The sequence below is a fragment of the Elizabethkingia argenteiflava genome, assembly GCF_009904105.1.
Classification (GTDB): Bacteria; Bacteroidota; Bacteroidia; order Flavobacteriales; family Weeksellaceae; genus Elizabethkingia; species Elizabethkingia argenteiflava.
In genome coordinates, this window is sequence record NZ_JAAABJ010000685.1 from 1 (window position 1) to 48,644 (window position 48,644).

Below are 48,644 nucleotides of genomic sequence, written 5' to 3' on the forward strand. Positions count from 1 at the left end.
AGCCAAAAATTATTATTATTTTGATGAAGAATTATATAAACGAAGGTTCAATATAGAGAAAGCAAATGCTTGGCTGGATAGTTTCAAAGCATTATTTATACGATTTGAAACTTCTGTAATAACATGGAATTCTTTGCGTTATATTGCTTTTGTTATTTTATTCCGCAGAAAACTAATAGTTTAAACAAGTTCATATCCTTAGCATATTTATCGTCATAAAAAGTTTAATTAACTTAGCTTTCACCTTGGCGAATAATAGGTAAAGTAAAGCGGCCTATTAGTATAAAGTGATTGCTGATCTTATATATGGCTTAGTTCCAAAGAGGGGGATAGCATAGCAGTCTATCATTGACTAAATAACTCTACACTTTTTGGGTATTGTATATAAAAAGCTGCTGTTAGAAAGTTTTACGGTAGCCGAAGATTAGGAATGGGAACAGCAGCTTCTACAATGGAAAGAGATAAATAAAGCGGATTTTTGAATCTATAGTATTTCTTTTTTCTTTGAGGAGTGAATGATAAAGGTTTCAGTATTATTATGCACAATTCCACTAGGAGGAGAGGAGGGCCTCTCGGAAGTTTTTACTGTGGCCAGAGCATTCTTCTCATTTGTTTTAAAAAGTACATAAGTTCCGATTGCTAATAAGGTAACTAAGATAGCAATTATCAAATTTCGCATAAGTGATAATTTGCGAGAATGGCTCAGTTCATCTTCTAACAGAGTCCATACTTTTTCCTTAGAAGAGAGATCTGTTGAAATACAGTTTTCTAGTTGTTTGAATATATCGTTTAGAGGGTCCTTAGGATTCATTTTAAAAGGTTTTTGAAAAATAAAATTGATGTACGAGTTTTTGTAATTTCTTTTTTGCAAAGTTGAGTTGAGACTTTGAGGTCCCTTCACTTATGCCCAACTGTGCTGCAATTTCCTTATGGGAGTAACCTTCTATAGCATACAGATTGAAAATCGTTTTACTACCAGGGGGTAAGGTCTCCATAAGATGTAGTAACTCCTGTTCATTATAAGGAAAATCCTGCAGGGGGTGAACGAGTCTCCGGGTATAGTCCTCCATAGAGATCACAGGAGTATATTTTGTACGCAAAAAATTAAGGCATTGATTGACTGTGATTTTTCTTGACCATGCATCAAAGGCTTTCCATTCTTTTAACTGAGATATTTTGGAAAGAATATGGTAAAAAGAATCTGCCAAGACCTCTTCTATATCTTCTGGTGATGTTAAGTATCTTTTACATACAAAATGCAACTTAGGGTAATATACATCATATAGCTTTCGCTGTGCAATACGGTTATTGCGGGAACATTGTTTTAAAATTTTTTCATTCATTTTTGTGGTTTCTAATAGATAAGACTACTTTTTATCTCAAAAGGTTGGAAAAGATAATCAAGTTTTGTGCTACTTTTAAAAATAGCATAAAAAGTTATATCAATATTCCGCATAAGTCTTGCATAAAAACAGTTAATTAGCTGTTTTCCGATCCTAGATATTTAATGTCAAATCTTACGAATAGGGCGATTTGAAATTGCCTAACCACGAATTTGTCAGTTCTATACCAAATTTCCTTTTATATCATCTATTATCAAAAAATATATGCTCTATCACATAGGTTTACATGTCAGGGATTTAAGTCTATATGGGCTCATATTTCGTTTCTAATATAGACCTCTATCAAGCCGTATCTGTTTAAACCCAGTATCTAAATGTAGAAAGAGCTCATCAGTCGTTATATTTGATTTTTTGATATCATCAAGCATTTTCTACATGTTTTATCCATCCAACTCAAATGTATCGTGATATTTCTACCGGCTTGCTCCTCAAAATCGGAGTTTCCTAATGAGTACTGATAAATGTATATTGGGGGTCTTAAACTTTTTCCCGCATCTGATCACCAAAAGTTTTCTTTCGGGTCTTGGTAACCAAATAATGGTATACAGCTCATGTCTTAATACTTCTTATATTTACCCCAAAAGCGTCTTTAACTTCTCCGAGTGGGTAGTCTGTTTCAAAAAAATACTGAATCTGAAGTTCACGCCACTGCCAGTCTGTTTAGAATCTATAGTTAAAATTAACTTAACGACCTCAATTAATAAAACTTGAGCATTATTTTTATGTACCCCCAGAGAGAGGCAGCGAATTCATTCTTTTTTTACTTGAGAGAACTTACAAATAACAGGAGGTTAGGGATATGAATTATTTGTTAATTTTGTAGATCTTTTTATTAAATATCATGAGTAGTTTTAGAAAAAATGAATATGGAGTATTGCTCTACCGCTTATTATTGGCCTATTTCTTTTATTTTGTTACCCGGATTTTATTTGCGGTTTTTAACTGGAATCTGTTGAAAATTGATTCTATAGGAGAATTGTTAAAACTCTGTTTTCACGGGATAGCCTTTGATACTACCGCTATTTTATATACCAATTCTGTGTTTATTCTCTTATCCATACTTCCTCTTTTTGTGAATACAAATAAAGTTTATCAGAAGTTTCTTAAGAGTATTTATTTTGTATGCAATCTAGGAGCTATTGCATTTAATTTTATAGACCTTATTTATTATAGATTTACTTTTACAAGAAGTGCCATTAATATATTAGAGAGTGTTCAGCATGAGACCAATAAAGCAAAGCTTTTTGTTGATTTTCTTAAGAACTACTGGTATATCTTTTTACTCTACATTATTTGCATGCTGATATGGATAACACTCTATAACTTTATAAAAGTAAAAGAAAAAAACTACACGAATAAGGGGAAATATATTTTAACTTCGATCTTCGGTATTTGTATCATTGTGATTTTGGCCATAGGGGGAATTCGAGGAGACTTTAAGAAAAGTACGCGTCCCATTAATTTGGTCGATGCCAATAAATTTGTCAACAAATTTGTACAGGCTAATGTCGTTCTCAATACCCCATTCTGTATTCTTCGTACTATGGGAAGTGCTTCCTTTCAGAAGTTGAATTTTATGCCACAAGAGCAAGCCGTACGCAGAGCATATCCCGTTAAACAATATCAGAATAGTCCTCCCACAAAACCCAATATAGTAATTTTTATATTAGAAAGTTTTTCACGAGAGTATATTGGTGCATTTAATAAGGGCATTAAAAACTATGTCAGTTATACTCCTTTCCTAGACTCTTTATCTCAGCAGAGTATGATTTTTACCAATGCCTATGCCAATGGATATAAATCCATCCATGGAATGTCGTCTGTGCTATCTGGAATCCCTTCTTTTAAAGATGCTTTTACCTCTTCCCCTTATCCCAATCAGAAAATAGAGTCGCTGGTTTCCATTTTAAACGGCCAAGGATATGATACCTCTTTCTTTCATGGCGCCCCTAATGGATCAATGGGTTTTTTAGGGTATGGGAATATTTTGGGTTTTAAACATTATTATGGGAAAACAGAATATAATAATGACCGAGATTTTGATGGTGTTTGGGGCATATGGGATGAGCCTTTTTTTCAATTTATGAATAAAACACTCTCACAGAAAAAGCAACCTTTTATGGCGACACTATTCTCGGTAACTTCACATGAACCATTTCAGGTACCTGAAAACTTTAAAGGAAAATTTCCTAAAGGTCATGTGCAAATGCATCAGGTAGTAGGTTATACAGATTATGCACTAAAAAAGTTTTTTCAGTCTGCCGCGAGGGAATCTTGGTTTAAAAATACCATTTTTATTCTGACCGCTGACCACGACAACCAGAGTTATTATGAAGAATACCAAGTGGGACTTAACAAGCAGGCGGTTCCCATTATAATCTATAAACCTGATGGAAGTTTGAAGGGGATAAGCGATGAATGGGCTCAGCAAATCGATATTTATCCCACTGTCATAGATATGATAGGTTACCATAAACCTTTTAGAAGTTGGGGAGTGAGTCTGTTTGGTGACAAAAACCAGCCTCCTTTTGTGGTAAACTACATGGATAATACCTATCGTTATGCTTTCGGTAATTATATTTGTGTATTCGACGGTCAAAAAGCTTTAGGTTTTTATGATAAAAACGATAAAGGCTTAAAAAATAATTTGATAAGTCGCCGGAACGAGGAAATGAATCAAATTGAATGGCAGTGTAAAGCCTTTTTACAAGACTATTTTTACCGAATTATAGAAAAGAAGCTAACGAGTGGATTTTCAAACGGAGAAAAATAAAAATCTTATTGCTAATTACAAAAAAATGAATATCTTTGCGGTTCGAATAATTTAAAAAAATATACAATGTTTGCAATCGTAGAGATAGCAGGGCTTCAATACAAAGTTGAGCAAGACCAAAAATTGTATGTTAACCGCTTAAAAGCAGAAAAAGGTAATAAAGTTACTTTTGATAAAGTTCTTTTAACGGTTAACGGGACAATAACTGTAGGCGCCCCAGCTGTAGAAGGAATCGCTGTAGAAGCGGAGATTATTGATCATGTTCAGGCAGATAAAGTAATCGTCTTCAAAAAGAAAAGAAGAAAAGGATACAAGGTGAAGAACGGTCACAGACAGCAACTGACGCAAATTCAGATTACTTCTATTACTGGATTTGAAGGTGAGAAGCCAGCGAAGAAAGCTGCTGCTAAAAAGACAACTAAAAAAGCTGCAGAAAGCACAACCGAAGCGGCTGCAGGAGAATAATATTTAACCCGAAAAAAGTTAAAATAAAATGGCACACAAAAAAGGGGTCGGTAGCTCCAAAAATGGTAGAGAATCTCACTCTAAAAGATTAGGTGTTAAAATTTTCGGTGGTCAAGAAGCTATCGCGGGTAACATCATTGTGAGACAAAGAGGTACTCAGCATCATGCGGGAGAAAACGTAGGTATCGGTAAAGATCATACGCTTTTCGCTTTAGTAGATGGTAAAGTAGTATTCACTAAAAAGAAAGATAACAGATCTTATGTGTCTGTAGCTCCAAACGCATAATTAATAGCGTCTATAAAAATAGAGCCCCAGCAAACGTTGGGGCTTTTTTTATTTCTTTTATTCACCTTTACACAGTGAAAAGAGCAGTTCCCTCAAAAAATAAATCGGATTTTAATTTATATTTTTTATGATTTTTAACAGGTTGTTAGAGGAGGATATTCGTATCTGGATCGCTATACTTCATTTTATATATCTAGGCTTATACTACTGATTATAAGAGTATTTTGTTCTATAAATAAACCATATAGAAGCAAATTAGCCTTAAAATAATGAAATAGAAATGTATTTTTTTGTTTATTTTTAAAATCTATTAATTTTTTGCTCTAAAATTTTGAACAGTAGATAAAAGCTTGGTATAAAATTATTTTTATTTATTCTTAATAATGTATAAATTAGCGATCTCAAGTTATTAAACAATAACTGGATAAGTATATCATTCTTTTAGCTTTTATGATGATCACAGATCCATGAGGAATCTACTTTATAGACCTCATTTTCGGTAGACATGTATAAAGCTTATGATATATACGTTTTGTTTTTATGAAGTAATACAAATATTATACAATGAAGAAAGCTATATTTATGGCAGGACTGTTGGTTAGCGTTACCTTATTCGCCCAGCAGACTTCTGCAGATTCTTCCATTCAAGATAAAGATATGGACGAATTAATTGTGCACGTAAACAGAATCCCCGAGATTAAAACGAATTCTGCAGCTACGGTGACCATAATTAGTGAGAAACAAATTAAAGAAATGGGGAAAATATCTCAAGACGTTTCTCAAATTATCGGGATGGCAGTACCAGGTTTAGCATTAGCAAGTAATACCACTAGTAATAGAAGCCAGACTTTGCGAGGAAGGAGTATGTTATTATTAATAGATGGGATTCCGCAATCTACCCCTTTGCGTGCAACGGATCGTGATATTAGAACCATAGATCCCGCAGCTATTGAGCGTATAGAGGTAGTCAATGGAGCCACATCTATTTATGGAAATGGAGCCATTGGCGGGGTGATAAATATTATTACTAAAAAAAATAAAGAAGGAAAAACTTTTGGCGGACAGACCAGCTTTTCCACTACCGATCACGATTATTTTGATAATAAAAAAAGAGGTTTTGGCTATAGGTTTAACCAACAGTTTTATGGCAAAAAAGATAAGTTCAACTACCTAATCAATGGAACCATTAATCAAACAGGTTCCGCAGTAGATGGCGATGGAGAATATATTTCACCTCGTTATGGTCTGGGGGATACTCGAACGCTTAATCTTCTCACTAAAATCGGGTACGATTTTAATCAAAAAAATTCTATTGAGGCCATGTACAATTACTATTCGAGTACTCAAAACACTCCATTAGTCGCCGAAGGTGGAATTTATGGACAGTCACCTCGAATTGGAGTCATAGGTACCAAGAATCCAAATGCTCAAAATGAGGGGACCCGATACAACCATAATGCGTATATTAAATATACGTCTAAAGATATTTTTAGAAATTCCGATTTAGAAGTCTCTGCATTTGCTCAGAGTTTATATACAGTTTTTGATTACCGGGAACATAATCCCAAAAAACCGCGCTGGCAAAGTACCAGTGGGCAGGCTACCATTCGCGCCAAGAAATATGGACTTAGAGGACAAATGGTATCCAGAGTCAATTTTTCAGACCAGGTGAAAACTCAGTTTTTATATGGAGTCGATTATCTAGTCGATCAAACAAGCCAACCTTTGGTAGATAAACGACTATGGGTTCCAGAAATCACCTCTTATAATATTGCTCCTTTCTTACAGACTAAAACTACTTTTTGGGGAGATCTTAATTTAAAATTAGGAGTACGTTATGATCATATAAATGTAGATGTACCAGATTATAACATATTACCTAAAAAAGACACAGATCCTCAAGTTCATGTAAAAGGAGGAAATTTAAAATATGATAATACTTCATGGAATGTAGGATTATCTTATAATAGGCTAAAAGAATTGCAGCCTTTTGTAGCCTATTCTAGAGGATTTTCTATTTTTGATTTAGGAAGAACCTTACGAGATGCCGCTGCAGATCAGCTTTCGAAGATTGAAACCTCACCAGTAAAAACCGATAATTATGAAGTAGGAGCATACTCCCAAATCGGCAATTTTTTGAGTATTAATGCTGCTTATTTTTATACCCATTCTCAATTGGGAAGTGATTTGGTTTCTAAGGCAGGTTTTTGGGTCGTTGATCGCTCTCCACAAAAAGTATCAGGTGTAGAAGTAGGAACAAATGTAAGGATTATCCAAGAATTAGATGCGGGCTTAAATTTTACCACCTTTGAAGGGCGGAAAAAGTCCGAGGGAAGTCGTAATTGGGATGGCTATATGTCGGGATTGTCGATACCAGCTTCAAAAACAACTATGTATTTGAGTTTTAAACCCGTAAAGCAGTCTTATTTTAATTTATATTATATTCATACAGGGACCCGAGATAGATTTACATTAAATAGCAAAGGAGTATATAACGAAGGAGAAGGAAAGGTAAACCCTATAGATTTATTTAACTTTAGCTCCGGTTATACATTAGATAAGATTACCTATGGAATTGCTGTAGAAAATCTATTCAATAAAAGCTACTATACTCCGGTCTCTATGCTGGTCGCTCGAAACACAGAATATGCCAGAGGAAACGGACGCTACATTACCTTGAGTATGACTTATAAATTTTAGAAGAGAACCTATTACTGGATCTGGTACTGATAGTAAGAATATCAGGTAGTTATAAACAAATCTTATTCCTATAAAAAATTAACAAATTAAAAGGGATGAGATTTGTTTTCGCATGACAGACATAATTAAGCCGTTTACTATAAAAAAGGATAAGAGTTTATTCAATGCTATAAAAAGGTATGCTGTAAATAAAAACGATTTTAGCGTCTACTCTTTGTGTTAGATTTATATTACGAGTGATTATCAGTGATAACACCATCGTAAACAGATCTTTGTTTTGTAAAAATCTTCTTATTTTTGAGAAAATCATTTTCTATGAATTATAAAAAAATATGGGTTGCAATGGCTGTACTTTCGTCCATCATTGTTTCCTCTCAAAACCTTATTCCTTTGAAATATCCAGAAACTAAGAAAATAAAGCATCAGGATACTTATTTCGGTGTGAAAATATCCGACCCTTACCGATGGTTGGAAAATGACCAATCTGAAGATACAAAAGAGTGGGTAAAAAGGGAGTTAAACTTCACCCATGCTTATTTAGAGAAAATCCCCTTTAGGGAGCAAATTAGACAACAACTCCTCGATCTTTGGAATTATGAAAAAATTTCGGCGCCCTTTAAAATAGGAAAACACACTTATTTCTACAAAAATGAGGGCTTGCAGTCTCAAAATGTGCTATATAGAAGAGATGATAAGGGGATAACGGAAATTTTCCTGGACTCTAATAAATTTTCCAATCGAGGAACCACGTCTTTATCCAAAATTTCTTTCAATAAGAAAGGGAACTGGGTAGCCTATAGTATTTCTGAAGGTGGTTCAGATTGGAATAGTATTATCATTCTGGATACTGAAACTAAAAAACAGAAAGACGATACCCTTAAAGATATTAAGTTTAGTGCAATTTCGTGGTTGGGAGATGAGGGATTTTACTATTCCAGTTACGACAAGCCTAAAGAAGGCAGCGTACTTTCTGGGCTAACCGATCAACACAAAGTTTATTTTCATAAGTTAGGCACTTCACAGGCCCAGGATAAATTAATTATGGGAGGAAAGAAGTTTCCTAGAAGATACCTAAAAGCTGATGTAACTGAAGACCAGCGTTACTTGATCATCTCTGCGGCTAATGCGACCAATGGAAATGAACTTTATATTAAAGATTTGAAAAATAAAACTGATTTTATTCCTATTATTACCGGATTTGAGTCAAATGTAAGTCTTGTGGATACAGATGGAGACGATCTCTACCTTCTCACGGATAAAGATGCTCCCAACCGGAGACTGGTTAAAACTACGATTTCGAAACCAACGCCAGACACCTGGAAGGAAGTGATACCAGAAAGTCAAGAGCCCTTGGATTTAAAAACAGGAGGAGATTATTTCTTTGCCATCTATATGAAAGATGCAGTTGATATTGTCCGACAATATAATAAAAAGGGAGAACTGGTTAGAGATGTTATACTGCCAGGCAAAGGGAGTATTACGGGGTTTTCAGGTAAAAAAGACGAAACAGCTTTATATTATTCATTTACCAATTATATTACACCAAAAACCATTTTTAAATACCAAATAGAAACAGGTAAATCTGAAATTTATCACAGAGCAAAAGTCAATTTCAATCCAGAAGATTATGTTTCAGAACAGGTTTTCTATACTTCAGATGATGGGACCAAAATTCCTATGACCATTAGCTATAAAAAAGGAATCAAAAGGACAGGTGAAAATCCTACCATTTTATACGGTTATGGAGGATTTAATATTAGTCTTAAACCTCGGTTTTCAGTAGTAAATGCCATATGGATGCAGAATGGGGGTATTTATGCGGTACCCAATATAAGAGGAGGAGGAGAGTATGGCAAAAAATGGTATGATGCAGGCGTCCAGCAACGTAAAAAAAATGTGTTTCATGATTTTATTGCGGCTGGAGAATATTTACAGAGAAATAATTATACCTCAAAAGCTTATATGGCGCTTTTAGGTCGTTCAAATGGTGGTTTATTGGTAGGGGCTACCATGACCATGCGCCCGGATTTAGCCAGAGTAGCCTTTCCGGGAGTAGGAGTATTGGATATGTTGCGCTACCATAAATTTACGGCCGGAGCAGGTTGGTCTTATGATTACGGAACAGCAGAAGATAGTAAAGCTATGTTTGAGTATCTGAAGTCTTATTCGCCGCTGCATAATATCAACAGAGGAACATGCTATCCATCCACTATGGTGATTACCAGTGATCACGATGATAGAGTGGTTCCTGCTCATTCTTTTAAATTTGGGGCTGAGTTACAGGCAAAACAGGACTGTAAAAATCCCATTCTTATCCGTATTGAAAAAGATGCAGGACACGGAGCAGGGCGATCCGTTCAACAAATAGTTGCGGAGAATGCCGATTTAATTTCCTTTGCCCTATATGAAATGGGGATTCAGAAATTAAAATAAACATTAAAATAGGTTAATATTGATAAACAACAACTGGGAAGAGGAATTTTCTCGGTTGTTTTTTTAATTACTGTTTTTGACCATGTTTAGGGTTTTTAAATTGATTTTTTTAATGATAAAATCAAAATAATGGCATATCATAACATGACAACTTGAGTAGATGTCCTCCAAGGTTCTCATCGGGAATATCTCCCTCAGGACTTAAGATTATTAAAACCTATAATGATTCGAAGGTGATTCTCATCCTTCGGATGGTGCTGTACTTTATCTGGTAGAGGATAATGCTCGAAGGAAAGCCTTTATTTTGGACTCTCACGGTTCCGATAGTAATTATGAAAGATCCGAATTTGATAGCTTTATTGCCTCTCTGCCTAGATGAGCGAGAGGATCATAATCTCGATATTTAATCTGTGTTAGAGAGTGTAGATAGCCTATATATATTGAAAGCTAAGCTACAGCGAGTTTTCCCAGTGTATTCAAATTGAGATGAGAAAATTATCGTCAAAACATATTGTAAACATCAATCTGTAAAGCACCCAAATCCTACCTTTGTAGGGTATAGAAGATTTAAGGAAGAATAGGAGTATTTTAACCTAAATTTTTCGGATGCTCGGAAAAAAATAGAAATTTGGATTATAACCATCAAAGACCATATTGTTATGGAATACCCTAATCTCTGTTCTTCCACTTCCAGGAGAATAATAACATCAATAATTAAGATTGATACGTTTAGCTTACCGATAAATTGATCACATAACCTTCATGTCCCCTGATATTGATCACTTGTCCTCCTTCGAAGCATAGATATTGTCCCTTTATGCCCTTTAGGATTCCTGTAAATTCAGATTTTTTATTTAGGCTAAACGCTTCAATATTCATAGGAACTTCGTAAGGAAATTCCATTTTCCATACTTCTTCGTCCGATGAGTAAAATTGCTCATAATCTTTTGGTAAATACGACTTTATAGAGTCTCTAATGGAGATGATATCTATGTCTTTTTCCTGAGTCTGTAGCATTTTTTTCCACTGCGTTTTGTCCGTAATATGTTTTTTTATTTCTACTTCTATAACTCCTGCTTCATAGCGATTGCGGGTTCTTGCGATAGGAAGAGCCAAAGTAGCTCCCTGATCTATCCAACGCGTCGGAATTTGGGATTCCCTGGTAACCCCCACTTTTACCTCTCCAGTGTAAGCCAGATAAACGATGTGTGGCACGAGTTGAATTTCTTTTTCCACCGCCAAATCTCGTTCTTCAATGCCTAAGTGGGCGGTAGAGAGTTCGGGGCGTAAGATCGTATCGCTAGCATAAGGACTCTTAAAGAAGCATTTTTTACAAAAACCCATGCGGTAAACGGGCTCATCGTTTCCACAACTCACACACTGATAGCCGATATGTTGGAAGGATAGCTCTTGGTTAAAAAGTTGATTCATACAGATTAAATCTTCCGACAAATTCAGATAGTAGCGTATAGGTTTGGTATGATCGGAGATCATTTTAAGTATTTGTCCAGAGAATTTCATAAAGAGGTATGATTAAGCGCACAAAGTTAAGCAATCTTAAACTAAATTTATTCGGTTTGTATACGGTTAAAGTCTGTAGAAAGCTCTATTTTTGTTTGATAGCTGAAATCATAATGAACTATTTAGTAACCGGAGGGTCTGGGTTTATAGGATCTCATTTAGTAGAAAAACTATTAAGAGAAGGACATTTTGTCGTAAATGTGGATAATTTTGACAGTTTTTATGACTACCGTATAAAAATATACAATACCTTAGAATCAATAGGAGATCATCGTGTATTTGATTTTCATCAAAAAGATTCAGATATTAATAAATTAATAGATCGAATAAATTCCGATATCTATAAAATTTATTATCAAGATATCCGAAATTTTAATGAATTAAGGAAAATCTTTGAACGGCATTCTTTTGATATGGTGATTCATCTTGCAGCCTTAGCCGGTGTAAGACCCTCCATAGAAAGACCCTTGGAGTACCAGCAGGTAAATATTCAAGGCAGTCTACACCTTTGGGAGCTCTGTAGGGAATTTGGTATTAGAAAATTTATATGTGCATCCTCTTCAAGTGTTTATGGTAATAATAAGAAGGTGCCTTTTGCTGAATCCGATGTGGTAGACCAACCTATCTCCCCGTATGCGGCTACTAAAAAATCGGGTGAAATATTGGGACATGTATACCACGCTCTTTATCAGTTGGATATGTTGCAATTAAGGTTTTTCACAGTATATGGACCTCGACAACGCCCTGATCTAGCCATACATAAATTTGCTGAATTAATGTGGAAGCAGGAAAAAATTCCGTTTTATGGGGATGGGACAACGGCGAGAGATTATACTTATATAGATGATATAATTGATGGTATAATGAAATCAGTGGAGTATCTTCACCATCATGAGGGGGTTTATGAGATTCTTAATTTAGGTGAGAACCAGGTCGTAACACTACAAGAGATGTTGGATACGCTGTCTGCTACATTAAAGGTTCATCCCGATCTTCAGTCTTTACCCCTACAGGCTGGTGACGTGCAGAGAACCAATGCCAATATACAAAAAGCAAAGGAGCTGATCGGATACTGCCCAAAGACAAATTTTCAAACTGGCATAAAAATATTTGTGGAATGGTTTTTGAGTAACAAAAAAAATAAAAAAGAGACAGACCAGGGTGGAAAAAATAATTAATATCCCACCTAATTTTTTACATTTGCAAAAAAATCAACAATATGTACTGGACATTAGAATTAGCTTCTTATCTTAGTGATGCACCATGGCCAATGACAAAAGCAGAATTAATTGATTATGCAATTAGAACTGGCGCACCTATGGAGGTTGTAGAAAACCTTCAGGCGATTGAAGATGAAGGTGAGATTTACGAGAGTATCGAGGAAGTTTGGTCCGATTATCCGACCGAAGAAGATTTCCTTTGGAATGAAGATGAATATTAATAAAAAGCAAGAGTAAGCTTTAAGCATATTGCTTAAAGCTTTTTAATAATCATAACAACACGCTTTTTCAGCGTCATCATGTCTTTGTAAATTCAGAGACTTAAAGCAATCACAATATATGGGTTTTTTAGACACTATTCTAAAGGGTTTTTTGGGAAATAAAAATGAAAAAGACCTCAAAGAAGTAAAAAAAATATTAGAAAAAATTAAAAAAGTAGAACCTGGCATTGGAGAACTTTCCGATGAGGGGCTAAGAGAAAAGACCAAAGAGTTTCAACAAAAGATTCAACAGGTTACAGCCAGCGTTCGTCAGCAGATAGAGACTTTGCAGGCCAAAATTGAATCAACAGAAAATGTTGATGAAAAAGAGGCGCTATATACCCAGATCAGTGAGCTTAATAAACAAGCCTACCAGCAAGAAGAAAAGATCCTTGCAGAGCTTTTACCTCAGGCCTTTGCCTTATTAAAAGAAACTGCCAAAAGGTGGGCTACTAACGGAGAAATTCGAGTAAAAGCAAACGATAGAGATCACGAATTGGCCGGAATTAAAGATTTTGTGGTGATTGAGGGGGATCAGGCCATTTGGAAAAATGAATGGAATGCCGCCGGTACACCCATTAAATGGGATATGGTACATTACGATGTTCAGTTTATAGGGGGGGCTGTGCTTCATCAGGGAAAAATCGCCGAGATGGCAACAGGTGAAGGTAAGACACTGGTCGGTACGCTACCTGTATTTTTGAATGCGCTTACGGGCCGTGGAGTACACGTGGTTACCGTAAACGATTATCTTGCCAAACGAGATTCAGCATGGATGGCCCCTATTTTTGAGTTTCATGGACTCTCTGTAGACTGTATTGATAAGCATCAGCCTAACTCAGAAGGAAGAAGAAGGGCTTATAAGTCCGATATTACCTATGGTACCAATAACGAGTTTGGTTTTGACTATCTACGGGACAATATGGCCAATAATCCAGAAGAATTGGTTCAAAGAGAACTTAATTACGCGATTGTGGATGAAGTCGATTCCGTATTGGTAGATGATGCCAGGACGCCATTAATCATTTCAGGTCCTGTTCCTCAGGGAGATCGCCAAGAATTTGATTTATTAAAGCCTAGTATTGATCGTATTGTAGCAGTGCAAAAGAAAACCATTACGGGTATTTTTAATGAAGCTAAAAAATTAATTGCAGCTGGAAATAAAAAAGAAGGAGGTTTTAAGCTGCTCCAAGCCTATAGAGGTTTACCTAAAAATAGACAACTTATAAAGTTCCTTTCCGAGGAAGGAAATAGAGCCCTCTTACAAAAAACAGAGGCTCAATATATGGCCGATAACAACCGGGAGATGCCAAAGGTTGATCAGGATTTGTACTTTGTCATCGACGAAAAAAACAATCAAGTAGACCTTACCGATAAAGGCGTCGATTATATGTCTCAAGGCAATTCAGATGCATCTTTTTTCGTTCTTCCAGATATAGCCACCGAAATAGCAGAACTGGAGAAAAAAAATCTTCCTAAAGAGGAAGAATTTTCAGCTAAGGAAGAATTATACCGTGACTTTGCTGTTAAATCTGATCGGGTACATACTTTAAATCAGTTGCTGAAAGCTTACTCTTTATTTGAAAAAGACGATGAATATGTGGTAATTGATGGGGAGGTTAAGATTGTAGATGAGCAGACAGGCCGTATTATGGAGGGAAGGCGTTACTCCGACGGTCTTCATCAGGCTATAGAAGCAAAGGAAAATGTGAAGATTGAAGCCGCAACTCAGACGTTTGCAACCATTACCCTGCAAAATTATTTCCGGATGTACAACAAACTTGCGGGGATGACAGGAACCGCAGAAACAGAGGCCGGAGAACTTTGGGAGATCTATAAATTGGATGTAGTGGTTATTCCTACCAATAAGCCTATTCAAAGAACGGATAAACATGATTTGGTATACAAGACCAATCGTGAAAAATACAATGCTGTAATTGAAGAAATAGAAAAACTCACCGCCGTGGGCAGACCTGTTTTAGTGGGGACTACTTCGGTGGAAATTTCCCAATTGCTTTCCAAAGCTCTTCAATTGAGAAAGATTCCTCATCAGGTATTAAATGCCAAGCTTCATAAAAAAGAAGCTGATATTGTGGCCGAAGCTGGGCAGCCAGGAGTGGTTACTATTGCTACGAATATGGCGGGAAGGGGAACGGATATCAAATTAAGTCCCGAGGTGAAAGAGGCTGGTGGTTTGGCTATTATCGGTACCGAGAGACATGATTCGAGACGGGTAGACCGACAGCTAAGAGGACGTGCAGGACGTCAGGGAGATCCGGGTAGTTCCCAATTTTATGTTTCTTTAGAAGATAATCTTATGCGTCTTTTTGGCTCCGAACGTATTGCCAAAATGATGGATAAAATGGGGCATAAAGAGGGAGATGTGATCCAACATTCCATGATTACCCGTTCCATTGAGAGGGCGCAGAAAAAAGTGGAAGAGAATAATTTTGGTATCCGTAAAAGATTGTTAGAGTACGATGATGTGATGAATAAACAGCGTGATGTTATTTATAAAAGAAGAAAAAACGCTTTATTCGGGCAACATCTCAAATTTGATATCATGAATATGATATATGAAACGGCAGGCTCTATTGTTAACCAAACTAAGGCAGATAATAATTTCAAAGACTTTGAATTCGAGATTATCAAAAACTTTACCATGGAGTCTCCTATTTCTGAGTCTGAATTTAAAAGTAAGCAGGCTCAGGCTTTAGTAGAAGAACTCTATAAAACCGCCGTTGAGGATTATACGCAAAAGTTGGAGATATTAAAGGAAAAATCTTTCCCTATTATTGAGAATGTATATAAAAATCAGGGGAATATGTTTAAGATGATTCAAGTTCCTTTTAGTGATGGGCACCGAACATTAACGATTGTTACGGATCTACAAAAAGCCTATGAAACCCGATGTGAATCTCTTATCTTAGATTTTGAAAAAAATATTTCATTAGCGATTATCGATGAAAATTGGAAAAATCATCTCCGTGAGATGGATGATTTAAGAAGATCTTCACAGGGAGCTGTATATGAGCAGAAGGACCCTTTAGTAATTTATAAGCAAGAATCTTTTTATCTATTTAGTGAAATGATAGATAAGATTAATAAATCCATTGTTTCCTTCCTTTATAAAGGAGAGATTCCGGCTTGATAATCTGCATCAATAAAAAATGAACAATCCCGCGAGCCTCAGCTCGCGGGATTGTTTGTCTTGATAAAACTCATTTATATTGCTCATAAGGAAGGAAAATTTAATAGGAAATACACCTATTTAGAATTAATATAAATAATATATTTGCAAAAATTTTTACGATGAAAAAAGTAATTGGATGCCTTGCAATATTGAGTTTTATTTCTGTGTTTTCACAAAAAAATGATTCGATTACTTCTAATAATAATATACAGGAGGTTGTTCTAAAAGGGAAGTATTATAAAAAGTATATAAAAAAAAGAGGCTCATCCTCTATGCGATTAGATGAAGAGCTGATTAAAATACCTCAGAATATTTCCATCGTTACCCGAAGAGCCCTGGAAGATCAACAAGTAACCAGTATCAGCGATGGAGTGCTTCGCAATATATCCGGAGCTCAACGAATAGAGCATTGGAGTGATTTGTATACGAGATTTACGATGAGAGGATCTAGGGCAGGATCTTTCCTAAACGGTGTGAATGTGACTTCCAATTTTGGACCTTTAAGCGAAGACATGAGTTTTGTAGATCATATAGAAATTATTAAAGGGCCTGCTGGGTTTTTAATGTCAAATGGTGAATCTGGGGGTATGTATAATATCGTCACCAAAAAACCTACTGGTGGGGTACTGAATGGAATAGCTAGAATGATGTTGGGAAGTTTTAGTACCTATAGAGGAGAGGTGGACATCGATACAAAACTCAATGAAAAAGTTGCTTTTAGATTAAATATAATGGCTGCAAATAAAAAAAGTTTTAGAGATTATGAATTTAATGATAGATATATTATTAACCCCTCCTTTAAATTCAACTTTTCAGATAAAACCAGTATGACTGCAGAGTATATTTATCAGCGTGCAAAAATGTCCGAATTAGGCTCAGCCTATATATTTAGTCTAAAAGGTTATGCTGATAAACCTGTGGGCTATACTGTTTCTGATCCGGGAATAGACCCTACAAAAGTAGAAAGCCACATGATCAATATTAATTTACAACATAAATTTAACGAGCATTGGAAATTGACTAATCAACTCACCTATGTGGATGAATCTACCTTGGGAAGTGATATTTGGATTAATCAATTCGTGTCAGAAAATAAAATAATAAGGAATTTATCGCTATGGGATTCACAAAATAACATGAAATTTGGACAGGTTTTCCTAAACGGATGGATAAAAGAAGGTGCGATGTCCCACAAGATATTAGCCGGTTTAGATTTAGGGTCTAAAAAGTATATCGCCGATTGGGGGCAGACTTTCGAATTGGATACTGAAGAAAATCCTTTCGATATGAATGCGGGTTCTTATCAAGGGCCCAAAAGGGGCTATCCCAAATTTAATCGAGATCAACCCCTTTTGGAAAGAGCTTCGCCATCGGGTATTACTGAGCAGCATTATACAGGAGTTTCTCTACAAGATGAATTGGGTTTCTTTGAGGATGCTTTGAGGCTTACCCTTGCCGCTCGGTATACCAGTGTGAAAGAAAATAATTATGGAGTAAAATCGCATGCGAATAAGATCAACCCCAGAATAGGTCTTAGCTATTCTATCAATGAGAACCTATCTCTATACACCTTATACGATCAGTCTTTTGTTCCTCAGGCAGGCTTGTTTAGAGATGGGAGTACCGCAAAACCATTGACCGCAAATAACGTAGAATTTGGAATAAAGAAAGATTGGCTGTCCGGAAAATGGAATACCAGCTTATCCCTATACAGTATTACCAAGCACAATGCGATAGCCGCAGATCCAAGTTCTAATAATGTCAATAATAAATATGCTATTCTGTTAGGTAAAACAAGGGTTCAGGGAACCGAATTTGATCTTAAAGGTGAAGTTCTTAAAGGATTCAATGTCATTTTGAACTATGCTTTTACCGAAAATAAATTTATAGAAACAACAGCTTTACATAAAAAAGGGGATTTAGTTCCAGGATATGCAAAACACGCTGCTAATGCATGGTTGAACTATACTTTTCTGGATGGTCATTTTGCTGGTTTCGGAATTTGATTTGGAGGTACTTATCTATCCGGTAGGAGCACTTGGGTATGGGGAGCCTTTGAGGGGAGCCAAAAGATGAATGATTATGTAAAGTTCGATACAGGCATCTCTTGGGAAAATCCTAAATTTAGAATAAACTTGAATGTATTTAATGTATTTGGCCGATATCTATATAGCGGAAGCCCTATCATATTTAGGCTGTTAGATGGTAGCAAAAAGGGGGGGATATTCTTATCAGTTTGAAGCACCCAGAAACTATAGAATATCAATAGAATACAAGTTTTAAGGGGCAATAGAGTAAAACTTATTTATTTAACTTTTTAAGAATGATTGAAAAAAATAACCGGCATAAAAATAAAAATTTCTTTTTCAAAAAATATATGGGTAAACTACATCTATGGTTCGGTTTATCTGTAGGGATATGTGTTTTTATAGTGGCTCTTACCGGAACATTGTATATATTTAAGGATGAGGTGCAAGGCCTGCTTCGCAAACATGCAATCCAGCTAAAGCCAGAAACGCTAGCAGAGCAACCTATGTCAATTGATGCTCTATCCAGGATAGTGGAGAGGTCTCTAGGCGATCAATATCCCATTAGTTCCGTTGAGATAGCATTGGATAAAAATAAAGCTTATAAATTTTCATATCTCGAAAAAAACAAAAAAGCCTGGAATTATTTTGAAGAGTTTAAAATCAATAAATCGGTATATGTGAATCAATATACAGGGAAGTTGTTAGGGGTGTATGATGAAAAATATGATTTTTTCACCTTGATGAGGTATATACATTGGAGTTTTCTGTTAAATTCCGGTTGGGGGAAATATGTGGTAGGTATTCCAGTGGTTATTTTTATTTTCATGTTGATTAGCGGTTTGGTTTTGTGGTGGCCACATAATAAAAAATCATGGAAAAAGGGTTTCGTATTAGATTGGAAAAATGTAAAGACTTGGAAGCGCAAAAACTATGATCTCCATCGCGTGTTAGGATTTTATACTTCATTTTTAGCCCTGATCATCAGTTTAAGCGGAATTTATTTTGCTTTTCCTTATGTAAAAAATACCTTTAACCTAATCTCATCAGGAGCGCGATATTTACCGAAAGAAAAAAAAATAAAATCTGCCATTACCTTCTCTCCATCAAATATTTCGGTTTTTGATAGCAGTATTCAAGAAGTCCGAGAACATTATCCCCATTCTTCCAGATTTAGGATGCCTCTCAACGGAAAAGATAGAAAAGGACATCAGCTCGACAATATACCGATTGTAATCTATGAAAAATCTGGAAAAGTGGGGGATCGTAACCAAATGGTTTTCGATAAAAATTCGGGGGAATTATTGTTGAATAAACCCTACCAGCAGCTCAACCTCTCCCAGAGATATGCGCATGCCAATTACGATATTCACACCGGAGCCTATTGGGGGCTTTTTAGTAAAATCCTATGGTTTATTACCGGATTGGTCTGTACTTCCTTGCCTATTACTGGTTTTTTAGTGTGGTGGGGACGTACCCATAAGAAAAAAAAGTGAGTGCTTTCAGATAGATCTTTGCAAAGAACTCCTAACTCTTTTTATGAAGGGGGATTTGTTGGGAACAATATCTTTTTACAAAATAGAATTTATTTACGGATAAATATAGGCTCTTCATCACTTAATTTTATATTGAATAAAATGGACGAAGCCAGAACTGTAAGTTCTGGCTTCTGTTTCAGCATAGATAGAATATAATAGTTTACTGAAGATTTCTTTTGTCTTTTTCTGAATTTAGTTAGACCTGTTGATTAAGGTCTCAAACTGTCCAGTCATCATATTCCTTTATCATTATATAGTTTTAATCAATAAGATGGAATTTTTCCACTGTAAAACTATTTAAAACCTAGCTAAAGGAAAATATGATTCTTTTCATATTTCTATTTAGAATAAATAAAATTAACTTTGTGTAAAATAAAATAATTGATGATAAAGAGCACTGTTAGTTTGCTAGCTCTTATGGGAGCTTTGATGCTGGAGGGACAACAGTTGAAGGACAGAGAGATTGAGGAGGTCGTTATATCTGCAAGTACCTTCGAACAGAAGGCTAAGGAAGTGCCTATTCCTATAAAAATAATTGAGAAGAAGCAAATACAACAATCCGGTAGCGTTCGATTAAGTGATATTTTGGCAGAACAAACAGGATTGGTAATCATTCCCAATCATGGGGCAGGTGTACAAGTACAGGGAATGACGGGTGAGTACAGTTTAATATTAATAAATGGTCAACCCTTGGTGGGTAGGACAGCGGGGACACTGGATCTATCTCGTATTACGGTACATAACATCAAGAGGATAGAGATCATAAAAGGACCTAGCTCAGCTTTATATGGTTCTGATGCCTTAGCGGGAGTGATCAATATTATTACCGAAACGCCTCTTCGAGATGCAAGTGATCTCAATGTACGCTATGGAAGCTATACAACTGTAGATATAGGAGGGGGGATTAATATCCATCGGAAAAAAATATCCTTGAATTTATCAGCTAACCGTTACAGCTCTGCAGGTTATAAACTAAATCCGGATGCTGATCAATATGGACAGACGGTTAATCCTTTTGAAAACTATACCTACTCCACGAATATTAATTTCAAGCCTAATTCCCACTGGGAACTCGGTTTATATACGCGTTATTATTATGAAAATTTAGGAGGTAAAATGCTGATTCAAGGGGGGAAAGTTGATGGCTATTCCAAGAATCAAGATTATAATATTATTCCGCAAGCCACCTGGCGTCCTAACGATAAAGTAACTTCCAGGTTAGGACTTTATATGTCGGCATCCAATAATGACTCTCAGTATAAATTTGTGAATAGCGGTCAGTTAGTGGACGAAACTTTCTTCAGAGAGCATTATAATAAAGTAGAAAGTTTTACAGACATCAGATGGAATAAGCGGTGGAAAAGCACTTTAGGTATGGGGATTGTTCAACAGCAAATAGAAGCGAGTCGTTATAACAACAAAAAAACTTCCCACCAACTTTATGCTTTAGGGCAGTTGGCTTATACTCCCATGAAGTCTTGGAAAATTTTAGCCGGATTTCGTTATGATGATAACAGTATTTTTGGACCCCAATTTAATCCTAAGTTGGCAACTGAAATAGGGGTCTCTAAATTCCTAAACCTACAGGCCTCAATAGGGAGAGGGTTTAAAGCTCCAGATTTCAGGCAATTATACCTAAACTTTACCAATAGCCTAATAGGTTATTCCGTATTAGGGACACAGGAAGTAGCATTACAGTTGGAAAAAATGCAGAAACAGGGATTAATTGCACAAATTTTAGTATCTCCTTCAAAAATTGGGGTATTAGAACCAGAAAGTTCATGGTCCTATAATGTGGGAGCTAACATGACACCCATCCGCGGAACCACCTTGAAAGTGAATGCTTTTCGGAATGATATTCAAAACCTTATTCAAACCCTTCCCATTGCTCGGAAAAATAATGGTCAAAATGTTTTTTCTTATCAGAATTTCGCAAAAGTTTTTACACAGGGCGTGGAAACTGAGCTGTGGGTAAAGCTCTCCAGAAGTTTCACCTTAGTGGGAGGCTATCAGTATTTGGAGGCTAAAGATAAAGATATACAAAATAGAATAAAAGCAGGTGAAGTTTTTGGAATCAATGATCATGGAAACGTAATTCGTTTGAAGTCACGGGATTATTTTGGGATTCAGGGTAGGAGCAAGCATAGTTTCAATGCTAAATTGTTCTATGAAGATAAAAAGGGCTGGTTCTTTAACATTAGGGGCCTGTACCGAGGACAATATGGTTTTGCAGATAAGGATGGTAATGGCATTATCAATAATAAATCAGAATTGGCACCTAGCTATTTTATCTTAAATACAGTGCTAGGAAAAAAAATAGCGACACATTACCATCTTAGTATAGGGTCGGATAATTTATTGAATTTTAAAAATATACAATATAATCCTGAATATGCTGGGAGAATATTATGGATAAACTTTAAAATAATTTATTAATACATTAACATATGAAAACAATATTTATTACTACAGCTACCGCAATTATGCTATTTTGTTTAGCATCATGTTCCAGCGATGATAGAGATAGTGGTTTAGTCACAGAAAAAGGACAAGCATCGACTTCGATTAAGGTTCAGGAGGTTAAGGATGTCAATGCTACAGATCAAGCTAAATTCACCTTATACAGCCTGAGGGAAAATAAAGTAATTAAAGCTGAGGACAAAAACACGGATAAGTGGGATATTGGTTTTAGTACAACTAAAATTATCATTAATGGAGGTAAAATCAGAAAGGGAAAAGGAGCTGCGACAATTGTAAAAGGTAGCTTCGAAGATATAAAATCTGCACCCGATGATAAAACGTTTAAAGTGGATAATGCAGAAAACGATCTCGCTATAACAACCGGATCAGGCAATGGTTGGTATACGTATAATATGACTAAACATACGATACATCCTATTCCCGGTAATATTATAGTCATTAAAACCGGAGATGGCAAATATGCGAAAATACAAATTATGAGCTATTATAAAGGTGCTCCTGCCAACATTCCGGACGAGTCCAAGGATTCCGGATATTATACTTTCAAGTTTGCTTTGCAAACTAACGGGAGCAATATTTTTAGCAAATGATAGATAAATTACCTTGAATTTTCAAATAAAAGAACACCCATTCACAGAAAGTTAGTATGTAAATTCATATTACGGTTTGATTTTTTTACTTTACTTGAGAGCCGGCTAAGGGGACTTGGCTGGCTTTTTTAATGAGAGCAAATACGACATCTAAATAGATTCCCTGGTATAAGCTTTTGAAACAAAACTTCATCTTTATATGTTGACTTTATTTTTTAACTTTGATTGAGAAAGAATAGATTAAAAGAAATATAATCATGCAAAATGGAAAATAAAATAGCATATGCCACTCTCGGAGGAGGGTGTTTTTGGTGTGTCGAGGCTTGTTTTTATATGTTAAAAGGTGTATTATCAGTTGTTTCTGGTTATGCAGGAGGAGGTAAAGAAAACCCTACTTATGAAGAGGTATGCAGTGGGGGTACAGGCCATGCGGAGGTGGTACATCTTAAATACGATCCTAATGTGATCAGTTATTTGCAGATTATGGAAGTCTTTTTATTTTTGCACGATCCTACACAGCTTAACCGCCAAGGGAATGATATTGGCACACAATATCGCTCTGTGGTTTTTTATAGTGATCAGGAGCAAAAAATACAAACCGAAAAAGCCTTGGAAATCTCCCAACTAAAAAAGGAATGGAAAGGGGAATATGTTACCCAGCTCCTCCCTTTTGAAAAGTTTTGGCCAGCCGAGGTTTATCACCAAGAATATTATAAAAATAATCCACACCAACCTTATTGCAGCACTGTAGTGGGGCCAAAAATACGGAAATTTAAAAAATATTTCGGAGACAAAGGGTGGTTGAAATAAAAAGAGTGTGATATTATTTGAACATATCTCTCTGTCTAATGGGTAAACTCTTTAGACAGAGAAATCTCCTATGATATTGAATATTCAATCCCTGATGTTGAAATATATCGGACTCATTTAATTGATGAATTTTTTGGCATTAAAATTGGACCTTATTTTCTTTAAGGATTTTATTCGTTTCTTCTATAAAATCGAGAATCAGATCTCCCCCTTCTTTCTTTTCTGCTGAAGTGACAAAAGATAAAGGGGCTTCTTCCCAAAAGTTTAGCAATTCTTCTCTATAGATATTTATTTTGTTTTCAATAGCCTTGGGCTTTAGTTTATCCGATTTAGTAAAAACAAGCGCAAAAGGGATTCCAGATTCACTGCACCATTGCATAAATTCCATATCTATGCTTTGAGGAGAATGCCTGATATCTACCAAAACGAAAAGGTTTACCAGATTTTTCCGGTTCAGTATATAATTGGTAATCAGTTTTTCAAAACTTTTTCGTAAGGATTTAGAAACCTTGGCATAACCATAGCCAGGAAGATCAGTAAGATACCAGCTTTCGTTTACCAAAAAGTGATTGATCAGTTGAGTCTTTCCTGGGGTTTGAGAGATTTTTGCTAAATTTTTGCGATTCATTATCGCATTGATAAGAGAGGACTTTCCCACGTTCGACCTTCCGATAAAAGCGTATTCCGGAAATTGAGGATCAGGAGATTCCTGCCACTTACTACTACTTTTTATAAATTCTACCGATTTAATTAGCATTAGATTTTATCCTTTATCCAGTGGTACAATATATCGTTAAATTCCTTAGGTTTTTCCATCATTGCGGCATGCCCGCACTGATCTATCCAGAAAAGATCTGAATTCGGTATTTTTTTATGCATTTCTTCTGCCACTTCCGGAGGCGTAACACTATCTTGTTTTCCCCATATAATACAGGTAGGGCAAGTAATATTGGGCAGTTCGCTTTGCATATTGTGTTTCATTGCACTTCTGGCTAGGATTACTGTTTTTATGCCTTTCATTCTATCATTCACTACTGCGAAAACTTCATCAACAAGTTCATCTGTAGCTATGTCGGGGTTATAAAATACCTCTTGCGTTTTCCGTTTAATATAGGATTTGTCGCTTTTTCGAGGAAATGAATCACCAAAGCTACGCTCATATAGACCAGAGCTTCCCGTTAGCACTAAATTTTTAATCAGATCTGGGCGGGCTAGGGCTGTAATCAAGCCCACATGACCTCCCATAGAGTTGCCCACAAGGGTTACTGGGCTTGCAATATGTTCCTCGATGAAAGTGATCACATATTTAGAAATACTCGTCAAATTAGTATTGAGAACCGGAAAGTCATAAATAGGAAGTTGAGGTATAAAAATATTGAAATCTAGTTTTGAAAAATAAGTTTTCATTTCTTCAAAATTGCTCAAATTTCCCATTAATCCATGTAATAAAACCATAGGTTGTCCTTTTCCTGATTCTATATAGGTAAATTTCTTTTCTTTTTTTCTTTTAAAAATCATAACGCTTAATAGCCTAAACCCCGCAAAAGTACGAAAAAATCAAGTCTTGCCGGAGTAGAAAGTTAATTAAATATGCTTATAAATTACAAAATTTTAATATTAAACGGATGATGTTTTTATAAATAAATTTCCCATAAGTTATAATTTTCTATAAATCAAAATATTACCCTTATCAGTTCATAGCAGTATTGAGGTTAGAGGTAAAAGTTATCCACAATAAACAAAATAGTGGTATAATGTGGTAAAAAGTGGAAATATTTATATATTTTTGTTTCAAATGAGTCATTTCATTGGGACATATGAGTGCAAGATAGACGATAAAGGGCGCTTAAAAGTGCCTACTTCGCTTGTGAAGCAGATGAAGAATTTTGCAGATCAGCCGTTTGTTATAAAACGATCGGTATTTCAGCCTTGCCTAGAAGTGTACCCTATGAGCGGTTGGGATAAATTAATGCAAAAAATTAATGCTCTTAATCGTTTTATAAAAAAAAATGCAGATTTCATTAGAATGTTTACGGCCGGCGTGAAAACTGTAGAAATAGATAATGTGGGGAGACTCCAGGTCTCTAAAGATTTAGTGCAGTTTGCTAGTTTAAAAAAAGAAGTGGTGATCACCAGTGCCGGAGAGCTTTTTGAGATTTGGAATAAAGATATGTATGAACAGGTAATTTCAGCACAACACGTTGACTTTGGGGTGTTGGCTGAGGAAGTAATGGGAACTATAAACACTGAAGATGTATCATAACCCTGTATTATTAGATGAAAGCGTAGGAGGTCTTATTACAGACCAGGACGGAGTTTATGTGGATTGTACATTTGGAGGAGGGGGACATTCCCGAGAAATTCTCTCAAGGCTTTCGCAGAAAGGGCGCTTATTTTCTTTTGATCAAGATCTTGATGCGCTCAGTAATGTAATTGAAGATGAAAGGTTTGTATTAATAAACCAAAATTTTCGCTTTCTGAAAAACAGTCTCCTGATGCATGGGGTGCAGAAGGTGCAGGGGGTTTTAGCAGACTTAGGCGTTTCCTCTCATCAGTTCGATGACGCAGACAGAGGTTTCTCTATTCGGACAGAAGGTCCGCTGGATATGCGAATGAACGTTATGCAGGGGCTGGATGCTAAGAAAGTGGTCAATGAATATGAAGAATCTCAACTAGCAGATGTTTTTTATCTCTATGGGGAATTGCGTGAAGCTCGTAAGCTCGCTCGAGAGTTGGTAATGTTCCGGAAAAATAAAGTGATTGAAACCACAGAAGATTTAAAAAAAGTTTTTTCCTACATTCCAGTACATAAGAGTAATAAATATTTCGCGCAGATTTTCCAAGCGATAAGAATAGAGGTAAATCAGGAGCTTGAAGTGTTAAAAGAAATGTTGCAGCAAGCCTATGAAGTACTACAGCCTGGCGGCAGACTGGTTGTGATTTCATACCATTCGCTAGAGGACAGACTGGTGAAGCGCTTTCTTAAAAATGGAATGTTTGAAGGGGAACCTCAAAGAGATATTTATGGTCATTATAACCGATCTTTTGAATTGGTCAAGAGCAAGGCTATAGTTCCAATGCAGGATGAAGTAGTAGAAAATCCTCGCGCCAGGAGCGCAAAACTGAGGATAGGAATTAAATTATAACATTTTAAAATACGACTGAATGTCCAAAAAAGCTTCAGTAGCCCGAAAAAGGAAAAAACTAACCTTTATAGATCTTGTGAAGGGGAATTTTCTTAATAGGGAAGAAGTGAAAGAGCATTATAAATATTTTATTCTGATTTTTGTGCTCATGATGATTATGATTTATTCTAATCATTTGGTAAATCAGAAAATTGAGATCGTAAATGCTTTAAAGGAGCAGAGTGAGGAGTATAAATCCAGAAATGCTTATGCACAGAGTCGGCTTATCCATATTAAAATGGAATCTGAACTGAGTAAAGAAATGGAGAGAGATTCATTGATGACTTTGGAAAGTCATCCGACCAAACTCTTGATAAAAATGGATGCAATTAATGGTAAGAAAAGGGAGTGAATACAATCAAAAAAGAAGCGAAATGCTCTTTTGGGGATATGCCTTTGTGGGTGTAGCCCTGGTGGTTTTTATTGTATTTATTGCGCGGATTATCATTTTACAGAACACCAATGTTGAGGAGCTCAAAGATACCATTATTAGTAAAAATTATCGCGAAGCCACTTTAAAAGCAGCCAGAGGTAATCTTTTTGCTTCTGATGGGTCTATTTTAGCTACTACCGTGATGAGGTATGATGTGTATCTGGACTTCAAAACTATGCGGGATACGATTTATGGAAATCACGTAAACGCGTTAACAGATTCGTTGAGTCGTATGTTTGGAAAGCCTGTGTCTTATTTCCGACAGCGCTTAGATCATCAGAAAAAAAAAGAAAATCAATATTATCTATTGGTTAAGGGTTTAGACTTCGATGAATATGATAGGATTCGTAGATTCCCCATTTTTAATAAAGGAAAAAATAAAGGGGGGTTCATTGTAGAGCGTGAATACCGTAGGGATATCGCTACAGCCCAGATTGGAGCAGGGACCATCGGAATGGATAGGGATGGGGTTAAATCTGGATTCGAAGGTGCTTTTAGTAAATACCTGACGGGTACCGATGGCACCCGTTTAGAGCAGCGAATCAACTCTAGCCAATGGAAACCTATAGACTATTGGAAAGTAAAAGAGCCTGTAAATGGGAAGGATGTATATACCACCCTGGATCTACGCATACAGGACATAGCCCATTCTGCTTTAGAAAAACAACTGATCGCTTTTAATGCCGATCATGGTAGTGCCGTAGTGATGGAGGCACAAACAGGAAAAGTGAGGGCCATGGTTAACCTTCGTAGGACAGCGCCGGGATTATATGTCGATGCCTATAATTATGCAATAAAAGATGCCATAGAACCAGGTTCTATCTTTAAGCCGGTATCATTATTGGCCGCTATGGAAGATGGATTTGTAGATGAAAAAACCAAGGTAAATATAGGCGGGATAGAATGGACTTATGCAGGGCAGCGAATTACTGATAGTCATGCTGGAGGGGTTTATGATATCAGTGATATTCTAGCCCAATCCAGTAATATTGGAGCTGCTAAGGTGATCACCTCCCACTATGCCAGTAGTCCTAAAATATTTTTTGATCACCTTAAAAAGTGGAAACTCTTTGATAAGATGGATTGTGAGTTACCCGGTATTACGGCTCCTAAAATATTGACCCCAGCCTATAAAAGATGGAACAAAGCTACCTTGGCTTCTATTGCATACGGCTATAGTGTAAATATTAATCAGCTACAGCTCACCACCTTTTACAATGGCATAGCCAATGGGGGAGAAATGCTAAAACCGCTATTTATTGATAAAATAATGAAAGAGGGCAAGGTAATCTACGAAGCTGCTCCGGAGGTGATGGTACGCAAAATGGCCTCAGGAAAAGCCATCACTATGATGACGCACTCTCTCACCAAAGCGGTAGAAAAAGGAACGGCCAAAAGTATTTATACCCCTAACCTCAAAATTGCAGGGAAAACCGGAACGGCCCGCTTTGAGTACTGGAAACCAGGACCCATGAAGTACGCTTCATCTTTTGCTGGTTTTTTCCCAGCTGATAAGCCTCAATATACTTGTAGTGTAGTGATTAATCAACCTGAAAATGCTAAAGGTTTTTATGGAGCTAAGGTCGCTGCTCCTGCATTTAAGGAGATTGCAGGAAAAGTATTTTTGAAAAAACCCCTAAACATTAATAAAGAAATGCTGGTCAATAGGAAAGTCGATATGAGTAGAATGATAGAGCCTACCAGAAAAGTAAATATTAATAATAATCGCATGCCAAAATTAGTGGGGTTGATGGGTCGAAATGTTGTGCCAGAGCTAGAAAACTTGGGGTATCGCGTAGAGTATAAAGGAGCTGGAAAAGTTTTAGAGCAATTCCCTGCCGAAGGGACAAAGATTAGTCAAAATCAGAAAATTTATTTAAGCCTTCAGAAATAAATGTTATTAGAGGAAATATTACATAGCATATCAGTTGTAAAGATACAAGGAAAATTATCCCAGCAGATAAAAAAGCTGGTCTTCGATTCCCGTAAAGTAGTTGAGGAATCCATGTATGTTGCCATAAGGGGAACACTAGCAGATGGACATGAGTTTATAAATGCTGCCATTCAGAATGGAGCACGTGTCATAGTATGTGAAACTTTTCCTCAGATCCTAAGGGAGGAGGTTACTTATATTCAGGTCAAGAATACCGCTATAGAGCTAGGGCAACTTGCCAGTAATTTTTATGGGAACCCTTCCTCCAAATTGAACTTAATAGGGGTTACGGGAACCAATGGAAAGACTTCTACAACGACTTTGTTATTTGATGTTTTTACCCAGCTAGGATACAAATGTGCGCTAATTTCTACCGTAGAAAATCGTATTGGAGATAAAATTATCCCTTCTACCCATACCACGCCGGATGTGGTTCTCATTAATAAACTTATCGCAGAAGCGGTTTATGAAGCCTGCGATTATGTTTTCATGGAAATTAGCTCACACGGTATACATCAGCATAGAACGCAAGGTTTACAATTTAAAATTGCAGGATTCACTAACATTACACACGATCATTTAGATTATCACAAAACTTTCTTAGATTACCTCAATGTTAAAAAATCTTATTTTGATCATCTTCCGGCTAACGCCATTGCAATCACCAATCTGGATGATAAAAATGGGAAAATAATATTGCAAAATACCAAAGCTCAGAAAAAAACTTATGCGCTAAAAACCTTAGCAGATTATCACGGGAAAATACTAGAAGCGGATTTTGATGGTATGTTGCTTAATTTTAACGGAATTGAGTTTTGGACCAGTCTTACGGGGAAATTTAATGTCTATAATTTGTTGTTAGTTTTTGCTATTGCCTCCGAACTAGGCGTACAAGATAGCGAAATATTAAAAGCCATAAGTGTATTAAAAAGAGTAAAGGGACGGTTTGAAACCCTTAAATCCCGAACCGGTATATTTTTCGTAGTGGACTATGCCCATACTCCGGACGCTTTAGAAAATGTATTAAACACCATTAATGATATCCGCACTAAAAATGAAAGATTGATCTCTGTATTTGGGTGTGGAGGTGATAGAGATCACGCCAAAAGACCCGATATGGGGGATATCGCTACTCAGAATTCAACCCTGACGATTATTACATCCGATAACCCCCGAACAGAAGATGCTTTAGAAATTATTAAAGACATTGAGAGAGGTGTTAAGCCGCAAAATTATAGTAAATATATAGCGGTAGCGGATAGAAAAGAAGCGATAAAAATGGCTATAAAATTTGCTGAAGCCGGAGATATTGTATTGATAGCGGGTAAGGGACATGAAGATTACCAAGAAATAAAGGGGGTTAAACATCACTTCGACGATAAACAAACAATTCACGAATTATTAACTATAATGGGAAAATAATAAATATGTTATATTATATTTATGAATACTTAGTTGCGCATGGAATTCATGTCCCGGGAATGAATTTGCTAAAGTATATATCATTCCGAGCAGGGGTCTCTATATTAATGTCTCTTAGCATCGCTATGATTTATGGGAAGAGGGTGATCGCCTTCTTACGAGCAGGCCAAATGGGAGAACAGGTAAGAGATTTGGGATTGGAAGGTCAGAAACAGAAAGAAGGCACCCCCACCATGGGAGGTCTTATTATTATTTTGGCCACTATCGTCCCGGTTTTATTATTTACGCGCGTAGACAATATCTATATAATATTGCTTATTGTTTCCATGTTATGGATGGGAGCAATTGGTTTTTTGGATGATTATCTCAAAAAAATTAAGAAAAATAAAGATGGGCTTAGGGGTGTTTTTAAGATTATTGGCCAAGTAGGGCTAGGTCTTATTGTAGGAATTGTCATGTATTTTCATGTGGATATTACGGTGCAGCGCAAATATGCGAATGCAGCAGCCGAGAGCAGAATAAATATCGAAAAAAACTTTGCAAATCCCGAAAAGGCGGTAGTTTCTACAGTTCCTTTTGCCAAAAATAATGAATTTGATTACAGCAGAGTCCTTTTTTGGATGGATGAAGGCCGTGCAAGCGAATGGGCATGGGTAGTGTTTATCCCCATCGTTATATTTATTGTAACAGCCGTGTCCAATGGAGCCAATATTACGGACGGTATAGATGGATTAGCTGCGGGAACAAGCGTCATTATCCTGATGGCGTTATCTTTCTTTGCCTACTTATCCGGGAACATTATCTTTGCCGACTATCTTAATATTATGTTCCTTCCCAATATGGGAGAAGCCACTATTTTCGCTATAGCCATGGTGGGAGCGGTGATAGGTTTTTTTTGGTACAATACTTATCCAGCTCAGGTTTTTATGGGAGATACGGGAAGTCTCATGTTGGGTGGGGTAATTGCAGTATTGGCTATTATCCTTAGAAAAGAATTATTAATACCTGTTCTTTGTGGAATTTTCCTGATCGAAAACCTATCGGTAATGATTCAAGTAGTGTATTTTAAATATACTAAAAAGAAGTATGGTGAAGGAAGGAGAATTTTCTTGATGTCTCCACTACACCATCACTATCAGAAAAAATTATATCATGAATCTAAAATCGTAAATAGATTTATGATTATAGGTATTATGTTAGCGGTTATTTGTTTAATCACCTTGAAAGTAAGATAAAATGGAAGAGCATAAGAAACTCCAAAACAAAAAGATGAATATTGTTGTCTTAGGTGGAGGGGAAAGCGGAGTAGGTGCCGCATTTCTGGCTAAGAAAAAAGGATTGGATGTTTTTCTATCCGATCGAGGATCCATTAGAGATCAATATAAAAAAATACTTCAGGATCACGCTATTGATTTTGAGGAGGAAAATCATGATGAAGACAGAATATTAGCGGCTGATTGGGTCATTAAAAGTCCTGGGATCCCCAAGAAAGCAGAAATTGTAGGAAAGATTAATCAAAGGGGCATAAGGCTTTCTTCTGAATTGGAATTCGCCTACCATTTTACTGAAGCCAAGATTATAGCCGTTACTGGGAGCAATGGTAAAACTACCACCACCTCACTCATCTATCATATCTTGAAAAACGATGGATATAATGTAGGGTTAGGGGGGAATATAGGCAGGAGTTTCGCTTACCAGGTAGCCACTGAAAATTACGATTATTATGTTTTGGAAGTCAGTAGTTTTCAGTTAGATGATATCCAGAATTTCAGACCTTATATTAGTTTATTACTAAACCTCTCACAGGATCATCTGGATCAGTATAATTATAATTATGAGGAATATGCCCTTGCCAAGTTCAGAATTGCTGAGAATCAGGAAAACGATGATTACTTTATTTACAATAAAGATGACGAAATGAGCCAAAGACTACTTCAGTCTCTGGAGATTAATGCGAAGATGCTACCTTTCTCTATGAAAGAAAGACAAGAGCAGGGAGGCTATTCTGTAGGGAATGAGTTGGTGGTCAAATTAAAGGAACAATTCAGGATGAAGGTCTCGGATCTTTCACTGGTGGGAAATCATAATGTAGCCAATAGCTTGGCAGCAAGTATTGCAGGCAAACTATTGAATATTAGCAACGAGAGTATTCGGAATAGCCTAATGACCTTTCAGGCGGTTCCCCATAGGTTGGAGCAAGTAGCCGTTATCGATGGTGTAAAATATATTAACGACAGTAAGGCCACGAATGTAAACGCAGCTTATTACGCATTAGAGAGCGTTAAATATCCCGCCATATGGATTGTTGGAGGAGTAGATAAAGGAAATGACTATGCTGAAATTGAAAGTTTAGTTAAGAAAAAAGTGCGCGCTATTGTATGTCTGGGACTAGATAACGAAAAAATCGTTCAATTTTTTCAGAATAAAAAAGATCTTATTTTTGAAACTTCCAGTATGGAGGAGTGTGTTAGATTATGCAAAAATATAGCACAATCAGGAGATACTGTACTATTAGCACCTTGTTGTTCAAGTTTTGATTTATTCACGAGCTATGAAGATAGAGGGGATCAGTTTAAAAAATATGTATTAGAGCAAATTGAGTATAAAGCAGATTAATTTAGGCCTAAAAAATGGAACATCGCACAGATAACAAATTTGATTTTCTAAAGGGGGATAAAGTCCTTTGGATGGTTATCATACTGATTTCCATTTTTTCTATATTCCCAGTGTATTCGGCGAGTTCAAATTTGGAGTATATCGTAAACAACGGAACGACCACAGGCCATGTAATTAAGCATATTTTCTTTGTGGTCTTGGGATTGGGGATTATGCGTTTTGTGGGCGTTATCAAATATGAATACATTGGAAAACTGAGCAGTATACTCTTAACCATCACCATATTACTTTTACTGCTCACCACTTTTACAGGGCAGCAAATTGGGGGTGCGAGTGCTTCCAGATGGTTGAAAATACCAGGGACTCCGATATCTTTTCAGCCTTCCACTTTTGCTTATCTCATGCTGATTATTTACATCTGTAGGTATCTAACCAAGAAGATTACAAGAGAAAGACTCCCTATAGAGAATATCATTTACCTGTTTGGACCCACGTTACTGGTGTTCACTTTGGTGGCTAAGGACAATGGCTCTACTGCATTAATGATTATGCTGGTTTCCCTTTTGGTAATGGCTTTGGGAAGATTATCTATGAAATATATTATGGGGTTTTCTGGTGCGATGGCTATATTTGCAGGTATTTTTCTGGTCGTCGCTCTCAATACCAATTTCGTGGGAGCGAATAGGGTACATACTTGGAAAAGCCGTATAGAAGCCTTTACTAAAAAGAAAGACGAAGCGCTTTCGGAAGAAGATAAAGCAAAAAACTATCAGGTTATGCAGGCTAAAGCAGCCATAGTACACGGGGGAGCCATAGGAATAGGTCCGGGTAAAAGTGCTCTAAAGCAAACGCTTCCACAGTCGGTGTCCGATTTTATATTTGCGATTATTGTGGAAGAATACGGTGCTATAGGAGCATCAATACTCATTGTTTTATATTTCATTATGATCGTTAGAATCGTAATGATAGCCAGTAAAATTCCGATGTTTTTCGGTTCGTTACTGGTTCTGGCATTGGGCGTGATGATTTTTGTACAGCTTTCGGTAAATATTGCCGTAGCCGTAAATCTAATACCCGTAACGGGGCAGCCTTTGCCTCTGATTAGTTATGGAGGGACGTCTATGCTGGTAACCTATTTTCAATTGGGTATTATATTAAGTGTAAGTTCGCGCATCCTGACCAATGAGGAAGAAGGAATGGGAAGAAAACAAACAATAGAAGAAATTAATGATATCGCCTAGAGTTATATTAAGTGGAGGAGGCACCGGAGGACATATCTTTCCGGCAATTTCCATTGCAGAAGAAATCCAGAAGAGATATCCCAAAGCTGAATTTTTATTTATAGGCGCTTTGAGTAAAATGGAAATGGAAAAAATTCCACAAGCAGGATTTCGAGTAGAGGGCTTGGATATTGCGGGATTTGATAGAGGTAACATTTTATCCAATTTTAAGCTGCCCTTCAGATTACTCAATAGTCTTTTTAAGGTAAGAAAAATTATAAAAAATTTTAAGCCAGATTTTGCTGTCGGCACTGGCGGGTATGCAAGTGGCCCTGCCTTGTGGACGGCTTCACGAATGGGAGTACCTATTTTCATTCAAGAGCAAAATTCATTTCCAGGTATTACCAATAAAATATTGTCAAAAAAGGCAAAAGCTATATTTACAGCTTATCCTGATATGGAGCACTTTTTTCCGAAAACGGAGGTGAAATTTTTAGGCAATCCGGTTCGTCAGAATATTGTTCAAGATAGAGTCTCCTCTCAGGAAGCGAAGAAAATTTTGGGTTTAAAAGATAACTTGACTATTTTATCTGTAGGAGGTAGCCAAGGTTCTAGAACATTAAATATAGGATGGAAAGATAACTTGGATAAACTTAAAGAGAGAGGCTATCAGTTGATATGGCAAACGGGTAAATTAGACTATGCAAGTCTAAATGAGGATCAGCAAATTTCAGCGCTTAAAGACCAGGTTTTTTTAAAAGAATTTATTGGGGATATGGGAGTAGCATATGCTGCCGCAGATGTTATTGTCTCAAGGGCAGGAGCCATTGCCATTTCAGAGTTGGCATTAGCTGTTAAACCTATGATATTGGTTCCTCTGCCTACTGCTGCAGAAGACCACCAGACTAAAAATGCACAACGCTTGGTAGAGCGGGGTGCAGCTTTTATGGTAAAAGATGTAGAAATGAAAGATAAATTCTGGCAGACATTAGAATCTCTATGTGAAGACCAAAATTTAAGAGAAGAAATGAAGACTCATGTGATGGAATTTGGAAAGCCAGAGGCTACAAAGGAAATAGCAGATGAGATATTCAAGAGCATGAGTTTTAATAATGCTTCGGGAAACAAAAAATAAAATGGGGGATATTAAGGCATACAACAACTATTATTTTATAGGAATCGGAGGCATCGGGATGAGTAGCCTCGCACGCTATTTTAATTCTATAGGTAAGCGTGTGGCGGGCTATGATAAAACGTCTACCCTATTAACCCAAGCCCTCCAACAGGAAGGTATTAAGATTAATTTTGAGGAGGTCTTAACCGATACCGAAGTCCATTTATCCAAAGAAAATACACTAATTATCTTTACACCTGCCATTAAAAATCTAAAGATTTTAGACTCTTTTATAGAGAGGGGCTTTAGTATTATGAAAAGGGCTAAGGTATTAGGAAAGCTAACAGAAACAACCAATTGTATTGCTGTAGCAGGGACTCATGGAAAGACCACTACTTCTACATTAATCGCCCACCTATGTAAATCTGCAGATTTATCCTTTTCAGGGTTTTTAGGAGGGATATCTGAGAATTACAACTCCAATTTTATTTATAATGGCAATGATATTTCCGTAGTAGAGGCAGATGAATATGACCGTTCTTTTATGAACCTTCATCCTAGCTGGGCAGTCGTGACTTCCATGGATGCTGACCATTTGGATATTTATGGCGATAAAAATACCATAGAGCAGTCTTTTTGTGATTTCGCGGCTCTTATTCCTGAGTTCCAACACTTGTTGGTTCGCAAAGGATTAGAGATGGGAAGGCCTGCCGTTACCTATGCTGTAAATGAAGAAGCCGACTACTACTCCGATCATATTCGTATGGAGGGAGCTACATTAAAATTTGATTTTCATCACGGGGAGCACCTGATTAAAGATTTTGAATGGCATCTTCCGGGAATTCATAATGTGGAAAACGCTACTGCTGCCATAGCGATTGTTCACCAGTTGGGAGTGAGCTATGAAGAGATCAAAAAAGGTATAAAATCCTTTATGGGTATTAAGAGAAGATATACAAAAAATTTTTTTGACAATGGAAAAATATATATTGACGACTATGCCCATCATCCTACTGAATTAAATGCGGTAATAGACTCTATAAAAACATTTTATCCTAATAAAAAATTATTAATTGTTTTTCAGCCTCATTTGTTTAGCAGAACCAGAGATTTTGTAGAAGAGTTTGCTGAAAGTTTAAGTAAAGGAGACGCTCTCATTTTATTGGATATTTATCCCGCTCGTGAATTACCCATTCAGGGAGTCTCTTCAGATTGGTTATTGGAGAAGGTGGAATGTGTCCAAAAAGAAGTGAGCAGCCTTTCACAGGCACTTGAGAAAATAAAGAGTAAGGATTTTGATATTTTGCTTACTGCAGGGGCGGGAAATATAGATACCCTATATGGCCCTATTTTGGAATGGATGAATAAAGAAACAGAGAATAAGCGTTAAAATGCTTACCGGGAAATACCTTATAGGTTGAGGATAAAACTCGGAATAAAGTATGCCTGAAGGCATTGAATAAAGTAAAAATGAAAAATAAATATAGAATATTAAAGATATTAGTAGTATTGGTGCTGTTAGCATTTTTACTTCATTTTTCATTAAAAAGATTTGGTGCTAAACAACAGAATTTGACAATAAATTTTATTCAAGAAAAACCAGTATATTTTATAAATGAGGAGAAAATAAAAAATATAGTAAAAAATAGTAACCCTTCGGGTAAAGTGGGGTCTTTAGATATACCCGCTCTTGAGAAAAAGATTAATGCTCTCAGAGCAGTAGACAGTGCAAATGTTTATTTAAAACTCAATGGCGTATTGAATGTAGATGTCAAACAAAAGGTGCCTGTTATGAGGATTAATAATGGAAACAGACAATATTATGTGGATGCTAAAGGAGAAGAATTTCCTCTATCCAGTACTTTTTCGTATCCCTGTATGTTGGTTTCCGGAAAAATTTCTCCAGAGGATTATAAGAATTTAGCTTTGCTCATTCAGAAAATAGCAGAAGATAATTTTAATAAAAGATATTTTGTAGGAATTAATAAAGTTGGAGATAATTATGAACTCTTGACTGATGAAGGGAACTTTAAAGTCGAGCTCGGAGAATTGGAAAATATAGATTTTAAGTTAAAAGGATTTAAAACATTTGCAGAGAAGTATCTTATTTATCAGGACCCTATGAAGTACCGACAAATCTCTCTCAAATATAACAATCAGATTGTCACTACTTTGCGCAGAGGATTTAAATCTGATGCGGATAGCTTGCTTAATCAAAAAATACCGAATAATGTGGTGGCAAGACCTGTACTCACTGCAGGAAAATAAAGACAAAAAGTTATTAGATTATAAAAAAGAGAAAAAGTAGAAATCAAACCGAATAAAAGGAATAGTGATGGAAACAAATGAATTTGCAGTAGGGCTCGATATTGGGACTACCAAGATTGTAGCCATTGTGGGTAGAAAGAATGCTCATGGTAAAATAGAGATCATGGGGGTGGGGCAAAGTAAAAGTCTAGGGGTACATAAGGGGATTGTAAACAATATTTCGCAGACTATAGGATCTATCCAAGCAGCTGTTTCGGAGGCAGAGAAAAGCGCCGGGATAACAATTAAAAATGTCACGGTAGGTATTGCAGGTAAGCATATTCGAAGCTTACAACACTCCGATTATATTATGAGAGATCATCCCGATCAGTATATTACTGAGGGGGATATAGAGCAACTTAAAAATCAGGTAAAAAAATTGGTAATGTTACCTGGTGAGGAAATTATTCACGTTTTACCACAGGAATATAAAGTCGATTCCGAAGGAGAAATACAGGAGCCTGTAGGGATGCATGGAAAAAGACTGGAAGCCAATTTCCATGTAGTGGTGGGGCAAATGGGATCTATTCGCAATATTGCTCGCTGTGTAAAAGAAGCAGGTTTAGAGATGGAGGCATTAACCCTAGAACCTTTAGCCTCTTCCGAAGCGGTATTAACTCAGGAAGAAAAAGAAGCGGGAGTAGCCATTGTAGATATTGGTGGGGGAACTACCGATGTAGCGATTTTTAAAGACAATATTATTCGGCATACTTGTGTAATTCCTTATGGAGGAGGAATTATCACCGACGATATCAAAGAAGGTTGTTCTATAATAGAAAATCATGCAGAGAAATTAAAGGTGAAATTTGGATCTGCGGTTCCTGAATTGGAGAAAGACTCCACTTATGTAACCATTCCGGGTCTGCACGGACGCTCGGATAAAGAGATTTCATTAAAAACCTTAGCTCAAATTATCAATGCCCGGGTAGAAGAGATCTTAGAGATGGTAAATAATGAGTTGAAAGGTTATGGAGCCTATGAACAAAAGAAAAAATTAATTGCGGGAATTGTATTGACAGGCGGGGGATCTAATCTTAGACACCTGCGCCAGCTTTCCAACTATATCACAGGTTTCGATGCGAGAATAGGTTATGCGAATGAATATGTAGCCAATGATAAGAACCAGTATCTTAAGGGGCCGGAATTTGCTACTTCCATAGGTCTTTTAATGGAGAGTTTAAAAATTAGAGATAAAAAATCTGTAAGTTCTAAGGGAGGAGAACAAACCCATGAAGAATTAGAGCATAAAGAAACAGAGTTGCGTACCGGAGGTATTGAAGAGGCAACTGCCGATTCCTCCGTGGAGAAAATAGAAAAAAATAAACCGAAGCTCACATTGGGGCAATCCATTATGGAAAAGGTTCGAAAATTTTTTGAAGAGGTTGAATAGTTTTTAATCAATATTATTGAAATTTGCTAAAATTTACCAAAATTTGCAAATGATTAAACGGAATAAAGAGAATGGAAAATACGAATTTACAAGGATTTCAATTTGACTTGCCAAAAGGAAATTCATCAATTATAAAAGTTATTGGTGTTGGAGGCGGAGGTAATAATGCTCTGAAGCACATGTATGAGAGAGGAATTCATGGGGTAGATTTTGTTATATGTAATACAGATGCTCAAACTTTAGATAATAACCCAGTAGCCAATAAAGTACAGTTAGGTGTAACCATGACTGAAGGTTTAGGTGCTGGAGCAGATCCCGAAGTAGGTGAAAAAGCTGCGATTGAAAGCATTGATGATATTAAGGCCGTCATGGGACAGAGTACTAAAATGGTTTTTATTACTGCAGGAATGGGGGGTGGAACCGGTACCGGAGCAGCTCCTGTTATCGCAAAAGTAGCAAAGGAAATGGGAATTCTCACCGTAGGTATTGTAACGGTTCCATTCAGTTTTGAAGGTAAAAGAAGATTAGAGCAAGCCGAGTTAGGTCTGGAGAAACTTAGAGATAATGTAGACTCTCTCATTGTAATTAATAACGATAAGTTGCGTCAGCAATTTGGGAATCTTGGTTTTAAATCAGGTTTTTCTAAAGCAGATGAGGTTTTGACCAATGCTGCTAAAGGAATGGCGGAGGTAATTACGGGTTATTTTGATGTGAATATAGACTTCCGTGATGCCAAATCCGTACTTCAGAATAGTGGTACAGCCTTAATGTCCAATGGTATAGCGTCTGGTGAGAACAAAGCAGAAGACGCTGTAAAGAAGGCATTAGACTCTCCATTACTAAACGATAATAAAATAACAGGAGCTAAGAATGTCTTGTTATTGATAAGAAGTGGTAATGAAGAGGTGACCATGGATGAAATAGGCATTATTATGGATCATATTCAGAAAGAAGCCGGACATACAGCCGACATTATTTTTGGTGTAGGTACTGATGAAGAGCTCGGAGATGCTGTAAGTGTATTGGTGATAGCCACGGGATTTGCAAAAGAACATCAAAAATATGCAGGACCTACTGAAAAAATAGTGCATCGTCTGTCTGAAGACCAGCCTATTTCTCCGCAGTCTAATAAAGAAGCGAAAGGGATAGGTAGAGATTTTTTTAGGTTAGATGATGAAGATGACAGTCCTAAGCCCGAATTTCCTCTAAATTCAGTAGAGAGGACATCTGGTAGCGTTCAGTTGAAAACCGCGGAAAAATCCATCCAAATTCAGTTTTTAGATAAAGAAGAAGGATTTGGGGGGCAGGATTGGCATTCTGAAAATGATAGGGAAATTTTTAATTCATTCTCCCATCATGATTATAAGCAGCGAAAAAAACTTGATACCCAGCAGGAATTTAAGTTTAAAGGAGAGTATATTGAACCAGAGAAACCTGTAGCTTTCACCTTCAATATAAGTGAAGATAAGGAAGAACTTTCCCCTCAGGATTATACAGAAGATTCTGCGAATCAAATAATTGTTTCTTCACAGGCGGAAGACGATCAGGAAGGAATCAATATTGTAGAAAAGACGCCCTCCAATGAGGATAGAGATAGAATAAAGATAGAAGAAAGACGGGATAAATTAAAAGAATTCAACTCCAGATTTATCAATACAGAGACTGAAAATGCTTTTGAAACGATTCCAGCTTTTAAACGAAAGAATATTAATATCGATAGGGAGAATGCGTCTAACCATAACATTTCCTCATTTTTTTCTGAAGAAAATGGACAATTCAACCTTAAAGAGAATAGATTTCTCAATAAAGATGTCGATTAGATCAATTTAATTTATTCACTTTTTTACTATAAATATGAGTTTGGAGAGCCAAGTCATGGATGCGATAAAGAGAGCTATGAAGGAAAAAGATAGGGTAGCTCTGGATGCACTTCGCGCTATTAAGGCGCAAATTCTCCTGTCTAAAATAGAGGGGAAAGGTGTGGAAATAGGACAAGATCAGGAAATCGTGATTTTACAAAGAATGCTAAAACAGCGTAAGGACTCTATACAGCAGTTCGAAGCTCAGCAACGTCAAGACTTGGCGGAGGTAGAAGCGTCGCAAATAAGGGTGATTGAAAAGTTTTTACCTGTACAACTAAGCGATGAAGAGCTGGAAACTGAAGTGCGAAAAATAATACTTGAAATGGGTGCTATAGGGGTAAAAGATCTGGGAAAAGTGATGGCGATTGCCTCCAAAACTTTACTGGGGAAATCCGATGGAAAGAGAATTTCGGAAATAGCAAAAAAATTATTGGCGTAGGGATATCATTATTTTGTATATCGGTTTGATTTAAACTTGGGTTCCTATGATCTCAAGTTTTTTCTGGCCTATCATGAATAATTAAAATGCGGCTTATAGATGTCATATATTGAAACATCGGCAAAATATGTTTACTTTTGTAAAAGGTATTGTATTATCCAACCAATTTAAAATTTAATTAAAGTTATAAAATTATGTATCCATCAGACTTGGTACTGCCTATGAAGGCGGAACTTATCAATAAAGGATTTGAAGATCTTACCACATCCGAATCAGTAGTTCAAGCTGTAAACAGAGACGGAACCACTTTGCTGGTAATTAATTCTGTATGTGGTTGTGCTGCGGGGGCTGCAAGGCCTGGTGTTTTAGAATCTCTCAACGGCTCTAAAAGACCAGATCACTTGATTACTTCTTTCGCCGGGTACGATACCGAAGCCGTGGCAGAAGCGAGAAAGCTTTTAGCTCCTTTTCCTCCTTCATCTCCAGCAGTAGCCCTTTTTAAAGATGGAGAATTAGTACACATGCTAGAGCGTCACCATATAGAAGGTAATCCGGCGCAAGCTATTGCTGCAAATCTTCAAGCGGCGTATGACGAATATTGTTAATCCCTTATTCTCACAATGAATTAAAGCCATCTTTCCATAAGATGGCTTTTTCATGGTGAAAAGGATTTTATAAAAAAGCCAAAAAAACCTATATTTGTTTTATATGGCAACAAAAGCGTTTTTTAACTCTATGGTCAACTGGTTTATTGGTAGAAGAATAGATCAGATCAAGCACTTTATAAAACACCCTTATGAAACCCAAAGAGAAGTTCTTTTCTCTCAGCTTTTTATAGCTGAAGGAACTGAATATGGGCAAAAGTATGGCTTTAAGAGTATTTCTAGTATTTCTGATTTTCAAAGTCGGGTCCCTCTGGTAAGCTATGAGGATTTTGAGCCTTATATTGAGAAATCTCGTCAGGGAATTCCGGATATTATATGGCCAGGGCAAATTAAATATTTTGCAAAATCTTCAGGAACCACTAATGCCAAAAGCAAGTTTATCCCCATTACCGAAAACAGTTTGGAGGATTGCCATTATAAGGCAGGCAAAGATCTTATTGCATTGTATGTGAATAATCACCCTGAGTCTGAGCTTTTTCAGCATAAAAATTTACGTTTGGGAGGAAGTTCTGAAATGTACCAAAACTTTAAAACTAAATTTGGAGACCTCTCCGCGATACTTATTGAAAATTTACCATATTGGGTAGAAGTGATCAATATACCTTCTAAAAAAGTATCGCTGATGGGGGAGTGGGAGAGTAAGCTAAAAGCCATAATTACAGAAATTAAAAATCAAGATGTAGGAAGCCTTACGGGGGTCCCTAGCTGGATGATGGTGTTACTCCAGAGATTATTAAAGGAAACTCCTGTTGAAAATATTGGAAATCTATGGCCCAATCTAGAGGTTTTTTTTCATGGAGGAATAAGTTTTATACCTTACCGACAACAGTATCAAAAACTGATGGGCAGAGAGATCAATTACTACGAGATTTATAATGCCTCAGAAGGTTTTTTCGCTATTCAGGACCGATCAGGGGCAGAGGATATGCTGTTGATGCTGGATTATGGAATCTTCTATGAATTTATTCCTATGGAGCTTTTTGGTCAGGATCAGGCAAGGACTTTGGTATTGGAAGAGGTAGAAGTCGGAAAAAACTATGCTGTTGTCCTAACCACGAATGGAGGTCTCTGGCGCTACCTTATTGGGGATACGGTTAAATTTACCTCTACTAACCCCTATAGGATAAAAATTTCAGGACGAACAAAGCATTATATCAATGCTTTTGGTGAAGAATTAATGATTGATAACGTGGAAATCGCCTTAAAAAAAGCCTGTGAATCTACCCATGCACAAATTATAGATTATACAGGGGCACCGATTTATATGAAAGAAAATGAAACAGGTGCACATGAATGGATTATCGAGTTTTATAAAAAACCTTTTGATATGGAGTCTTTTGTTTCCATTTTTGATGAAGCATTAAAGAGTCTTAATTCTGATTATGAAGCCAAACGCTATAATAATATAACCTTAAAAAGGCCTATTGTACATCAGGCCAGGCCTCAGCTATTTTATGATTGGATGAATAGCCGAGGGAAATTAGGAGGGCAGAATAAAGTCCCTCGGCTGAGCAATGATCGAGAGTACATTGAGCCCCTTCTGGCGATGAATCAATAATCAATTGGCAAAAATTATTTCAAATGTTTCCCCCTTATTTGATCTAAGGCTTTAATAAATAGAAATACCCTGGGTAATCCGAGGGTATTTTCTATGAGCTCATTATAATTAGGAAGGTTTAGATTCTTTTTCTTTTTTCTTGGTCGATTTGTGTGCTTCTAAAGCATCATTGGCTTCATTACACTTCAAGATAATTTTATCGCCCTCCTTTATTTGTTTATTTACTAGCATTTCCGCCAGTAGATCTTCAATATATTTCTGGATGGCCCGCTTTAACGGACGAGCCCCAAAATCTTTATCCCAGCCTTTTTCTGCTATAAACTCAATAGCATCCTCCGAGAGTTCAATGTGATAATCGAGTTTTTCTAATCTCTTGTACAATTTGCTAAGTTCAAGACTAATGATTTTTTTAATATCATCTTTTTCCAGAGAGTTGAAGATAATAATATCATCTATTCTATTTAAAAATTCAGGTGAAAAAGCTTTTTTAAGAGCGTTTTCAATGGTACTTCTAGCCCTATTATGGGAAGAGGATCTCTTCGCAGACGTTCCAAATCCAACACCATCACCAAAGTCTTTCAGATCACGAGTTCCAATATTAGAGGTTAAAATAATAATGGTATTGCGGAAGTCTACTTTTCGGCCTAAACTGTCAGTAATATGGCCTTCGTCCAGAATTTGAAGTAAAATATTAAATACATCTGGATGAGCCTTTTCAATTTCATCCAGAAGAACAACGGCATAAGGCTTTCTTCTCACAGCTTCTGTCAGCTGGCCTCCTTCTTCATAGCCTACGTAGCCAGGAGGGGCTCCCAATAATCGGCTAACGGCAAATTTCTCCATATATTCGCTCATGTCTATACGGATTAAGGCTTCGTCAGAGTCAAAAAGATCACGAGCCATTACTTTTGCCAGTTCAGTTTTTCCCACTCCAGTGGTTCCCAAGAAAATAAAGGTGCCAATAGGACGATTCGGATCCTTCAGCCCTGCGCGGTTGCGCTGAATGGCTTTTACTACTTTGTGTACAGCATCCTTTTGCCCAATCACTTTATCGTTGAGTGAGGCTTCCATTTGAGCTAATTTATCCAATTCATTTTTACCAACTTTGGTAACTGGAACACCACTCATCATAGAAACGACTTCGGCTACATTTTCTTCGGTTACGGTCTCTTTTTTTTCTTTAACATCTTTCTCCCAATTTTCTTGAAAAATATTCAATTCGATTTGGAGACGCTCTTCTTCATCCTTTAATTTGCGAGCTTCTAAGTAGTCCTGAGCTTTAACAGCTTTTTGCTTCTGTTCTTTTATTTCCTCTATGGTTTTCTCGTATTCCATGATCTCAAGAGGAACTTTCATGTTCTTGATATACACGCGTGATCCAGCTTCGTCTAAAGCATCGATAGCTTTGTCTGGAAGGAAACGATCCGTAATGTATCTTGCGGTTAAATTAACACAAGCTTTAATCGCATCGTCGGTATAATTAACATTATGGTATTCCTCATATTTATCCTTAATTTGATTAAGGATTTGGATACTTTCCTCAATAGAAGTAGGTTCTACAATTACTTTCTGAAAACGGCGTTCCAGAGCACCATCTTTTTCAATATATTGGCGATATTCATCCAGAGTGGTGGCTCCTATACATTGAATTTCTCCCCTAGCTAAGGCAGGTTTAAACATGTTTGAAGCATCTAGAGAACCTGTTGAGCTGCCAGCCCCTACGATGGTGTGCAATTCGTCGATAAATAGGATAACATCCCTGTTTTTTTCCAATTCCGACATAATGGCTTTCATCCTCTCTTCAAACTGGCCTCGGTATTTGGTGCCAGCAACAAGGCTTGCCAAATCTAAAGTAACCACTCTCTTATTAAATAAAACCCGCGAGACTTTCTTTTGTTGAATCCTTAAAGCTAAGCCTTCTGCAATAGCAGACTTACCCACTCCAGGTTCACCAATTAAAAGAGGATTGTTTTTCTTCCGTCTGGAAAGTATCTGAGATACGCGTTCAATTTCTTTTTCTCTTCCTATAACGGGATCTAATTTGCCATCCCGGGCCAAAGCTGTGAGATCTCTACCAAAGTTATCAAGAACCGGAGTTCTGCTTTTGGCACTGCCGACATTACCCGATATTTTTTTCATCTGACCAAAAGCATCCTCTCTTTCATCATCATCATCAAAGGTTTGGTTTCTCGGCAGGTCCCCATTTTCCTTTAACATAGATTTATAATGTTTGGAGATCACTTGGTAGTCTATATCATAAGATTCGAGGATATTCGTTGTCGGATCTTCCGTTTTATATAGAATGCCTAATAATAAGTGTACAGTGTTTATTTCTGAGGATTTGTATAAGCGACATTCTAGCGCAGCACGTTTAATGGCTTGATCGGCCATTTTGGTTAAAGGGATTTTTTCCATACTCATAGCTTGGGTAGGATTATTCCTGATATTAAGGCTTTCAATTTTCCTTCTTACCTGTGTTAAGTCGGCATTGAAATCCTCCAAAATGGTATACGCGGAAGAGTTTTCAGACTTTATAATGCCCAATAAAAGATGTTCTGTATTGAGGAATTCACTCTGCAATCTCTTGGCCTCATTGCGGCTATTGTTGAACACTTGGTCCATTCCTTTTGAGAATTGATATTCCATGATTTTAAAATGTGTACTAATTTATAAAGTTATTTTTGAAAAAGTTATCCTTTTATCAGATAACTTTCTCGCATAATTTAAATTGCAAACTTCTTACCAAAGACAAAATGTGTCTTTATGGCATATAAAATGTTTGATTTTAAAATGATTGTTTACTACTTTTGCGTCAAATTATATCGGGTTATGAATGAAAAGTGGGTGGAGATTGTAGGATATTTGGCCTCTTTGCTAATTGTCCTCGGGTTTATACCTAAGAATATACTGAAAATAAGGCTTATAAATTTTTTGGGTTGTGTCTTTTTTGTTATTTATGGTATTTATAAAGGTTATTTATGGCCTATTATTATCCCCAATTTAATTATTTGTTTTATACAGGTTTATTACCTTCTACAGAAAGAGGAGAAAAAGTAATGGCATACTGCTTCTTTCAAAATATTTAATGTTTACACAAAGCAGTTTAGAATGACTATTCAACAAAAACAGGAGGCTTTAATCGATGATTTTGCATTTTTAGAGAATTGGGAACAAAAATACGAATACATTATTGACCTTGGAAAAGATTTAAAAGGGCTTCCCGACGACAAGAAAACAGAAGAAAATCTGATTAGAGGTTGTCAATCTAAGGTGTGGATTGATGCTCATTTTAAAGATGGCAAGCTATTCTTTCAGGCAGATTCTGACGGGATATTGCCTAAGGGAATAGTGGCGATGCTCACCCATATCTATAGTGGACATACCACACAAGAAATCCTGAATGCAGATTTTAAATTTATAGAAAAAATCGGGCTACAAGAATTCCTTTCCCCTTCTAGAGCTAATGGTTTAATGGCCATGACTAAGCAAATTAAATTCTATGCAGTTGCATTTCAGTTAAAAAATTGAGAACTATTTTAGCATACCGCTTTTCAGCACTTGGAGACGTAGCTATGACAATACCTGTTTTTCAGGCATTTCTTGAACAGAACCCCGATGTTAGGATTGTGTTGATCTCCAGAAAAAATTTTTCAGGGCTTTTTAGCCAGATCCCTCGACTTGAATTTGTGGGAATAGATTTTAATGACTACAAGGGTATTCTCGGCATGCGTAAACTTGTAAAAGACCTTTTAAAACAATACGAGCCTAATTTTATCGCCGATTTACACGATGTTATACGGTCTAAGCTTCTTTATTTTTTCTTTAAGAAAAAGGGATTAAAGGTGTATAAAATAGACAAGGGGAAAGAGGAAAAGGAAGCCCTGACTGATGTCTGGAATCTCAATAAATATCAACTCAGAAGAACCATTGAGAGATATGCCGATGTGTTTAGGGAAATGGGTTTTTCCGTTCAATTATCGTATACGCTTCATCCCTTGTTTCCAGATAAATCGGGAATAGGCTTTGCTCCCTTTGCCCAGCATAAAGGGAAAATGTTACCTTTAGAGAAATCATTCCAGCTGGCCCAAGCTCTTGCTCAAAGTGAGCACGTTTATTTTTTTGGAGGAGGACAGAATGAGGTTGCTATTTTGCAGGAATGGGAAAGAAAAATTAAAAATACTACTTCCCTGGCAGGAAAACTTGATCTTTCAAAAGAATTAGAACATATCGCAAAGTTGCGGGTCATGATATCGATGGATTCTGCTAACATGCATTTAGCTTCTTTGGTAGGAACACGGGTGGTATCAATATGGGGAGCTACCCATCGCTTTGCTGGTTTTATGGGATATGGTCAGAGAGAGGAAGATATAGTAGAGGTAAAAGATTTGACTTGTAGGCCGTGTTCGGTTTTTGGTGATAAAGAGTGTTATCGGGGAGATTGGGCATGTCTAAATGAATTGAAGATACAAGAGGTGATCGCTAGAGTAAAGAATGCAGCGAGTTTACTAAAATAATTTTCTTTTTCTGAAACAATTTTTTAGCCATAAAAAGTTAAGTCTAAGAGAGTAGAAGTAGACTTTTAATTTACGAATTCTGGTGTGCTCATGTATTGATCGTAAAGTAGGTACTAATTCATAGCAAATGTCTATCCTTACCGGGAGTGTCACCCGAATTGTGTCAGGTTCTAAATTAATGCTCCTCAAAAGCTGTTTTTTTCCTTGAGAATTCTCTCTCCAAATTTAACATAAAGTTGTGATAATGCGATACCCCAGTTATGTATAGGCATTGTCCATTTTTTAC

36 protein-coding genes and 2 pseudogenes are annotated in these 48,644 nt (G+C 36.6%); 32 read left to right on the plus strand and 6 right to left on the minus strand.

Annotated features, from left to right (window positions below):
* Positions 1–184 (plus strand): annotated as a pseudogene (locus tag GNY06_RS13840) (IS5/IS1182 family transposase); the annotation flags it as partial.
* A gap of 300 nt (positions 185–484) precedes the next feature.
* On the opposite strand, the gene GNY06_RS13175 reads toward GNY06_RS13840, so the two are convergent.
* Entirely contained in the window at positions 485–811 is a 327-nt protein-coding gene (locus tag GNY06_RS13175) for a hypothetical protein (protein ID WP_166520512.1), read from the minus strand.
* A gap of 1 nt (position 812) precedes the next feature.
* Positions 813–1,343 (minus strand): RNA polymerase sigma factor, encoded by a 531-nt coding sequence (locus GNY06_RS13180; RefSeq protein WP_166520513.1) that lies wholly within the window; start codon positions 1,341–1,343, stop codon positions 813–815.
* A 901-nt stretch (positions 1,344–2,244) separates the two neighbouring features.
* Here GNY06_RS13180 and GNY06_RS13185 point away from each other — a divergent pair.
* From GNY06_RS13185 to GNY06_RS13205, 5 genes and pseudogenes are all read left to right on the plus strand, one after another.
* Entirely contained in the window at positions 2,245–4,176 is a 1,932-nt protein-coding gene (locus GNY06_RS13185) for an LTA synthase family protein (RefSeq protein ID WP_166520514.1), read from the plus strand.
* 66 nt (positions 4,177–4,242) lie between these two features.
* Positions 4,243–4,617 (plus strand): annotated as a pseudogene (gene rplU / locus GNY06_RS13190) (50S ribosomal protein L21); the annotation flags it as partial.
* Positions 4,618–4,669: 52 nt separating this feature from the next.
* Complete coding sequence (rpmA, locus tag GNY06_RS13195) at positions 4,670–4,927, plus strand: 50S ribosomal protein L27 (protein WP_166520516.1); 258 nt, start codon at positions 4,670–4,672, stop codon at positions 4,925–4,927.
* 564 nt (positions 4,928–5,491) lie between these two features.
* On the plus strand, positions 5,492–7,627 hold the full coding sequence (locus GNY06_RS13200) for a TonB-dependent receptor (RefSeq protein ID WP_166520517.1): 2,136 nt from the start codon (positions 5,492–5,494) through the stop codon (positions 7,625–7,627).
* Positions 7,628–7,942: 315 nt separating this feature from the next.
* Positions 7,943–10,060, plus strand: a complete 2,118-nt coding sequence (locus tag GNY06_RS13205; protein ID WP_166520518.1) for a prolyl oligopeptidase family serine peptidase — start codon at positions 7,943–7,945, stop codon at positions 10,058–10,060.
* Positions 10,061–10,789: 729 nt separating this feature from the next.
* On the opposite strand, the gene GNY06_RS13210 is transcribed toward GNY06_RS13205, so the two are convergent.
* On the minus strand, positions 10,790–11,581 hold the full coding sequence (locus GNY06_RS13210; protein ID WP_166520519.1) for a DUF2797 domain-containing protein: 792 nt from the start codon (positions 11,579–11,581) through the stop codon (positions 10,790–10,792).
* Positions 11,582–11,694: 113 nt separating this feature from the next.
* On the opposite strand from GNY06_RS13210, the gene GNY06_RS13215 reads away from it, so the two are divergent.
* The 8 genes from GNY06_RS13215 to msrA all read left to right on the plus strand — a co-directional run bounded on the left by GNY06_RS13215 (position 11,695) and on the right by msrA (position 23,700).
* A complete protein-coding gene (locus GNY06_RS13215; protein WP_166520520.1) occupies positions 11,695–12,759 on the plus strand; it encodes a GDP-mannose 4,6-dehydratase in 1,065 nt (354 codons plus the stop codon).
* A gap of 41 nt (positions 12,760–12,800) precedes the next feature.
* Positions 12,801–13,022: a DUF2795 domain-containing protein gene (locus tag GNY06_RS13220; RefSeq protein WP_073180054.1), complete on the plus strand. Its 222-nt coding sequence runs from the start codon at positions 12,801–12,803 to the stop codon at positions 13,020–13,022.
* Positions 13,023–13,140: 118 nt separating this feature from the next.
* Complete coding sequence (gene secA, locus GNY06_RS13225) at positions 13,141–16,212, plus strand: preprotein translocase subunit SecA (RefSeq protein ID WP_166520521.1); 3,072 nt, start codon at positions 13,141–13,143, stop codon at positions 16,210–16,212.
* 161 nt (positions 16,213–16,373) lie between these two features.
* Complete coding sequence (locus GNY06_RS13230; RefSeq protein WP_166520522.1) at positions 16,374–18,260, plus strand: TonB-dependent siderophore receptor; 1,887 nt, start codon at positions 16,374–16,376, stop codon at positions 18,258–18,260.
* A gap of 317 nt (positions 18,261–18,577) precedes the next feature.
* Positions 18,578–19,777, plus strand: a complete 1,200-nt coding sequence (locus tag GNY06_RS13235) for a PepSY-associated TM helix domain-containing protein (protein ID WP_176590037.1) — start codon at positions 18,578–18,580, stop codon at positions 19,775–19,777.
* A gap of 426 nt (positions 19,778–20,203) precedes the next feature.
* Positions 20,204–22,255 (plus strand): TonB-dependent receptor plug domain-containing protein, encoded by a 2,052-nt coding sequence (locus GNY06_RS13240; protein ID WP_166520523.1) that lies wholly within the window; start codon positions 20,204–20,206, stop codon positions 22,253–22,255.
* Between the two features lie 11 nt (positions 22,256–22,266).
* The gene (locus GNY06_RS13245; protein ID WP_166520524.1) at positions 22,267–22,890 is read left to right on the plus strand and encodes an HmuY family protein; all 624 of its coding nucleotides are present in this window, start codon (positions 22,267–22,269) and stop codon (positions 22,888–22,890) included.
* 264 nt (positions 22,891–23,154) lie between these two features.
* On the plus strand, positions 23,155–23,700 hold the full coding sequence (gene msrA, locus GNY06_RS13250; protein ID WP_166520525.1) for a peptide-methionine (S)-S-oxide reductase MsrA: 546 nt from the start codon (positions 23,155–23,157) through the stop codon (positions 23,698–23,700).
* Positions 23,701–23,839: 139 nt separating this feature from the next.
* Here the strand turns inward: msrA and yihA are convergent, their stop codons facing one another.
* Together yihA and GNY06_RS13260 are read right to left on the minus strand one after the other, a co-directional pair.
* Positions 23,840–24,457: a ribosome biogenesis GTP-binding protein YihA/YsxC gene (gene yihA, locus GNY06_RS13255; protein WP_166520526.1), complete on the minus strand. Its 618-nt coding sequence runs from the start codon at positions 24,455–24,457 to the stop codon at positions 23,840–23,842.
* Entirely contained in the window at positions 24,457–25,218 is a 762-nt protein-coding gene (locus tag GNY06_RS13260) for an alpha/beta fold hydrolase (protein WP_166520527.1), read from the minus strand. Before GNY06_RS13260 ends, yihA begins: the two co-directional genes overlap by 1 nt.
* 277 nt (positions 25,219–25,495) lie before the next feature.
* Between GNY06_RS13260 and mraZ the strand changes: the two genes are divergently transcribed.
* The 16 genes from mraZ to GNY06_RS13340 all read left to right on the plus strand — a co-directional run bounded on the left by mraZ (position 25,496) and on the right by GNY06_RS13340 (position 43,844).
* On the plus strand, positions 25,496–25,963 hold the full coding sequence (gene mraZ / locus GNY06_RS13265) for a division/cell wall cluster transcriptional repressor MraZ (protein ID WP_166520528.1): 468 nt from the start codon (positions 25,496–25,498) through the stop codon (positions 25,961–25,963).
* Complete coding sequence (rsmH, locus tag GNY06_RS13270; protein ID WP_166520529.1) at positions 25,953–26,846, plus strand: 16S rRNA (cytosine(1402)-N(4))-methyltransferase RsmH; 894 nt, start codon at positions 25,953–25,955, stop codon at positions 26,844–26,846. Before mraZ ends, rsmH begins: the two co-directional genes overlap by 11 nt.
* 19 nt (positions 26,847–26,865) lie before the next feature.
* Positions 26,866–27,237, plus strand: a complete 372-nt coding sequence (locus GNY06_RS13275) for an FtsL-like putative cell division protein (protein WP_166520530.1) — start codon at positions 26,866–26,868, stop codon at positions 27,235–27,237.
* Positions 27,218–29,212 (plus strand): penicillin-binding transpeptidase domain-containing protein, encoded by a 1,995-nt coding sequence (locus GNY06_RS13280; protein ID WP_166520546.1) that lies wholly within the window; start codon positions 27,218–27,220, stop codon positions 29,210–29,212. The genes GNY06_RS13275 and GNY06_RS13280 overlap by 20 nt, the downstream gene beginning before the upstream one ends.
* The gene (locus GNY06_RS13285) at positions 29,213–30,673 is read left to right on the plus strand and encodes a UDP-N-acetylmuramoyl-L-alanyl-D-glutamate--2,6-diaminopimelate ligase (protein ID WP_166520531.1); all 1,461 of its coding nucleotides are present in this window, start codon (positions 29,213–29,215) and stop codon (positions 30,671–30,673) included.
* A gap of 5 nt (positions 30,674–30,678) precedes the next feature.
* Positions 30,679–31,908, plus strand: coding sequence for a phospho-N-acetylmuramoyl-pentapeptide-transferase (mraY, locus tag GNY06_RS13290; RefSeq protein WP_166520532.1), 1,230 nt, complete (start codon positions 30,679–30,681; stop codon positions 31,906–31,908).
* 34 nt (positions 31,909–31,942) lie between these two features.
* Positions 31,943–33,289: a UDP-N-acetylmuramoyl-L-alanine--D-glutamate ligase gene (gene murD / locus GNY06_RS13295; protein ID WP_176590038.1), complete on the plus strand. Its 1,347-nt coding sequence runs from the start codon at positions 31,943–31,945 to the stop codon at positions 33,287–33,289.
* 14 nt (positions 33,290–33,303) lie between these two features.
* Positions 33,304–34,530 carry an FtsW/RodA/SpoVE family cell cycle protein gene (locus tag GNY06_RS13300; protein ID WP_166520534.1) on the plus strand — a complete coding sequence of 409 codons (1,227 nt, stop codon included), beginning with the start codon at positions 33,304–33,306 and terminating at the stop codon, positions 34,528–34,530.
* On the plus strand, positions 34,517–35,644 hold the full coding sequence (gene murG / locus GNY06_RS13305) for an undecaprenyldiphospho-muramoylpentapeptide beta-N-acetylglucosaminyltransferase (protein ID WP_166520535.1): 1,128 nt from the start codon (positions 34,517–34,519) through the stop codon (positions 35,642–35,644). Before GNY06_RS13300 ends, murG begins: the two co-directional genes overlap by 14 nt.
* 1 nt (position 35,645) lies before the next feature.
* Positions 35,646–37,013, plus strand: a complete 1,368-nt coding sequence (gene murC / locus GNY06_RS13310; RefSeq protein ID WP_166520536.1) for a UDP-N-acetylmuramate--L-alanine ligase — start codon at positions 35,646–35,648, stop codon at positions 37,011–37,013.
* 80 nt (positions 37,014–37,093) lie between these two features.
* Positions 37,094–37,891, plus strand: coding sequence for a cell division protein FtsQ/DivIB (locus GNY06_RS13315; protein WP_244614450.1), 798 nt, complete (start codon positions 37,094–37,096; stop codon positions 37,889–37,891).
* 67 nt (positions 37,892–37,958) lie between these two features.
* Positions 37,959–39,320: a cell division protein FtsA gene (gene ftsA / locus GNY06_RS13320; protein ID WP_166520537.1), complete on the plus strand. Its 1,362-nt coding sequence runs from the start codon at positions 37,959–37,961 to the stop codon at positions 39,318–39,320.
* A gap of 71 nt (positions 39,321–39,391) precedes the next feature.
* Positions 39,392–41,140 carry a cell division protein FtsZ gene (ftsZ, locus tag GNY06_RS13325; RefSeq protein WP_166520538.1) on the plus strand — a complete coding sequence of 583 codons (1,749 nt, stop codon included), beginning with the start codon at positions 39,392–39,394 and terminating at the stop codon, positions 41,138–41,140.
* A 34-nt stretch (positions 41,141–41,174) separates the two neighbouring features.
* Entirely contained in the window at positions 41,175–41,621 is a 447-nt protein-coding gene (locus tag GNY06_RS13330; RefSeq protein ID WP_166520539.1) for a GatB/YqeY domain-containing protein, read from the plus strand.
* A gap of 194 nt (positions 41,622–41,815) precedes the next feature.
* Entirely contained in the window at positions 41,816–42,226 is a 411-nt protein-coding gene (locus GNY06_RS13335) for a BrxA/BrxB family bacilliredoxin (RefSeq protein ID WP_166520540.1), read from the plus strand.
* A gap of 103 nt (positions 42,227–42,329) precedes the next feature.
* Entirely contained in the window at positions 42,330–43,844 is a 1,515-nt protein-coding gene (locus GNY06_RS13340) for a GH3 auxin-responsive promoter family protein (protein WP_166520541.1), read from the plus strand.
* A 108-nt stretch (positions 43,845–43,952) separates the two neighbouring features.
* Here the strand turns inward: GNY06_RS13340 and GNY06_RS13345 are convergent, their stop codons facing one another.
* Complete coding sequence (locus GNY06_RS13345; RefSeq protein ID WP_166520542.1) at positions 43,953–46,490, minus strand: ATP-dependent Clp protease ATP-binding subunit; 2,538 nt, start codon at positions 46,488–46,490, stop codon at positions 43,953–43,955.
* Positions 46,491–46,952: 462 nt separating this feature from the next.
* Here GNY06_RS13345 and GNY06_RS13355 point away from each other — a divergent pair, with 462 nt between their 5' ends.
* Both GNY06_RS13355 and GNY06_RS13360 read left to right on the plus strand, forming a co-directional pair.
* Positions 46,953–47,372, plus strand: coding sequence for a SufE family protein (locus tag GNY06_RS13355; protein ID WP_166520544.1), 420 nt, complete (start codon positions 46,953–46,955; stop codon positions 47,370–47,372).
* Complete coding sequence (locus GNY06_RS13360) at positions 47,369–48,358, plus strand: glycosyltransferase family 9 protein (protein WP_244614451.1); 990 nt, start codon at positions 47,369–47,371, stop codon at positions 48,356–48,358. Before GNY06_RS13355 ends, GNY06_RS13360 begins: the two co-directional genes overlap by 4 nt.
* Positions 48,359–48,644 lie beyond the last annotated feature (286 nt).

Coding starts and splice junctions, on each gene's coding strand:
- GNY06_RS13205 (WP_166520518.1), top strand. CDS start 7,943: ATGAATTATAAAAAAATATGGGTTGCAATGGCTGTACTTTCGTCCATC.
- GNY06_RS13275 (WP_166520530.1), top strand. CDS start 26,866: ATGTCCAAAAAAGCTTCAGTAGCCCGAAAAAGGAAAAAACTAACCTTT.
- mraY (WP_166520532.1), top strand. CDS start 30,679: ATGTTATATTATATTTATGAATACTTAGTTGCGCATGGAATTCATGTC.
- GNY06_RS13340 (WP_166520541.1), top strand. CDS start 42,330: ATGGCAACAAAAGCGTTTTTTAACTCTATGGTCAACTGGTTTATTGGT.
- GNY06_RS13280 (WP_166520546.1), top strand. CDS start 27,218: ATGGTAAGAAAAGGGAGTGAATACAATCAAAAAAGAAGCGAAATGCTC.
- mraZ (WP_166520528.1), top strand. CDS start 25,496: ATGAGTCATTTCATTGGGACATATGAGTGCAAGATAGACGATAAAGGG.
- GNY06_RS13240 (WP_166520523.1), top strand. CDS start 20,204: ATGATAAAGAGCACTGTTAGTTTGCTAGCTCTTATGGGAGCTTTGATG.
- GNY06_RS13180 (WP_166520513.1), bottom strand. CDS start 1,343: ATGAATGAAAAAATTTTAAAACAATGTTCCCGCAATAACCGTATTGCA.
- murD (WP_176590038.1), top strand. CDS start 31,943: ATGAATATTGTTGTCTTAGGTGGAGGGGAAAGCGGAGTAGGTGCCGCA.
- rsmH (WP_166520529.1), top strand. CDS start 25,953: ATGTATCATAACCCTGTATTATTAGATGAAAGCGTAGGAGGTCTTATT.
- GNY06_RS13200 (WP_166520517.1), top strand. CDS start 5,492: ATGAAGAAAGCTATATTTATGGCAGGACTGTTGGTTAGCGTTACCTTA.
- GNY06_RS13285 (WP_166520531.1), top strand. CDS start 29,213: ATGTTATTAGAGGAAATATTACATAGCATATCAGTTGTAAAGATACAA.
- GNY06_RS13335 (WP_166520540.1), top strand. CDS start 41,816: ATGTATCCATCAGACTTGGTACTGCCTATGAAGGCGGAACTTATCAAT.
- msrA (WP_166520525.1), top strand. CDS start 23,155: ATGGAAAATAAAATAGCATATGCCACTCTCGGAGGAGGGTGTTTTTGG.
- GNY06_RS13210 (WP_166520519.1), bottom strand. CDS start 11,581: ATGAAATTCTCTGGACAAATACTTAAAATGATCTCCGATCATACCAAA.
- GNY06_RS13235 (WP_176590037.1), top strand. CDS start 18,578: ATGATTGAAAAAAATAACCGGCATAAAAATAAAAATTTCTTTTTCAAA.
- murG (WP_166520535.1), top strand. CDS start 34,517: ATGATATCGCCTAGAGTTATATTAAGTGGAGGAGGCACCGGAGGACAT.
- GNY06_RS13245 (WP_166520524.1), top strand. CDS start 22,267: ATGAAAACAATATTTATTACTACAGCTACCGCAATTATGCTATTTTGT.
- GNY06_RS13355 (WP_166520544.1), top strand. CDS start 46,953: ATGACTATTCAACAAAAACAGGAGGCTTTAATCGATGATTTTGCATTT.
- GNY06_RS13175 (WP_166520512.1), bottom strand. CDS start 811: ATGAATCCTAAGGACCCTCTAAACGATATATTCAAACAACTAGAAAAC.
- GNY06_RS13315 (WP_244614450.1), top strand. CDS start 37,094: ATGAAAAATAAATATAGAATATTAAAGATATTAGTAGTATTGGTGCTG.
- rpmA (WP_166520516.1), top strand. CDS start 4,670: ATGGCACACAAAAAAGGGGTCGGTAGCTCCAAAAATGGTAGAGAATCT.
- GNY06_RS13230 (WP_166520522.1), top strand. CDS start 16,374: ATGAAAAAAGTAATTGGATGCCTTGCAATATTGAGTTTTATTTCTGTG.
- yihA (WP_166520526.1), bottom strand. CDS start 24,457: ATGCTAATTAAATCGGTAGAATTTATAAAAAGTAGTAGTAAGTGGCAG.
- GNY06_RS13345 (WP_166520542.1), bottom strand. CDS start 46,490: ATGGAATATCAATTCTCAAAAGGAATGGACCAAGTGTTCAACAATAGC.
- secA (WP_166520521.1), top strand. CDS start 13,141: ATGGGTTTTTTAGACACTATTCTAAAGGGTTTTTTGGGAAATAAAAAT.
- GNY06_RS13330 (WP_166520539.1), top strand. CDS start 41,175: ATGAGTTTGGAGAGCCAAGTCATGGATGCGATAAAGAGAGCTATGAAG.
- ftsA (WP_166520537.1), top strand. CDS start 37,959: ATGGAAACAAATGAATTTGCAGTAGGGCTCGATATTGGGACTACCAAG.
- GNY06_RS13220 (WP_073180054.1), top strand. CDS start 12,801: ATGTACTGGACATTAGAATTAGCTTCTTATCTTAGTGATGCACCATGG.
- GNY06_RS13185 (WP_166520514.1), top strand. CDS start 2,245: ATGAGTAGTTTTAGAAAAAATGAATATGGAGTATTGCTCTACCGCTTA.
- ftsZ (WP_166520538.1), top strand. CDS start 39,392: ATGGAAAATACGAATTTACAAGGATTTCAATTTGACTTGCCAAAAGGA.
- GNY06_RS13215 (WP_166520520.1), top strand. CDS start 11,695: ATGAACTATTTAGTAACCGGAGGGTCTGGGTTTATAGGATCTCATTTA.
- GNY06_RS13260 (WP_166520527.1), bottom strand. CDS start 25,218: ATGATTTTTAAAAGAAAAAAAGAAAAGAAATTTACCTATATAGAATCA.
- GNY06_RS13300 (WP_166520534.1), top strand. CDS start 33,304: ATGGAACATCGCACAGATAACAAATTTGATTTTCTAAAGGGGGATAAA.
- murC (WP_166520536.1), top strand. CDS start 35,646: ATGGGGGATATTAAGGCATACAACAACTATTATTTTATAGGAATCGGA.